Raw genomic sequence first — 57,546 nt, 5'->3', positions numbered from 1 at the left:
CGACCCGAAGAAGTACGGCGAGGGAACCAAATAGTGGGTGACGCTCACTCGGCTACCGGACTCGCGGACGAACTGATCTCGGCGGACGCCTTGTCTGCCGAGTACCGTCCCGCTTTCCTTGCTGCCGCGCGTGAAGGGTTCGCGCCCGCGCGGTTTTGGTACAAGGACGACGACGACGCGAAAGACGAGGTGGTGGACCGCGCCGACGATCCGGACCGCTGGACGTCCCTGGTGTATTCCGATCGCGCATTGGTGACGCAGTTCGACGACGGCCAGACCGTATGGCCGGACATCGGCTACCGGCCGACAAGTTCGGCGTCGATGCCGTCCGTGGTCGCCGGAATGCTCAAGGCGCTTGACGTCCACACAGGACACTCGGTTTTGGAGATCGGCACCGGAACCGGCTGGAATGCCGCGCTGCTCGCGGAGATCGTTGGCGGAAAAGGTCGCGTGTCCTCGGTCGAGATTGATCCGGGCGTGGCCGATCAGGCTCGCCGGAACCTTGACGCGGCCGGGTACGGCACCGTGGAAACCGTGGTCGCCGACGCCGCTGTCAGTGTCGCCGGTGGCAACCGGTTCGATCGGATCATCGCGACGGCGGGTGTCCATGTCGGACAGTTGCCGTATGCGTGGGTCGAAGCGGTGACGCCGGGTGGCGTGATCGTCGCGCCGATGCGCGCGGACATGGCGTCCGGTCCTCTCGTGCGGTTCGTCGTGGACGAGGACGGCACGGCGACCGGTCGCGCGGTGCCGTGGCTACAGGTCGGTTTCATGGACATGCGTACTCATCGTGTCGCGGCGGCCGATCTCGGCGCGCTGCGGTGGGACGATCCGGCGGCGGACCTGACGGACACGGACCTGGCGCCGTGGGTGCCGTTGCTCGCTGACGATCACCGGTGGCCGATCGCTGTCGCGTTGTCCGATTGCCGGTACGACGTGTGGGAACGTACCGAGGGGCGGCCGCATGGCGTCGCGTGGCTGTGCCACGTCCTGTCCGGGTCGTGGGCGAGCGTCGTCCCGGCGGGGAACGAGCGGTTCGCGGTGCGGCAGCACGGACCGCGACGGTTGTGGGACGAGGCGGAAGCGGCCTATCGGTGGTGGCAACGACGCGGCGAACCTCCGCTGTCGGCGTGGCGGTGGACGATCACCCCCGACAGGCAGAGCATCACCCTCGATTCAGCCCGCTGACGAGCGCGCGGCCGGTGGTCCCGGACCGGCAGACCCGTCCGGGACGACCGACGGCCGTTGGGGTCAGTTCAGCTTGCGCATGTCGGCGGGCAGGCCGCCGCCGGCGTAGACGTCCTCGGCGAGCTTCGCCAGCGCGGTGAGCGCGACGTTCTGGCTGAACGGCCCGTAGGAGACCCGGGAGACGCCCAGTTTCTGCGCGGTCGCCAGCGGGATCGAGCCCGGAACGCCGATCAGGTTCACCTTGCGCTCGCCCAGCGCCTCGACCAGCCTGCCGACCTGCGTCTCGTCGAGCTTGCCGGGCACGAAGAAGTTCGACGCGCCGGCGTCCAGGTACGCGCGGCCCCGGGTGATCGCCTCGGCCAGCACCTCCTCGGGGTCGCGGTCGCCCGCCCTGAGGAACGCGTCCGTGCGGGCGTTGAGCACGAAGTCGATCCCGGCGGACTGAGCGGCGGCGACGGCGGCCTCGACGGCCTTGACCGACTCGTCCAGCGGCTTCATCTGGTCTTCGAGGTTGCAGCCGACCGCGCCGACCTCGATCGCGCGGGCGACCGTGCCGCCCGGGTCACCGTAGCCCGCTTCCAGGTCGGCGGTGACCGGCAGGTCGCCCGCCGTCCGGACGATCAGGGCGACCTCGGCGATCATCTCCTCGCGGGGGATCTTCTCGCCGTCGGGGTAGCCGCGCGAGGCGGCGATGCCGTGGCTCGGGGTGGCGAGCGCCTGCGTACCGGGCGTCTCGGCGACGACCTTCGCGGTGATCGCGTCCCAGACGTTGACGACGAGCAGCAGTTCGGGGGCGGCGTGCAACTCTTGCAGCCGGGTGGCCTTTTCGGCGGTGGAAACCATGTCTTCAATCTAGAGGTTGTGGACCGCCCCGCAAGGCAAGCGCGGTCACGACGCGGCGGTGAGGGCGCCGAGTCCGCTCGCCTGGGTCCGCCAGTCGGCCTGGTTCGGCGTCCCACCGGCCCAGCGCTGCCCGATCCGGTTCAGCGGATCGCGATCCGACGCCCACAGCGAGTCGGCCTGCCGCTGCGCGTAGTCGCGGTACGCCGTCGAGTTCGTCGCGGCGGCCAGCTCGGCGAGGAAGCGCATGAAGATGCCTTTGAACTGCTTTTGGTTGTCGTCACAGGAGTTCTGGCCGACGTCGCAGGATTCGGTGAGGACACCGTTCTTGGTCAGCACCGGGCCGGTCACCGCCGCGTCGGCCAGCCGCCGGGCCGCGTCGAGCCAGCGGGTTTCGCCGGTGGCCCGCCAGACCTCGACCAGGCCGCCGATGCCCAGGCCCTGGTTGTAGGTCCAGACCGTCTGGCCGTTGTTACGGCAGTCGCGGGTGAGACCGTCGTTGACCAGTCCGGACGCGTTGATCATCCCGCTGGCCAGGTACCAGTCCGCCGCGGTCCGGGAGCGCTGCAGCCACACGGTGTCGCCCGGTGTCCGGCGGTGGACGGAAGCCGCGAGCCGCAGGTACAGACCACTGGTGACGGCGTTCTTGTAGGTCCGTTCCCGGTCCCACCAGACCCCTCCGTCGCAGGATCCCGTGTCCCAGTACTGGTGCACGTAGGCGGCGATCGTGGTCGCCATGGAGAGGTACCGCGGATCGCCGGTGTGGTCGTAGGCGGCCACCCACGCCAGGCCCCACCAGGCGCTGTCGTCGATGGCCCGGCTGGCGAAATTCCCTTCGATGGCGTCGGAACTGCGCGCACCGGCGGGGAAGACGCCGCGGTTCCGCTCGAAGGTGCGCGCGATGACCCAGTCGTAGCGGCGGTCCCCGGTGGCCTCGGCGTGGTCGATGACCGCCGTCAACGTCGCCGCCGAGTTCCACCAGCTGCTCGGCCACCAGCCCGGATACGGGTCGTAGGAGTACAGCAGCGCGTCGGCCGCCGCCTGAGCGCGGGCGGGTGCCGGACGAGCCCACGCCGTACAGGATCCTTCCTGGTGCCCGGCTTCACGGCCGCAAGCGCGGACGGCGCCGCCGTAGTGGCGGCCCCGGGGATCCCGCGTCGCGAACAACACCGTCCCGCCGGTACTCGCCCCCGCGGCGACCGACGTCCGGCCGAGCGACGAACCGCCGGCCCAGCTCGCCCCCGCGTCCCACGAGCGGTCCAACCAGATCTCGTCGCCCCGCGCGCCGGATTCGAGAGTGCCCCAGGCCATCGCGTTCCCGTCGACGTGCAGGCGGATCGTGCGCCCGGACAACGTCGTCGGCGGAACCGGCTGGGTGTCCCCGCTCGGCTGGGTGGCGCCGTCGCAGGCGACATCGCAGACCTTCGGATGAATCCACTCCGTACAGGTGACCCCGGCGGCGTCCCCGCACGCGCGGATCAGGCCGCGCCGGTGCTTTCCGGGATCGGTCACGTTGTACATCAAGGTTCTCGTCCCGGTCCAGGCGCCGGGAATGCTCGCTTTGCCCAGTAACCCTTCCCAAGTCGCGCCGCCGTCCCAAGAGCGGTCGAGCCAGACCGAATCGCCGGTCACGCCGCGATCGATGCTGCCCCAGGCCATACCGTCGGCGTCGGAAACGTGCAGCCGGAGCTGCCGTCCGTTGAACACCTTGTCCGGAACCGGAAAGGTGTCCTGCTGGGCCCGCGAAGGGTCTAGAGTGTCGCAGGACAGCACACAGACCACCGCCGCGGCGGTCACCGGTTTCCCCGTCGGTACGGGAATCACCGTCAGAATCAGGCAAAGCGCGAGATGGATCAGCGATGACATCGTTGTCCGCCCTCGGGGTCGGCCACGCACCGGATCTGGGATGCCTTTCATGATCCGGGTTTCGTCACCGGCCGGTCAACGGGAACCACCGGTCAGATCTCGGGACAGGATTCTTGTTACGCCTCAAGCCCGTGCCGCGATCTGTAGGGATATCACTTTCGTGGGAGGTCTCGTGGAGCTGACGATCAACGCGGCGGGCGACGAACAGGCGCTGAACGAGTTCTACAGCTGGCTCCGAGACGACGTCGACGTGGCGCGGTCCGCGACGATCAGCACCGCGGGGTCCCGCGGCTCGGGGGAGATGGGGGTCTTCGAGGTCATCTGCATGTCCATCGGCTCCCTGACCGGGCTGGCGAACCTGGGGATCGCGTGGGGCAACTTTCTGCGCTCCCGCAAGGAAGCGCCGCCGTTCACCATCACGATCCAGGGCGAGCTGACCGCCGAGCAACGCGCCATGCTCCGGAACCTGGATCTCCCGCTGAGCAGGCCGGAGGACGTCGAGTGACCGCACCCCGGGCAGGGTTGCCCGATCCGCGGAAGTCCCGAGCCGTGCTGGTCGGGGTCTCGGAGTACGCGACGCTGGAGGAGCTGCCGGGCGTCGCGAACAACATCGAGGCCCTGAACCGGGCGATGACCGATCCGGAACTGTGGGGTCTGCCGGAGGAGCACTGTGTCGCGCTGCTCAATCCCGAGTCTCCCGACGAGGTGATGGAGGCCGTCCATCAAGCCGCGTCGGAAGCGACCGACGCGCTGCTGTTCTATTACGCGGGCCACGGTCTGCTCGACAACCGGTTCGAGTTGTACCTGGCGATGCCGGGTTCGGACAACGAGCGGCTCTACCGTTCCGTCCGGTACGACGACATCCGGCGTGAGGTCGTCGGTACCGCGCTGTCCTGTTACGGCAAAGTGGTGCTGCTGGACTGTTGTTACAGCGGCCGTGCCCTTGGCGGTATGGGTGGTTCGGTCGACGACCTGGCCGACCAGGCACGGGTCGACGGCACCTACGTCATGACGGCGACGGCCGAGACGCGCAAGGCGCTGGCGCCGCCGGGGGAGCGCTACACCGCGTTCACCGGGACGCTCGTCGACAAGCTGACGCGCGGACTGCCCGACGGTCCCGAGCTCCTCGACATGGAGACGCTGTTCCACCATATGAAGGCCGATCTGCAGGCCCGGCACTTTCCCGTGCCGCAGCAACGCAGCCGCAACGACGGCGCCGCGATCACGTTGGTGCGCAACCGATGGAGTGCCGGGCGAACGACGGTAGAGCGATCGACGCCGTCTGCGCGCGTGCTTCCCCAGCCGCCCGCCGGTTTCGAGGCGTTCCTCCGGCGGCGTCCCAGCGACGTGTACGCCGAGGTGCAGACGTTACGGGCGCACGAGCAGGACGAGATCGCCGAACAGCTCCTCGTCGCGTGCGCCGTCCTGCGGCCGGACCAGGAAGTCGCGGCGATCGTCGGGTTGCTCCGCCGTTCGGGCGCGACCGCGGACGTGGTGAAAGTGCTCATGGCCGTGTCCCGGCGTCCCCCGGACGAAGTACTGCGGATCCTGGACGCGCTGTACGACACGGAGCTTTCCGGGGAAGCGGCTCTGCTGTTGCATGAGGCCGGACACGGGTCCGTCCGCGATGCCGCGGCCTTGGCGCACCTGCTTCAGGACGGCGGTCGCGCCGGTGAACTCGTCCGGCTCCTCGACGCCGCGCTCGACTCCGCCCAGGCCAGTTCCTCGCTGATCGATCTCGTCAACGCCCTGTGGGTGGCAGGCCTGCGCGAAGAGGTCGACAGCCTGATCGGGCGCACAGTGACCAGGTTGCCCGCCCCGGCGGTACTCGCGCTGGCCGACGAACTACGGTCCGTCGGCAGGGAAGGGGCGGCGTTCGGCCTCTACGCGGCTTCCGCGGAGGCGATGGTTTCGCGTCCGCCGGACGTCGTCGCCCAGCTCTGTCACGCGATGGCCGAGGCAGGCCGTCCGGCGGACGGCGACAAGGTGGCCAAGGCGGTCATCGACAGCACCACCGAGTCCGGCGACTTTCTCGCGATCGCGCTCGCCTTTTGGGAAACCGGCCAGGAACAGCACGCCGAGCGGGTGCTGACCCGCGCGGCGAAAGTCCTGCGGAACGACGCTGTGATCGCCCTGGTGGCCGAGCTACGGGTACACGGCCACGACGACGCCGCCCACCGGTTCTGCTCGCGAGCCATGCTGAACCGCTCCGCCCAGTCCATTCAGGAGATCATCGCGGAGCTTCGGGAAGAAGGCTGGCCGGTCCTGGCGAAGAACTTGCTCGACGAGGTGACAGCCCAGGCCTCGGTGGCCACTGTCGCCGAGCTTCTCGCGCTCTGTACGGCGGCGGACCGGCAACGAGTCCTGAGCTTGGCTGGCGAACGCGGACAACACGAGGTGGCCGAGTTACTGAAAAGACTTGCGCCCGCCCAGCCCGCCCTCGCCAGGGAGTTCACCGACCGGATCACAGCGAAGGTCGAGACCAGGACCGAATTGGTCCCGGTCGTCATCGAGGGCCTCGGGCCCCGCCACAAGGAACAGCTGCTCGAGCGGATCATCGAGAACAACGGCGGCTCTGGTCTCGTCACGGTGCTGAACGCGTTGCCCGCCTCCGAAGCGAAGTACCTGATGTTCCTCATCGTCCGAGCCGGACAGGCGAAGTTCCTGTCGGTGGTGAGCAGCCTGCCGGGTCGTGACCCGCACAGGTTCCTTCGTGATCAGCCGGTGGAGAGACTTCCCTCGCTGATCAAGGTCCTGCTCACGATCCCCGACGGCAGCCGCTACACGGATGCCGTGCTCGCCGAGCTGGCCGCACCCGAACGAGGATTCCCGGCCATCACTCGGGAGTTGTCCACTCTCTTCGACGAGAACGAGACGATGGTCGGGAAACTCATGCTGAGCAAGACGTTGGCCGGGCGCTCCTCCTCCGACCTCAAGAGCTTCGTCCAAGCCCTCCGGATCGAGAACAGGCCGAAAGTGCTGGCCGCCACGGCGGACTGGGTGAAGGAGCACTACGAGGAGGTCGGGGCGACGGACGGCATCCTCCGCCGGATCGGCCTCCCCGAGTACGCGAGCCGGCGCTCTCTCTTCGGCAAGAGAACCAAACGCTGACGCTGTCGATCCCTCCGGTTCGGCACCGGGGGAGGGACGACCACCCCACCCCACGCGCCATTGCCGCCCTGGTCGCCTGCGGTACTTGGTGAGCCCGCCGAGGCGATCACTGTGACCAAGCCCCAGCAACAGCACCAGCAGCGCGCGAAGGAGGCCTTCACACGGCACCGCTGTGACTGCTGGTGCGCCTGGGACGAAAGTGGCGATCCCGGTGTCCGTGAAGGCCTCCTTCCCTACCCTCAGAGTAGGCAAGGAGGCCTTCACGGACTGGATGTGCGAGCGGCCGCAGCCACCCTCGACCCGACATCCCCGACAGTTTCACGCGCCACTTCCCAGCCACCGCAACGTCTCCAGCGCCACAGCCACATCCACCGCGTTCTCCGCCAACGGCCGGGGGAGCAGCTCGTCGGCCCGCGCCAGCCGCCGCACGACGGTGTTCCGGTGGGTGTAGAGCCGTTCCGCGGTCCGCGTCGTGTTGCCCAGTTCGTGCACGTAGGCCCGGACGGTCTCCCGCGTTTCGATGTCGGCGTGCCGGAGTTCACCGAGCGTGTCGGCGACGAACTCGCTCGCCTGCCCCGGATCGCCGGTGAGCAGGACGAGCAGCTGGATGTCCTGGTACCGCGCGATCTGCCGCGGTGAGGTGAGCCGGGCGAGCATCCGCTGGGTGGCGGCGGCGTCCAGATGGCTGCGGCGGAAGCCGTCGATCCCGCTGCCGGGCCGTCCCAGCGCGACCCGGACGTCGGGGTGCGGCGCGAGGTCTTCGGCGAGCCGGTCCGCCCGGGGCGGGGTCCGGCCGGGCAGCCAGACCCACAGGGCGGCGGCGCTGGCGACGACGGTCAGCCGGTGGGAGGCGTCGCTGGCCCGCATGAGTGTCTCCGCGGCGGCTTCGAGCTGCTGGGACGACGGCGTGGCCGAGCCGCTCCAGACGATCGCGGCCGTATGCGGGCCGGCGAGCGGGTAGCCCAGCTGGGCTTCGGCTCGCGAACGGCTGATGGGCGCGCCCTCCAGCAGCAGCGTGACCGTGGCCCGCCGTTCGGCGTGCGCGCCGCGGGTCAGTTCCGTGCGTTCGGCGGCCATGCGTTCGGACACGGCGGCGACGGTGTCCTCGATGAACGTGGTGATCGACAGCGACGAGACGTCCAGCAGCTCGCGGAGCAGGACAGGGTCCGACGTGAGGTCGAAGCAGATCTCGATCCACCGGCGCCAGGCCACCCCCTGTGCCCGCCGGTAAGCGTCGAGACCGCCGGAATCGAAGCCGCGGCGGACCATGTCGCGGGCGCCTTCGAGCACCTCCTGGTTCAGGTTCGCGGTGACCCGTTTGCCCGGATGCTGCACGTTGGCGGCGGCCCAGTGCAGCAGATTCGCCAGATTCGCGCGTTTGGTCCCCTCGGTGAGCACGGGGTCCTCGGCGACCGCGCGCATGCTGTCCCCGCCGAGCGAAGCCTCGTGCAGCTCCTCGATCCATTCGGCGCGCGGATGCAGGACGATCTCCGCGCCTCGCCGGAAGAGATCACGCGCCTCGGCGGACAGGGACGGCCATGGAGATGCGGCACTTTGCACCATGGGTCCATGATGATGGTGCAGATAGTGCTAGCGCAATTCCCCGGTGGACCCGCATCGTGGGGGGAACCGAGACGAGGCTGGAGTACCGCATGACGACGAGCACACCCGTCGAGCACCTCGACGTGGTCATCATCGGTGCCGGGATTTCCGGGATCGGGGCCGCGCGTTACCTGAAGACCGAGAACCCGGGCAAGACGTTCGCCATCCTGGAGGCCCGCGGCACGTCCGGCGGCACCTGGGACCTGTTCCGGTACCCCGGCATCCGGTCGGACTCCGATCTCCACACCTTCGGCTACGAGTTCAAGCCGTGGCGGGACAAGCAGTCCATCGCCGACGCGCCCCGGATCCTGTCGTACCTGCGTGAGACGGTCACCGAGAACGGCCTCGAGTCCAGCATCCGCTACCACCACAAGCTGCTCTCGGCCGCCTGGTCGAGCGACGAGTCCCGCTGGCTGCTGGAGATCGAGCGCACCGACACCGGCGAGCGCACCCGGCTGAGCGCGGGCTGGCTGTTCAACGCGGGCGGTTACTACCGCTACGACGAGGGTTTCACCCCGCGTTTCGAGGGCCGTGACCGGTTCACCGGCACGATCGTGCACCCGCAGCACTGGCCGGAGGACCTCGACTACGCGGGCAAGCGCGTCGTCGTGATCGGCAGCGGCGCGACCGCGGTCACCCTGGTCCCGGCGATGGCGGGGACGGCGGCGCACGTGACGATGCTGCAGCGCACCCCGACCTACGTCATGCCGGTGCCGCGTGAGGACAAGATCGCCAACGGCCTGCGCAAGATCCTCGGCGACGAACGGGCGTATGCGCTCACCCGCCGCAAGAACATCCGCAAGGGGCTCGCGGTCTGGCAGTTCTGCCAGAAGTTCCCGAAGACCGCCCGCGGGCTCATCCGCTACGTCAACAAGAAGCAGCTCCCCAAGGACTATCCGGTCGACGAGCACTTCAACCCGCCGTACGACCCGTGGGACCAGCGGCTGTGCGCGGTGCCCGGCGGCGACCTGTTCGCCGCCATCCGCAAGGGGCAGGCCGACGTCGTCACCGACAAGATCGCGACGTTCACCGAAAAGGGTGTCCTGCTCGAATCCGGGCGCGAGCTGGAGGCGGACATCGTCATCACCGCCACCGGCCTGAACCTCCAGGTGTTCGGCGGGGCGAAGCTCAGCGTCGACGGCAAGCCGGTGATCCTGCCGGAAACCGTCGCGTACAAGGGAATGATGCTTTCGGACGTGCCGAACGCCGCCTTCGCGATCGGCTACACGAACTCGTCGTGGACGCTCAAGATCGGCCTGCTGTGCGAGCACTTCTGCCGTCTGCTGGCGCATATGGACAAGCACGGCTACGACGTCTGCCGCCCCGTCCTCGCCGACCCGGGCATGCCGACGCGGCCGTTCCTGGACTTCGCCGCCGGGTACGTCCAGCGTGCCCTCGACCAGCTTCCGCGCCAGGGTGACCGCCTGCCGTGGCTGACGTCGATGAGCTACCACTCGGACATCAAGCTGCTGCGCGCGGACGACATCACCGATCCCGAGCTGCACTTCTCCCACGCGAAGGTCCGGGAAGCGGTGAGCTCGTGACAGACAGCTTCGCCGACCTGCCCGGCGGCCCGCGGATCTGCTACCGCGAAGACGGCGCCGCCGATGGTGTGCCGCTCGTGCTGATCGCCGGGCTCGGCCTGGATCTCACGTCGTGGCCGCGGCCGATGATCGAGGGGTTCACCGGCCGCGGCTTCCGGGTCGTCACCTTCGACAACCGCGACGCGGGCCGCTCGGACCGCATCAAGGCGCCGAATCCCGGCAAGGTCCGGCAACTGCTGGCCCGGCCCCTGCCGGGGGCGTACGACCTGGGGGACATGGCGGCGGACACCGTCGGTCTCCTGGATCACCTGGGCATCGAGCAGGCGCATCTGGTCGGCATGTCGATGGGCGGCATGATCGCCCAGACCGTCGCCGCCCGGAACCCCGGCCGCGTCCTGTCGCTGACGTCGATCTTCTCCACCACCGGGCATCGCAAGGTCGGGCAGCCGGCGCGGTCGACGTTGCTGCGCATGGCGAGGCGGCCCGCCCGGACGGCCGAGGAGTCGGTGGCCGGGCACTTGGCGATGATGGGTCACCTCGGTTCGGCGAAGTTCCCGCTGGACAAGGACGTCGAGACGGCCTGGGCCACCGAGCTGTGGGAACGAGCGGGCGGAAGGCGGGCCCGCAGCGGCATCGCCCGCCAGATCGGCGCGATCCAGGCCAGCGGCGACCGCACCGCCGAACTCGGCAGCGTCACCTGCCCGACGGTCGTGGTCCACGGCGACACCGACCGCATGGTCCACCACAGCGGCGGCCGGGCGACCGCGGAAGCCGTCAAGGGTGCCCGCTACGTCGAAATCCCCGAGATGGGCCACCACATCGCCCCGGACCTCGTCGGCAGGCTCGTCGAGCTCACCGCCGAACTGGCCCTCGACCCGGCAGGAGAATCCCGATGAGCAGCGTTCGCGGCAAGGTCGCCGTCGTCACCGGCGCCGGTTCCGGCATCGGCCGTCAGCTGGCCCTCGAACTCGCGCGGCGCGGAGCGCGCCTCGCGGCGTCCGATGTGGACGAAAGCGGGCTGGCAGAGACCGTCGCCGAGGTCAAAGCCCTCGGCCCGGAAGTGCAGGGCGCCGCGCTGGACGTCAGCGACCGGGCTGCCGTCCAGGAGTACGCGACTGCGGTCGCCGGGCAATTCGGTGTGGTGCACCAGATCTACAACAACGCCGGGATCGCCGGTGGTGGGCAGACCGTCCTCGACGCCGAGTGGGAGCTCTACGACCGCACGCTCGCGGTCAATCTCTTCGGCGTCATCAACGGCACCAAGGCTTTCCTGCCGCATCTGATCGACTCCGGCGACGGCCAGGTCGTCAACGTGTCCAGTCTCAACGGTTTCATGGCCCAGCCGACGCTCAGTGCCTACTGCGCCAGCAAGTTCGGCGTCCGCGGGTTCACCGAGGCGCTGCGTACGGAGATGATCGCGGGCAGGCATCCGGTGCGGGTGACGGTCGTCCACCCGGGCGGGGTCAAGACCGGCATCGCTTCGGCGGCGTTGAAGGAAGCCGAGGCCCGCGGCATCGAGCCCACCGCCGAACAGCGGGAGCGCGTCCGGGTGTACAACGAAAAGCTGCTGAAGATGCCCGCCGATCAGGCCGCCCGCATCATCATCGACGGGGTGGAAGCCGGGAAACCGCGCGTGCTCGTCGGGAACGACGCGAAACTGGTCGACAGGCTCGTCCGGCTGCTCCCGCGTCTCTATCCGAAGCTGATCGTCGACTTCGAACGGCGGCGCCTCGCGCGCTAGCTCAGGCGAACCGTTCCCACGCTGACTGGCGGCGCATCCCCAGCGCTTCGCCGATCCGGTCCCACGAGAGGCCACGGCGCCGGGCCTCGCCGACCCAGGACCGCAGGTCGTCGTCGACCAGCTCGCGGATCGCCTCGATGCGAGGCAGATGTGCGAGAAGGGCCGCGTCGTCGACACCTTCCCAAACGGGCGTGGCGCGCTTCAGGTCGGCGGGCTTGTTCTTGATCGCCTCGGCGCACAACACCACACAGTCGTCGCAGATGTAGACACCGGCACCGGCGACCAAGGTCTCGACGTTGTCGGCCGAACGCTTGCAGAAGGAGCAGCGGTTCACGACGGATCCTCTCGTCAGGCAACTCCTGACAAGTTATCCCGTCAGGGGTCTCCTGACAAGGCGGTCGCGATCAGGCGTCGACGCTCCGGTGCCCGAACAACCCGAGCAGCCACGTGTAGCGAACGGCTTCGCGTGCCTGGCCGTAGGCGTCTTCGGTGCCGATCCAGATGGCCTGCGTGATCAGTTCGATCGTGGCGGCGACGACCGTCCGCGCGGTGAACGGCGGCGGTGGTGGCAATGTGGGATCGGTGGCACGCAGCCATTTCGCCGTCCGGTCGAAGACGGCTTCCCCGGCGCGCAAGGTGTTCTCCCGCGCTTCGAGTCCCGCGTCGCCGAGCGCGTAGATCTCCAGCAGGACGGCGCGGACGGCGACGGGGCGCCGGTGCACGTAGTCGACGAGGAAGTCGCAGCAGGCGGTGACGGCGTCCAGCGGCGTCGCGGCTTCGGCGCCCGCGGCGACGCCGTGGGTGATGAACTCGGTGGTGATCTCGCGATAGGCGGCGAGGAACGCGTCCTGTTTGCCGGTGAACTGTTCGTAGAACGAGGTCCGTGACACGCCCGCGGTGGCGGTGATGTGGCCGACGGTGGTGGCGACGTAGCCGCGTTTGCCGGCGTTCTCCAGAACGGCGTCGATCAGCCGGGCCCGCTGGGTCCCGGCGACCTCGTCGCGGCTGAGGTTGTGCGGCCCCTTCGGCAGCCTGCGGTGCTCGGTCACGTGCGGCACCGTACCGGTCCAGAACGCCGTGAAGGCCTCCTTCCCTACCTTGAGAGTAGGGAAGGAGGCCTTCACGGACCATCGCGGTCAGCTGACCGGCACCTCCGGGGCAAGGGAGTTGCCGGGCGCGATCTTGCCGCAGGTGGACGGCGCGGTCTTGCCCGCGAACCGGTCGTTGAGCCAGCCGATGGCCTGTGGCGCCCAGGCGACAGCCGCCCCGACGTGGCTCAACGCGTTGTACTGGTCGTACTTGATCGACTTGTTGCCGGTGTCGCAGTACTGCCGAGCGAGCGAGCGCACGTCACCGGCGACCATCACGCCGTCGCCGGTCCCGATCCCCGGCGGGTTGCCGAAAGTACCTTCCAGGACACCGTTGTTGCCCTGTGCGATGTACCCGGGCACGGTGGGGGTCGCGGCGGAGCCGAGGTTGATCTTGTTCACGGCTTCGACGTACGGCAGCACCTTGTTCGGGTTGGTGTACTCGGGCTTGACGAACTTCTCCCACGTCAGCCCGGGATAGCGGCCGAGCGCGTCGACGATCGACGCCTTTTCCATATCCTTGAGCACCTGAAGACCGTAAGAATTCGCGTACGGCTTGAGATCGATGCCGAAGGATCGCGAGACCCCGATGAGCGCCATCGGAATGACGCCGGTCCACGCGACACTGCCGTTGACATACTTGAGATTGTGCGACGGCTTGACGAGCAGTCCGCCTTCGGCGAAGCCGACGAGGTTCTTGTTGACCTCGGGGGCGTAATCCGGCGCGAGCGCGGCGGCCCAGCCGGTCGCGATGGCGCCGCCTGAATAGCCGATGAGACCGAACCGGGTCTTGTCGTTCATTCCCGTTCCCGGCGACCGTGTCGCGGCACGGATCGAATCCAGGGTGTTCGTCCCGTATTCCGGACCTGCGGCGAAGTTCGCCTTCTGGCCCTCGGTGTCGGGAATGACGACGTTGTAGCCCAGCAACAGCGCGGGCGCGATGAACAACGCCTCCGCGTTGGCGATCAGGCCGCCGAGCGAGAGGTCGCCGGCGATCGCCCTCGACGGGCCGTGCTCAGGATCGAGCGAGTCGTAGAACGATTGGTACGAAACGGCTTTGGTGCTGTCGCCGGTGAGGCTGCGCACCACCGAAGTGACGTTGGCGGACGGCTTCCCCTGTGCGTCGGTGCTCCGGTAGAGCAACTGGGTCACCTTGAGCGGGGTGGGAATGCCGACGACGTGGTAGTTCAGCGCCCGGGTCTTCAAGACGGATCCGGGGCTGTACGACGACAGCGGTTCGCTGCCGCTGTAGCTGTAGAACGAATCGGTCGCAGGAGCGGCGGTGGCGGCGGGCGCGGCGGCGAAAGTGACGACGAGAGCGATCGCGACGGCCAGCAGACGAGCGGGCTTTCGGGTCATGACTCCCCTTTGAATCATGAAGTGGATCACACGTTTGGATGTCCGGAACTTACCAGCCGGTAACCTGTGATGTACAGAGGAGTACATGATTTCTTGTCACGCTCTTGAGGTCCTCCCATCGGGGTGCGCGAGCAAAGAAAACCTGTACGGGTGCTGGATTTGCGAAGGCGGGCGCGCGACTGTGATGGGGGACGGGTCGTACCAAGAGCGGGGTGGTGGCCTTGAGATGACGGACCTGGGCGATTCCGACGCCCGTGGAGGGGATCGTGAACTCGAGGTCGACGCCGATTTGGTGCGAGCGTACGAAGGCGGCGCCACGATCACGGAACTCGCCGCCAGTTTCGGGATGACCTACTACAAGGCGCGCGCCTCGCTCATCTCGGCTGGCGTTGAGTTGAGGCAGGTGGGGCCGACGACTCCGTCGGCCCCACCTGGTCTCGTCCAGGCGTACCTCGACGGGGCGACCATTCATGATGTGGCAAAGAGATTCGGGCTGAGTTTCGGGGTAGCCCGACGGATGTTGCTGCAGAGCGGGGTCCGGCTCAGACCCAAGGGAGGCGGATCACTGGGGACTGGTCGTCCCTAGTGTCACTATGCGTGATCGCTCTGCGCCTGCGTTGATCAGTAGGTGCGCCACCAGTCGCTGAACATCAGCGTGGAGGCGGTCACGAGAAGCATCGTCATCGCAGGCAGGGAACGCATGAACTTGTTCAACTGCAATCCTTTTCGGGGGTTCGGGAGGTTCGTGACCCGAGTCGACCGGCGCCAATCAACCCGGATATGCCTGTCAAGGTAGGGGCTGTCGGTTGTCTCGCGCAACCCGCAAACGGGGAGCCTTGACAGGCGCGTTCTACTAACAGTTGCGTCGTCGCACGCGCTAGCTGCGAAAATCAGCCGAACGATGGGCGTCTGACACCTGAAAGCGACAGGGCGAGTTCACCTGTCCGTGTACTTCTCGGCCGGCTGTCGGGACGGGGGCAGCATCGCGACCGTGTCCTCGTCGCCCCTCCGTCTGGCGGCCGGGATCGCGATCAGGTTATCCCCGAGTTCGGAGATCCGCGACTCCAGTTCGGCTGCCTTCGCGAGCCGCCCCCGGTCGCGGTAGAGGCCTGCCGCGCGTTCGAGAACGGCACGGGCGTCGGAGGAATTCCCCCTGTCGGCGAGGATGCGTCCAAGGGCGGCCAGCGCCCGAGCCTGCCCGGTCGCGTTGTTGGTGCGCTCGGCGAGGTCGACGGCGTGGTCCGCGTACTGGAGCGCCTCCCGGTCCTTGAGTTGCGCGTGCGCAAGAGTTGCAAGCAAGCTGTACAACTTCATGGTCGCAGGTAGATGATGTATTTCGTCGGCCAGCAGCAAGGCCTTGTTACCGTGCAGAGCGGCTTCGTCGTACCGGCTGAGTTGTGTCAGCACGCCGGCCAAGGCGGTATGGACGGCCATCTGCCCGGAAGTGTCTCCGGTTTCCCGGCGAACTCCCAGCGCGCGCCGATAGTGTTCGACCGCGGCGTCGTGTTCGCCCGCGACTTCGAGTGCGTCTCCCAGTCGGTACTCGGCAGTGCCGAGGTGGCCCGGGTCTCTGACGACGTGCGCCAGCGCGAGGCATTCGCGATACCGGTTGATCGCCTCTTTCGCGCGCCCGGCGTGGTGGTGTCGCCGGGCCATGTTGAGGAGGACGGCGAGCCTGCCGAAGTCGTCGCCCTGCTCGTGGACGAGGTCGTATGCGGTCTTGAGGTAGCGATCCGCTGTTTCGTCGTTCCCGAGGAGCATATGGACTTGGCCGAGGTCGTTGAGTGTGCTCGCCTCTGCGACAGGATCCCCGGCGGCCGCTGCCGACCGGGCGGCGATCGTCAGCCCGTTCACGATGTCGTCGTAGAACCCGTACCGGTCATAGATGTCGCTGGTGACGTGGGGAATGCGCCAGGCGTACTCGTGCAGTCCCTGCTGATGGGAGTCTTCGACGAGCGCGTTGAGATTCGTTCTCTCCTGGAGGCACCATTGACGTGCGGCGGCAGGGGAGTCGAAGTCCAGAGGTGCCGCGCCGGGCTCGATCGACGGCATCGGCGGACGGGGCTTGTGCGGGTGCACCGTCGCATGCGCGTTGAAAGCGGTGTGCAGGTAGAACGACAGCAGCCGCCGTCGCGCACCGTCACCGTCCCTCTCGCGGACGGCGAGTGTCGTCGCGTACCGGTGAAGGATGTCGTGCATGCGAAAACGGTCGAGGTCGCCGGGATGCTGGATCAGATGCGAGGCGAAGAGCGCGTCAAGTGACCTTCGCGCGGCGGGCACGCTGATCGCTCCTGCCGCGGCGAGTGCCGCCGGGCTCATCTCCGTGCCGGGATGCAGGCCGAGCAGGCGGAACATGCGTCGTTCGGCCTCCTCGAGCGCATTGTAGGACCACGAGTACGCGGACTGCAGGTGGAATCCGGCGCCGTCACCGTCGTCGCCGATCGTCAGGAGGGTTTCCGCGTCCTTCAGCTGATCGGCGAGCGTGCGCAGGCGCAACCCGCCACGGCTGGCCGCACGGTCGGCCACGATGCTCAAGGCGAGCGGGATACAGTCGCACAACCGCGCCAGAGCCTCAAGAGCTCCAGGTTCGTCCTGCCCTCGGTTTCGCATGCGATGCGCCAGCAACTCGCACGACTCGGCGGGCGAGAGCGGCTCGAGCGAGATCGACGGCACGTTCTGCAAGGCCGTCAGCGGGGTCATCCGCCGTCGGGAGGTGAGGACCACCGTGCACGGGGCCAGTACGTCCAGCAGCGTCTGGACGTGGGCGAAGTTCTCCACATTGTCCAGTACGACGAGCGCCGGTCTCCGGGAAAGGAGCGTGGCCAGCTTCGCCATCCGCCCGGCGGGGCTGACGATTCGGTCCACACGGAAGTCCAGAGCCGAAAGCAGGACATCGACGACGTCGGTGGCCTCCAGGCGTGGAGTCCGGCTGAATCCGTGCAGATCGATCATGATCACGCCATGGACGAACCGTCCGGCGGCGCGGTGGGCCCAGTGGCCGATGGTCGTCGTCTTGCCGACGCCGGGCGGGCCGGTCACGCAGACGATCGTCGCCAGCGGAGCGCTGGTCGCGCTGATGGTCAAGGAGTCGAGATTCGCCAGGACGTTTTCACGGCCCACGAAACGGTCGATGTCGCGCGGCAACCGTCGCAGTGGGACGACGCTTTCCTCGACTTGCTTCGGTTTCCTGTCTGCGGTTCCGGCGGTGACCTGAATGGATTTCGTAATCGAGGTCGTGAGCTCGTGATGAAATTCGCGGAGTTCGTCGGCGGCCTGCCCGTCGCCGTCGGCGCGGAACGCTTGGTACTTTCTCAGGTAGAACGCCGGGATTTCGCCGCGACGGCCCGCGGAGTTCAGTGCCTTCAGGCGAAGTTTGGCGAAGCCCAGTTCGTCCGGATGGTCGCGATCGAGTTCGTCCAGCCGCTGCAGTGCGGAGAGCGGTTGTCCGGTGGCGAGCAGTTCATCGAGCAGGAAAGTGTTCGCGGGTATCCAATCCGATTGGATGAACGACGTGCGCCAGTCTTCCGCCGGTCGGGTGGTGAGATCGGCCAGTGGATGCTCCCTCCACAGTCCTATCGCCACGGCGGCCGCCCCGCACGCGCGCAGGTGTTCATCGCTGTCGCCGAAGGTCCTGGCGTCCTTCATGGCCTGGCGGAAGGCGACATAGTCGATCAACGAAGGGTTGACGTCCAGGGTGTAGCGGCCGTTCGCGGTGACCAGTGACGCGGGCGCGCGCGTCTCCCGGAAAAGCTGGCGAAGACGGGTGAAATATTGGTACATCGTAGCTCGTGGGTCGCGTGGACGTTGTTCTTGTTCGTCCCAAACCCATTCGACTACGTTTTCGATGGAAAGGCGTCTGCCCGGACGTGTCAGCAGGGCGGCCAGGATGCCCTCTTCGCGTCGCCGTCCCCAATTCACGACCAAATTCCCGTGCATTCGCACTGTAGTCTGCCCGAGAACTCCAAAGGCAACTTCCATGCCAGCCCCCTTCCCATCGGCAGTGTCCCTGCCGCCCCTCGCCTCGCTCTCCAGTTTCCCATTCTTTTCCGTTTCGAACCAGCGTGACCAGTATGGACCGGAGGGCGAGTGATCCTTTGTCAGGAGCTTCAACCACGGTACGAAAGGACCGTGTCAGGTGGACAGGCCACTCTCGTTCACACATTCGGCGGACGAGAGGGGAAGCTCGTGAGCAGAGAGATGTGGATCAGGGGACCGGTGGGGGCCGGCGCGGAGGCACGGGTGACACGGGCCGGGTGCCGGACGGCGCTCGTCGTCGTCCCGACCATGACCGCGGGTACGCGCCTGCTGGACATCGTGCCGCTGCTCGAATCGGATCACCGGGTCCAGGTGGTGTTCACCGTTCCGCACACCACGGACCACTGGCCCGGGGTGGAAGAGTTCGTCCGGGCGCAACACGGGCTTCTCCTGCCGTGGGAGCAAGCGGTCCAGCACACGTTCGACCTCGTCCTCGCGGCCAGCCATCGCCATCTCGATCAGCTCCGGGGGCCGATCCTGCTGGTCGGGCACGGCGCGGGGACGATGAAGTCGCATCTGTACAGCCGGAAAGCGGGGGCCCCGGCGCTGCCGGCCACCGGTCTCGATCGTGAACTGCTGACCTATCGCGGCCGGATCCTTCCCTCGGTCCTCGCGCTGGCCACGGAGGAGGAGCGGACGGCGCTCGGCACCTTGTGCCCGGAAGCGCTGCCTGTCGCGGTCGTGGCGGGTGACATCTGCCTGGACCGGATGACCGACGCCGGCCGGTTCCGCGAGCACTACCGGCAGGCGCTGGGGCTGAACCCGCGGCAGCGGCTGGTGACGATCAGTTCGACGTGGTCGACCGACTCGATCTTCGGCCGGGTCCCGAGTCTTTGCCGGGCGGTTCTCGACGCCCTCCCGCCGTCGCGGTATTCGGTCGCGGCGGTGTTGCACCCCAACGTGTGGACCGTCCACGGACGCAGGCAGGTGACGGCCTGGCTGTCCGATTGCGTCGAGGCGGGTCTGCGGCTCATCCCGCCGGACCGCGGCTGGCAGGCGACCATGATCGCGTCGGACTGGGTGATCGGTGACCACGGTTCGACCACCGCGTACGCCGCCGCGATCGGCCGCCCGGTCACCGTGGCCACCGAGCCGGGTGACCGGTTGCGCCCGGGAAGCATCGCCGACCTCGTCCGGGAGAACGCTCCGCTCCTGGAGTCGGGGCCGTTGACCGCCCAGGAGGCCGAGGCGATCCGGCGCCATGGAGACCTGTCCCCGGTCGCCACGGCGGCGATCAGTTCCAGGCCGGGCCAAGCGGCCGTGATCCTGCGCTCGGCGATGTACCGGCTCCTGGGACTGCCGGAACCGGACTGTCCGCCGTCCGTGCCGATGCTGCCGGCGCCCCTGCCGATCGAGGTGTGAAGACATGGACATCGTGTACGCCGTCCACGGTCATGCGCCGGGCGTCGCCCGGATCCGCCTGTGGATCGACGGCTCCGAGGGCGACGTCCTCGCCGTCGCGGTCGACACCGCGCAGACGGCCTGGGCGACGGCCGGAGACCTTTTGCTCCGGGAGGACAGCCGGACGGCCGGCCAGGCACGGATCGCCGCCGAGGCCGCGTTGCGCCGTCATCCCGGTGCCACCGCCGCGATCGCGGCCCATCCACACGGCTCTGTCATCTCCACCCGGACACGGACCTCGGCGGTGGCCGCGAAACCACGATCCGGGCCGATCGGCTGGGACTCACGGTTGGGAGCCGTATCCGGGATCCTCGGCGCGAGGAACACCCAATTCGGTGTGGAGCGCCTGAGCTTCGGCGAGATGGCCGGTGCCTTCCTCCTCGCGGCCGCACTGCCGTTCGACCTGGCCGAGAGCGGCCAGGATCTCCGCGGTGTAGTAGGGGGAATCGAGTGCCCGCACTGTCCGCAGTGACTCGGTCAGCCGGGCGATCGCGTCTTCGGCACGGCCTTCGGTGGCTTGGATGCCGGCGAGCGCCATGACGGATCGAGCGTGCTGGGCGGCGTCACCGACTTCGGCCATCACCGCCGCCGACGCGGTCAGCTCGATCATGGCTTCGCTGTTCCGGCCGAGCTTCGCGAGCACCTCACCCTGGCGTCGGCGGCACAAGGCCACCCCGCGCGGAATTCCCAGCCGCTCCTGCAGGTCGGCCGCCTGCCGGTAGAAATCGAGGGCGCCTTCGAGATCCCCCTGTCCTCGTGCGGATCTGCCGAGCTGGGAGAGCGCGGTCGCCTGTGTCCGGCCGTCGTTCTCCTGCTGTCCCAAGCGAAGTGCGACGACGTTCTCTTCCGCCGCCTTGTCGTATCGGCCGAGTTTGGCGTAGGCGAAGCCGAGCTGGGACCTCAGCCGTGCTTCCACCAGCGGCAGGTTCACGCGTGTCGCGGCTCGCACACCCCGCTCGTTCATCGCGATCCACGGCAGATAGTCCCGGTGGTGCAGGAAGAATCCCCACGACGCTTCGCAGAACTGCCACACGAGGTCGTCCCACTCGTGGTCCGCGGCCGCGGTGAACACGGCGCGGATCACGGACAGGTGGTCTCGCCACCAGGCGAGGCCCTCGGCGCGTTCGACGAAGTCCTTCGACCGCCTTTCGCGGGTGGCGTACCGGGCTCGATGGGGATGGATCGCCTCGTCGGCCGCCAGGACCCGGTCGAGGTACCACCCGGCGAACGTCCGGGCCAGCCTGTCCCGTTCGTCGCCCGGCAGCGTGGTGGCGGCCCGCGTCCGCGCGTCGCTGTGCAGCACCATGTGCTGGACGAACCGGTCTTCGCCCGCCTCGGTCAGGAGGTTCGCCTCGATCAACTCGTCGACGTCGTCCTCGACCGCGCTGACCGGGCGGCCGAGCGCGGCGGCCAGAGGTTCGGTGGACAGGAAGGGGCCAGGATGTACGCCGCACGCCAGATAGGCACGCGCCGCGCTCTGCGGCAGCCCTTCGTAGACGACCTCGAAGATCGCGTTCAACGAGAGCGTCCTGTCGGCGGAACGGCCGCCCTCGGACGTCCAGCGCCCGTAGGCGGCGGCCTCACGGGCGAGAGTTCGCTGCGGCCGGGTTCTGAGCCGTGCCGCCGCCACCGACAGCGCGAGGGGGAGTCCGCCGCACGAGGACACGATCTCCGAAGCGGCGGGCGGATCGGAACGGACGCGTTCGGTTCCGGTGTACCGCTCGAACAGCATCCATGCCTGGGATTCGGTGAGCGGGGGCAGATCGACGAACTGCGCCCCGTCGATCCCGAGATCGGTGAGCCGCCACCGGCTGGTGACGAAGACGATCGCCTCCGGCCCGGCGGGCAGGAGCGGGCGGACCTGGGCGACGGACGCCGCGTCGTCGAGCAGCACGGCCATCCGCCGCGACACGGTGGCCGTGCGGAACGACGCCGCCCGCTGGCCGAGGCTCGTCGGGATCTCGTCGGGTGAGCTGCCCAGCGCGGTCAGGAAACCGTGCAGGATCTCGCCGGGATCCTCCGGTGGTTGCTCGCGCGCGCCACCGAGATCGCTGTACAGGATGCCCTGGGGGAACTCGTCCGCTTTGGCGTAGAGCCAATCCAAAGCGAGCGAGGTCTTGCCGACGCCGCCCACCCCGCTCACCACCACGAGCCGCCGTCCGGTGTCTTCACCCCAGATCCGGTCGAGTTCGGCGGTGAACCGCTCCCGTGCTTGGAACACCGTCGGCGCGGCGGGGATCTGCCAAGGCCGGTCCGCGGGCACACCGAGGCCGGCCGGGGCGGTCATGGTCTGACCCCACCGCTCTTCCCGTCGGCTTCCGGCTGGTGCGAATGCCGTCCCAGGTCGTTCATGCGGTGCCCCCCGTATGTCTTCAGTGATCCGGTGTCTTTATAGTAATGCGGTTGCGTGCGAGAAATTCTGCGGAAAATATCACACGAACAGTCGAATTGATGCACGTGCGTCTGCATGGGCGTTTCTCTCGCGGTGCGCGAGAAGGGGTTTAGTCCACAATGGACATTTGGGTTCCCCGTCGTGGCTTCAGATCCTTTTGTCGGTGAGTTTCATGCCATCGGACATGATCTGCTCTTCCGCGACCTTCGGCGCGCTTGGCTCCGGCAATGAGCGGGTCACGAGCCAGCATAAAGCGGGCAATGCGATCAACGGCAGCAAGCCCGTTTGAAGAGACGTGTGCTCGGCGACCGTGCCGATGACGGGACTGGCGAGGCCGCCGATGCTGACCGTCAGGCCGAGAGTCACGCCGCTGGCGGTGCCGACCCGGGTGGGCAGGTAATCCTGTACGACCAGCGGACCACGGTGACCCGGTCCCGGCGCCCGGCCAGCCTGCTGCCCAGCAGTGTGCCCGCGGCCCCGCCGAGGTAGAGCAGGAACAGTGCGGCGGTGCCCGTCGTCGTGCCGCCGCCGACCCGCTGCCGGGCGTAGAGCGAGATGAACGTGCTCAGCCCGACGAACACGACGAGCAGTGGCGACATCCTGAGCCCGCCGACGGCCATGACGGCGGCGACGAGCACGGGGGCGGCGGCGAACCCGATGTTCCCGCCGAGGGAGAACCAGCCCATGGCTGTATGCCTGCCGCCGGCGATTCTCGCGACCCGGGCGGCCTCGGGGTGGTAGGCGGCCACTCCGATTCCCGACACGGCGACAAAAGCGAGCGTCAGCGCGTAGGAGTCGACGAGTCCGCCGATGCCGAGTCCGCCGAGGAGTGTGGCCGACGGCAGCAGCCACGGCATCGCCCATCGGTCGGTCAGCGCGCCGAACAACGGCTGCGCCACCGACGACAGCAGCGACGCGGCGAGCACGATGCCCGACACCGCCGCGTACCCGTAGGCGCGCTCGGCGGCGAAGAACGGCACCAGCGCGGCCACCGAACCCTGGTAAACATCCACACATGCGTGCCCTGCCGACAGCGGGACGATCGCTTTGTTCCTCGACACCCCGCCATGCTTGTCGCGGGCCGCCGTGTCGCGCTTCCGACAAAATGACAAACAATGACGGAAATCCGCCACTTGCCCGAAGCGCCGACAAGGGCTCCTGGGTCACTCCCGCCACCAGGGCCATCTGGGTACCCGCGGGGACCGTGCACGCCCATCAGGCGCACGGCGACCTCGAACTGCGCCTGGTCGGCCTGCCCGCCACGGTGAACCCGTCACGGCTGAACGAACCGAGTGTGCTGGCCGTCCGCCCACTCCTGCGTGAGCTGATCCGCGCCTACACCGATCCGCCGCACGACGACGCCCCGGAACGCCGTCGGCTGCGCGCTGTCCTGCTTGATCAGCTTCGTGCCTCGCCGCAGCAGCCCCTCCAACTGCCGACGCCGGACGATCCCCGGCTTCGTGCGCTGTGCGAGATCCTGAGCGCCGACCCGGCCGACAACCGGACACTGGCCGATCTCGGCGCGCGGGTCGGGGCGAGCGATCGCACCCCGGCCCGGCTCTTCAGGGCCGATCTCGGCATGACGTTCCCGCAATGGCGCACTCGGCTACGGCTCTGCCGCGCCTTGGCTCTCCTGGCCGAGAACACCCCGGTGACCGCGGTGGCGCACGCCTGCGGCTGGTCGTCCACCAGCGCGTTCCTCGACGTCTTCCGCCGCGCCTTCGGGCACACCCCGGGCACGCACTTCGCCCAGACCTCGTGAGTGGTACGGACGGTTACTGAGGGGTAGGGCCAACGTGGCGTGCCGTTGAGGTGTGCCCCCTCAATGGAACCGTCCGTGCCACTCACGAGGCCCAGCACCTGCTCGCCAGGCACGTGGTCCCGCAGGAAGCGTCGCCTTCTCGTCAGGCCGAGCTGGGTCGGGGTGGTCGTGAGTGGCAAGTGGGGTTGTTGAGGGGTAGGGCAAAGGCGTCACTCAGGGTGAGTGGTGTGTGGAAATGGGGACGCTCAATGTCCCTATTTCCACACACCCCAACCCGGCCGTCGTGACCGGACCGGTCAGTCGGTGCCGCAGGCCCGGCGTCGCGCAGAGTCACGTGCCTTCGGCCGCCTCGCCGGTTACCGGCGAACGCGAAAGCGGGGCCGGTCCACAATGGACCGGCCCCGCTTCACGTTCGGTTCTTTCCTACGCCTCGCTACGGCGACGACGCACCAGCAGCACCATCAGCACACCCGCGCCGAGGAGCGCGCCGCCGATGACCAGCGGCATGGTCGCGGAAGCACCGGTGTTGGCCAGCTCGTTGCCGCCGCCCGACTCGGCGCCACCGGGGGTGGTGGGGGCCGGGGTCTCGGTGGCGGGCGCGCCGCCCTGCTTCCAGCTCGCGGTCGCGTTCGCGACGACCGAGGTCTTCTCGGAGTCCGCGACGATCAGCGACTGGGCGGGGACCTTGGCGTAGTTCTCGCCCACGAACAGGCGGCCGGTGTCGAGGTGGCCGCTCACCTTCAGCGAGAACGAGCCCTCGCCGTCCTTGGCGTCCTTGGGAACGTCGACGAAGACCTTGGTGCCGTCCTTGATGGCGGAGGCCTTGATCTCCTTGCCGTCGGCGTCGACGACCTTGACACCCTCGGGCAGCTTGCTGGTCAGCTCGGTGATGTCACCGGTGGTGGCCACGCTGAACGGGCCGATCTTGCTGCCGGTCGCGCCGGAGGCCTTGGCCGGGCCGATGTCGAGGGTCGGCTTCGGCTGCTGGCTGATGCCGACGTTCTCTTTGCCGGTGAGGTAGTCGTAGAGCGCGAGGACGTCGGCCGAGGCCGCGGCGTTCCCGTCCATCAGCGGCTTCTCGCGGTCGAAGTCCTTGCCGTCGCTGAAGTGCCAGACGGCCGCCTGTGTCGCGGTGACGGCCTCACCGACGGACAGACCCTCGTTGAGCTTGACCCCGCTCTTGCCGAGCGTGCCCTCGATGGCCTTCACGCCGATCGCCGGGTAGCCGTGGTGCAGCACCCAGTTGATCTTCGCGTTGTTCTTGTTGAACGGCGAGTCCGCGTCCGGGTACTTGTTCCACGGGCGCTCGATCATGTCCTGGTCGGTGCGCATGTTGACTTCGATCTGGACGCAGTACATCTTGAGCTTGCTGCCGTCGGAGAGCTTCAGCTCGAACAGCTCCGGGACGTAGTGCTTGGGGTCCCCGAAGTTGACGCTGTAGCCCCTCTCGCCGGCCTTCTCGACGACCCGGCCCCGCGCCGCGCCGTCCTCGGCGAGTGCGGCCGGAGCGGCCATCGTCAGTGCGACGGCCGCGGTGGCGACCGCGATCCCGCCGCGAACCAGAACTGACCTGCCGTGCATGTGTCTCCCATCCGAATACGGACCACGAATGCCAGTGCCGCGTGCGACCACAGGCCCCGACCGCAACGGCTCGCCCGGACGGGGGATAACTAATCCCATCGAGCGAGAGCGGAGCATACAGAAGTCAGACATGTGGCTACTCCGGGGTATGGCCCATGTCCGAATTGCCCTGAAAGAAGAGTGAACGCCAAGAGAATGATCTTGGGCGGGTAGGCAACGGGACGAGGACGGAAAGAAACCGACAAAAAGCTCGCGTATGGAGGTACCGCCGCTGCTCCGCCCGCTGTTGAATTGGACCAGACCATTCAACGGTGATTGGAGTCCACATGACGCGACGGCACCTCCGTCGGGGGTTGTCCCTGGTGGCCGGGCTCGCCTTGGCGGGCGCGCTGCTCCCGGCCGCGAGCAGCGCGGAACCCCAGGAAGCGCGGCGCGTCCCGCTCGGCGAGCTGACCGCCACGGCGACCCAGGTCGCGTCCGGGCTGGTGAACCCGACCGCGATCACCGCGCTCGACGACGGGAGCGGCCGGATCCTCGTCGTCGAGAAGAGAGGCGTCGTCCGGGCCTACCATCCGAAGACCGGGCTCGCCGCCAAACCGGTGCTGGACATCAGCGACAAGGTGAACGGCGCGGACGTCGAGCGCGGGCTGCTCGGGCTGGCGATCGCCAAGGACAAGCGGGTCTACGTCGCCTACACCCGCAAGGTCGACAGCGCGGTGACGCTGTCGCGGGTTCGGCTGGACACCGGTGAGCTCACCGAGCTGATCACCCAGCCGCATTCCGAGTTCCCCAACCACAACGGCGGCCAGCTGGCGTTCGGTCCGGACGGGTACCTGTACTGGGGGATCGGCGACGGTGGCGGCGGGGGCGATCCGCTGGCCAGCGGGCAGCGGCTGGACACGCTGCTGGGCAAGATCCTGCGCGTCGACGTCAACCGCGCGTGCCGTCCGCTGCGGTACTGCGTCCCGGCGGGTAACCCGTTCGTGGGCGTCGCGGGCGCGCGGGCGGAGATCTGGTCCTACGGGCTGCGCAACCCGTGGCGGTTCTCCTTCGACCCGGTCGACGGTTCGCTGTGGATCGGCGACGTCGGCCAGGGCCGGTTCGAGGAGGTCGACCATCTCGCCAAGGGCAAGGGCGGCGCGAACTTCGGCTGGTCCTGCAAGGAGGGTCCGGTCGTGTTCGACCAGACGCGCTGCAAGGACGGCGTGACCTATACCGAGCCGGTCTTCCACTACATCTCCGGCGCGGAGGGCTGCGCCGTGATCGGCGGGCACGTCTACCGCGGCAAGAAGTACGCGTCGCTGATGGGCGGGACCTACCTCGCCACCGACTTCTGCCAGGGAACGGCCTGGGCCGTCCGCAAGAAGACCGACGGCACCTACGAAAGCGCCCGGATCGGCGAGTTCCCGCTCGACGCCACCACGTTCGGCACCGACCAGAACGGCGAGCTGTACCTGGCCGACGAACGGCCCGGCGGACTGCACCGGATCTCGTTCGCGCGCAAGGGCTGACAAAGCTCCTCGGCCGCGTCCGCCCGGCGCGGCCGAGGGCTCACTCCTCGCGCGGCAGCCGGACTTCGACCGTCCAGCCGCCACCCGGAGCGGGGCCCGCCTGAGCCGAACCGCCCAGCGCGGCGGCCCGTTCCCGCATCCCGACCAGCCCCATTCCGCCGCCGGTGTCCGGCGCCGGACGCTGCTCGGCGGGTCCGTTCGTGACGACGAGCGTGACCGTTTCCGGGGCGAACGCGAGTTTCACCGCGCGCCCGGTGCCGGGGGCGTGTTTGGCCGCGTTCGTCAGCGCTTCCTGCGCCGCGCGGACGAGGGTGTGCGCGACGCCGCCACCGAGCGGATCCGCGACGCCTTCGACCTCGAAAGCCACCGCCTCGTTCGCGCACAACGCGGCCAGGGTTTCCTCCAGCGGCAAAGCGTCTTCGCGCAGCTCGTGCACTGCCTGCCGCATCCGCCCGATGCCGTCCACCGCCAGCGACCGGGCACGGCGCACCGCGTCGCCGGCTTCCGCGTCCCTGCCTTTCGTGCCGAGCGCGTCGGCCATGTCGAGCTGCAGGGCGATCCCGGTCAGCGAATGACCGAGGACGTCGTGCAGTTCCCGCGCGATCCGCGTCCGCTCCAGCAGTGCGGCTTCCCGTGACTCGGACGCGGCGGCGCGCCGGGCTTCGACGGCGGCGCGTTCGGCGTTGAAGAGCGCGTCCCGCCGGTCGCGGCGCGCGATGCCGAGCAAGACCGGCAGGCCCACCGAAAGCGCGAGCCACCACGGCCACACGTCCGCGTCCGGGGTCATCGCGCCGACCACCGCGACCGCCACCGCACAGCAGACGGCGTCGAGGACGGCGACCCTGACAGCCACGGAGCGGGAGGCGAGTTTGATCCCGGCGACCGCGGCGGCGAGATAGGCGAACATCGGCGCGAAGGTGTTCGGGGCCAGCGGCAGGAGCACGGCCGCGGACACGGCATATCCGCTCGAGAGCAGGAGCTGTGTTCGCGGCGAGATCCGGTCCCACGGGAAGAACGAGACCACCGCGAGGAGCGCGACGAGCACGAAGAGTGCCGTGGTCAGAGGCCGCGCATGGACCTCGTGGGTGAAGATCCCGACCCCGGTCGCCCCGATCGCCGCCGTGATCAGGGCTGGCCGGAACAGCCGGTCGGCGAGCCGTTCGAGACGGAGCACCGTCGCGTTTCCGGTCATCGGGGCTCCTTGGGTGGAGAGGGTTCTCCACCCGAAGATACGGCCGCCGCCGCACGACGGCCCGCGCTCACCGCCATAACGTCGGAGTGTCTTCAAAACCTGCCCGAGGGGGAAACGATGAGCACTCCTGTCGAAATCGTCCTGATCGTCGCCGCGGTCGGATACATCCTTGTCCGCCGGCTGGCCGGAGACGTCGCCGAAGCCAAGCGGATGTTGCTGCTGCCCGCGATCCTCGCCGTGATCGGGCTGTCCAATGTGGACGAGAGTGTGCAGTCCGCGACCGCGGTGGCGTTTCTGGTGGGCACGCTCGCGGTGAGTGTCCTGTTCGGAGTCCTGCGGGGCGCGAGCATCCGGATCTACCAGCAGGACGGCGTCGCGCACATGCGCTACACCTGGCTCACGATCGCGCTGTGGGCCTTGAACGTGGCCGCCAAGGTCGGCGCGAACCTGCTGCTGGGCCTGCTCACCGGAGTCGCCTCCGGCGGCAACAGTGTCATGCTGACCATCGGCGTCGGGATGCTCGTCGAGGGTGTCGTGGTGCTCGCCAGGGCGGTGCGCACCGACAGCCGTATCGTCTGGAAGAAGGGTGAGGACGGCAAGGCGCACACCACCTCGCCGTTCCTCGACGATCTGCAGGCCAAGATGACCCGCCGATGACCGGAGGTACCAGGTGACCGTCTCGCTCGTGGTCGTCGACGATCAGGCGTCCGTGCGGGAAGCCCTCGCGGTGATGCTCGACCTCGCCGACGGCATCACCGTCGTGGCGACCGCGACCAACGGCGAGGAGGCCGTCGCCGCGGTCTCGCGGCATACGCCGGACGTCGTGCTGATGGACCTCCACATGCCGGTGCTGAACGGCATCGAGGCGACCGGCCGGATCAAGACCACGAGGCCGGAGGTCCAGGTCGTGGTGCTGACCAGCCTCGATGACGACGAGTCGATCCTCGCCGCGCTCGAAGCCGGCGCGAGCGGTTACCTGACGAAGGAAGCCGACAGGGCGAAGATCGAGCAGGCCGTGCACACCGCCGCCGACGGCCAGGTCGTCCTCGCCCCGGAGGTCCAGCGGCGGCTCCTCACCCTGGCGTCGCGCCGCTCGCGGGCGGTGGAGGAGGGGGACCGGTTCGGGTTCACCTCGCGGGAGAAGGAGATCCTCGGGTTGATCGGCGAAGGCCTGCGGAACCCGGAGATCGCCGCGCGGCTGGTGATCAGCGAGGCCACCGTCAAGACCCACATCAACAACCTGTTCGCGAAGGCGGGCTTCCATTCCCGCGCCGAGGCCGTCCGGTACGCGCTGAGCGCCCCGGCTCCCGCGCCCTACCGCTTCACCTGATCGCGTTTCATCAAGTTTTCATCATCCCTCCCTAGCGTGAGGCCGTCTGATGAATTCGGTGATGGAGGGCGACGTGGAGCAATCAATCCCACCCGGAGGCGCGCAGTGGCCGCCGCCGCAGGGCTGGGTCCCGCAACCGGTACCGGCGCCGCCCGCCCGGAAACCCCGGTGGCCGCTGTTCGCCGGTATCGCCGGACTCGTACTGGTGCTCCTCGCCGGGCTGACGACCTGGCTGCTGTGGCCCTCGAAAGCGGGCCGCGAACCCTTCGAGCAGGCGCTGGCAGGGCTTTCCTCGGCGCCCGCGGTGCGGAACAGCACCTCCGCGATCGGCGGGATGATCACCACGGACGTCAAGACGACCGCGTACGGCGAGACGTCCGGCACGATGTCCTTCCAGGGCAAGAAGATCGAGATCCTGGTAGTCGGCGGCAAGGTCTACTTCAAGGCGCCGGACGGCCTGTTGCCCGGATCGCGGGGTGACTCGTCGGCGGCCGAAGACCTCAAGGACCGGTGGATCACCGGTGAGGACGCGCTGTTCGGCCCGGTCGTGCGGCAGTTCGAGTCCCCGGAGAAGCTGGCCGCCCGCCTGCGCGAGGCGCTGGAGCGGGCGGAGAAGATCCCCGGCGACCAGAACGAGTCCGTCCGGGACGTCCCGGCGCTCAAGGCGAGCACGCCCACCGGTGACCTGTACGTCTCGAAGGAGGCCCCGCACAGGCTCCTGCGCTACTCCGTGAAGATGCCCGGCGGCATGCCGTCGGTCCCGAGGGTGCCGACGATGCCCGACGCGGGATCACCGTCGCAGATGCCTCCGGGCGCGGGCCTCGGCGAGTCCGATGTGGACGCTTTGTCGCCGGAAGAGACCGACGCCGTCTACGAAGATTTGGTGTCGAACACCAAGAAGCTGTCCGGCGCCGTCGACACCGGTGTGCGGTTCGACATGGACGGCGCGGCCACCGTCGCGTGCGGCGCCGCGGGCTGCACGGTGACCGCGAACGTGTCGAACACCGCGTCGGCGAACAGCGGCGGGAAGGTCACCGGCCAGGTCAACGCCACGATGACCGCGAACGTGACCATCGGCGGCCGTGCGGCGGGCAGTTGCCGGAACACGGCGACCCTGTCACTGAACAGCGCGGGCTCGATCAGTTGCGTCAACAGCGGCGCCGGTGGGGTCTTCTCGGCGGTCGAAGCGGAGAAGAAGGCCGACGCGGAGGCGCAGTCGCGGGCCGCGGGTGGGGTCCCGGTCCAGTACCGGATCGAGAGCATCGCGTCGGTTTCCGTCGTGGCCGAAGCGATCGGTCAGGTCGAGATCACCCGGCTGGTCGACGAACTGGGGGAGCGGCGGTCGAAGCTCGGCGGCAAGTGACCCGGCAGACCTGAAAGAAACAGCGCCGGGCGAACGGCTTCGATGCCGCGCGCCCGGCGCTTTCGCGTCCCGTTGGTTCGGGTCAGTCCGTGCCGTATTCGATCGCGGCGTGGTCGAGCAGTTCGTCGTCGCCCGAAGCCTTGCCGCGGGAGGCGATCACCTGCGCGCCGCCCGCGTCCATCGCCCCGATCAGCCCGGTCGACGCGGCCTGCGCGGCGCCGATCAGCGTCGGGTGCCCGCCGCCGACCATGCCGAGCCCGGCGTACTGCTCGAGCTTGGCGCGGGAGTCGGCGATGTCGAGGTTCCGCATGGTGAGCTGGCCGATCCGGTCCACCGGGCCGAACGCCGAGTCCTCGGTGCGCTCCATCGACAGCTTGTCCGGGTGGTAGCTGAAGAACGGGCCGGTGGTGTCGAGGATCGAGTAGTCCTCGCCGCGCCGCAGCCGCAGGGTGACCTCGCCGGTGACGGCCGCGCCGACCCACCGCTGCAGCGACTCGCGCAGCATCATGGCCTGCGGGTCCAGCCAGCGGCCTTCGTACATCAGCCTGCCGAGGCGGCGGCCCTCGTTGTGGTAGCTGGCGAGGGTGTCCTCGTTGTGGATCGCGTTGACGAGCCGCTCGTACGCCGCGTGCAGCAGCGCCATGCCCGGCGCCTCGTAGATGCCGCGGCTCTTGGCCTCGATGATCCGGTTCTCGATCTGGTCGGACATGCCGAGCCCGTGCCGCCCGCCGATGGCGTTGGCCTCCAGGACCAGGTCGACCGCGGTGGCGAACTCCTTGCCGTTGATCGTCACCGGGCGGCCCTGCTCGAAGCCGATCGTGACGTCTTCCGGCACGACCTCGACCTCGGGGTCCCAGAACCGGACGCCCATGATCGGGTTGACGATCTCGATGCCGGTGTCGAGGTGTTCGAGCGACTTGGCCTCGTGGGTCGCGCCCCAGATGTTCGCGTCCGTGGAGTAGGCCTTCTCGGTGCTGTCGCGGTAGGGCAGGCCGTGGGCCTGCAGCCACTCGGACATCTCCTTGCGGCCGCCGAGCTCGCTGACGAACGCGGCGTCCAGCCACGGCTTGTAGATCCGCAGGGACGGGTTCGCGAGCAGGCCGTAGCGGTAGAACCGCTCGATGTCGTTGCCCTTGAAGGTGGACCCGTCGCCCCAGATCTGGACGTTGTCCTCGAGCATCGCGCGTACCAGCAGCGTGCCGGTGACCGCGCGGCCGAGCGGGGTCGTGTTGAAGTAGGTGCGGCCGCCGTTGCGGATGTGGAAGGCGCCGCAGGCCAGCGCCGCGAGCCCTTCCTCGACCAGCGCGGCCTTGCAGTCGACGGCCCGCGCGATCTCGGCGCCGTAGGCCTTCGCCCGGTCCGGGACCGACTCGATGTCGGGTTCGTCGTACTGGCCGATGTCAGCGGTGTAGGTGCACGGCACTGCACCCTTCTCGCGCATCCACGCGACCGCTACCGAGGTGTCGAGGCCGCCGGAGAAGGCGATCCCGACGCGTTCGCCGACAGGCAGAGAGGTGAGTACCTTGGACATGATGGAAGTATATGCATAGTTGTGTATGACCATGCAAGCCGGGGTGAGCAGGGCAACTCGGGAGGGGTGGTGGCGGGAGGCGTGACTCGCGTGATCAGGGCCGGATCTCGCGTGTTCGGAGCCCGCGCTCGGGTGTGCGGCCTCCAGACACGCGAGTTCCGTCCTTGATCACGCGAGTGCGGTGCCTGATCACGCGGGTCACTCGTCGGGGCCGTGTCCGTTTCGTGACCTGTCCGCGGGGGCCTCCGTCACGAATACCAGGCGAAGGCCTCTGTCGGAATCGGCGATTTTCCTTGCAGGAAAAGGAAACCAGTCCGCTGACGGCGTGGCCGCGAATACCTGGCATGAAGACTTCGCGGGCCGATCGGGAACCACGCCTCCCCTTCTTCGGGGCGGCGCTGATCGGTGTGGTGGCCCTCGCCGCGGCACTGGCGGCCGGACACCTGGTGGCCGGGTTCATCAGCGCCAACGCCTCGCCGTACCTGGCGGTCGGCAACGGGGCGATCGATCTGACGCCGGTGGAGCTGAAGGATTTCGCGGTCCGGACGTTCGGTGTCTACGACAAGCTCGTGCTGCTCGGCGGGATGGCGGTGGTGATGGTGCTCGCCGCCGCGGCGGCGGGGATCGCGTCGCGCCGGTCACCCGTTCCGGGGATCGTGCTGATCGCCGCGTTCGGGCTGCTGGGCGGGTTCGCCGTCTCGCAGCGCCCCGACCTCACCATGGTCGCGTTGCTGGCGCCGCTGGCCAGCCTGATCGCCGGGGTCGGCGTCTTCGTCTGGCTGCACCGCCTGGCCACGGCCAGATCGCAAGCAGTCGAGGAGACGACCGACGCGGCTCCATCGCGCAGGTCGGTGCTGCTGGCCGGGGCCGGTGCGGTCGTGGCGGCGGGTGCGGCCGGTGTCGGAGGGCAGCTTCTCTCCGGCACGCGAGACGCGGAGTCTTCCCGGACGGCCATCGGCCGGCTCGTCCCCGCCGAACCGGCGCCGCCGATCCCTGCCGACGCGGATTTCGCCAAGCTGGGCACGCCGACGTTCCTCACCTCGAACCGCGACTTCTACCGCGTCGACACCGCGTTGTCGGTACCGCAGGTCCGGGCCGAGGACTGGAGTCTGAAGCTGCACGGCATGGTGCGCAACGAAAAACGGTTCACCTACGACGACATCCGCAACCGCCCGCTGATCGAGCGCACGATCACCATGACGTGCGTGTCCAACGAGGTCGGCGGGACCTACGTGTCCACGGCGAACTTCATCGGGGTGGACCTCGGTGAGCTGTTGCGGGAGGCCGAGGTCCTGCCCGGTGCCGAGCAGATCTTCTCCACCAGCGTCGACGGCTGGACCGCGGGCAGTCCGGTCGTCGCCGCGCTCGACCCGGAGCGAGGCGCGATGCTCGCGATCGGGATGAACGGGGAACCCCTGCCGGTCGAGCACGGTTTTCCCGCTCGAATGGTGATCCCCGGTCTCTACGGCTATGTTTCGGCGACGAAATGGGTCAAAGACCTGGAGATCACCACCTGGAAAGCGCGCCGTGCGTACTGGCTCGATCGCGGCTGGGGTGAACAGGCCCCGATCAAAACGCAGTCCAGGATCGACAGCCCGAAAGGATTCGAAACGGTACCCGCGGGCAAGGTCCGGATTTCGGGTGTCGCGTGGGCGCAGCGCACCGGTGTCGAGCGAGTCGAAGTCCGGCTCGGCGCGGGCGGGAACTGGCAGCCCGCAATGCTTTCCCGTGAGGTGGGCCTCAACACCTGGCGGATGTGGTGGACCGAATTCGACGTCCCGGCGGGCAGTCATCAGGTCACCGTCCGGGCCGTGGACAAATCCGGTTACACCCAGACCGACGCCCGCGCCGGAACCGTTCCGGACGGTGCGACGGGCTGGCACGTCATCAGTTTCACCGCGCGGTGATCGGCGTCACCCGAAAGAGTGGCAATCCGATTCCGTCGTGGTTCCGAATACCCGGTAAGAGTCCGAAAAACAAATGGAGTGATTTTCCGTGAGCAAGCTTCGCGTCGCAGGAATCGGTTTCACCGCGGTCGCCGCACTGGCCCTGACCGCCTGCAGCAGCAACGACACCGCTTCGTCGGGCAGCTCCAGCAGCGCGCCGGCGCCTTCGAGCTCGATGTCCGCCCCGATGTCCAGCGCCGCCTCCGGTGATGGCGTCACCACCAACGCCGACGTGTTCGGCCCGGCCTGTTCGCAGCTGCCGCAGGGCAGTGCGCCCGGTTCGCTGGACTCGATGGGCCCGCAGCCGGTCGCCAGCGCCGCCTCGACCAACCCGCTGCTGACCAAGCTGGTCGCCGCGGTGAAGGCCACCGACCTGGTGGACACGCTCAACAGCCAGCAGGCCATCACCGTGTTCGCCCCGGCGGACCCGGCCTTCGCCGCGCTGGGTGACGCGAAGTTCAACGAGCTGGCGGGCAAGCCGGCCGAGCTGGCCCCGATCCTGCAGTACCACGTCGTCGGCAAGCGCTACGACGCCAAGGGTCTGGAGGCGGCCAAGTCGCTGGAGAGCCTGAACACCGCGGGCGGCCCGCTCAAGATCGAGGGCTCCGGCGACAACATGACCGTCAACGGCGCGAAGATCCTGTGCGGCAACATCCCCACCAAGAACGCCACCGTCTTCGTCATCGACAAGGTGATGACCCCGGGCACCAACAAGAACTAGGTCCCCACACCGGTATCGCGGTGGCCACACCCTCGGGTGTGGCCACCGCGATACTCGTGTCTCAGGGAACGAGTGTCTCAGGGAACGAGCGCGGCGGCGTCCACATCGGTCACCACGAGCCGCAGGCTCGCGTTCTCCCAAGGGGTTCCGGTCAGCACGGCGCGCAGTGCGGCGCCGGCGACCTCCGTCAGCGGCGGGATCGGCACTTCCAGCGCGACGACGCGGATCTCGACGACGTGCTCGCTGATGTCGACGGCCATCACGTCGAGATCCCACGGCACCGCCGAGGCGGCGGCCGTGGTGGACGGTGTCGCCGCGCGCAGCCCCGGCACGTCGCGAAGCGTGCTCAACAGTGACGCGGTCAGTTCGGAACGTGCGGTCACAACAGTCCTCCACGGATTTCGATGTCCAGAATGGTCACCGAGACGGCCGAGGGGGTGAGCCCGGTCGCCTCGGTGACCGCCCGGCTGACGGCTCGCTGGACCGCTTGGGCTGTCGCGGCGGCCTGGTCCAGCCCGGAGACCGACAGGTCGATCTCCACGCGGACGTCCGGCGGATCGTGCTCGACGAACGCGCGCACCCCTTCGGTCGGCGCCGGGTCGAGGCCTTTGATCCGCTGCCGCGCGATCCGGGTCAGTGAACCCGCCAGCCCGCGCAGCCCGGGTTCCAGGCGCACCACGCCGGGGACCTTCGCCGCGGCATGCGCGGCGACCGCCGCGATCACCGGCGGGGAGATCACCGTTTCGGCCAGCTGTCTGGCCGGGGCCTGCTCACGCGTCATAGATGTCCTCCACCATCAGGTCGAGCCGGGACAGGTGGAGGCCGACCCTCGCACCCGCCGCCGCCGTGACCCGCTTCCGGACCACGTCCAGCGACTCACCGTCGAAATCATGGGCGATCGCGATGCTCAGTTCCACGTCCACGCCCAGCGAGTCGGTGATGTCCGGCGAACGGAGGACACGGCAGTGCCGCGCGCGGACGCCGTCGACGGAATCCGCGGCGAACCTCAGCACCGCCGCGACAGCCTGATCGCTGACCCGCACCTCTCCCGGCTCCGGGCTGGGCAGCGGCACCAAGTCCCGGCGCCGCACCTCGGCGCGGACCGCGGACATGATCCGGCCCGCGAGATCCGGCGACGGCTCGGCGTCGTCGTCGGCCAGCTCCGTGGTCAGTCCGCGCAGTACCCGGAGGCTCTCGCGGGCCGCCCGGCAGTGCGGGCAGTCGAGTTCATGCGTGTCCGCCCGGCCGGCGTCGACCTCGTCGAGCCGTTCCCAGACCTGTTCCACATCACGGCCGCACGGCAGTAGGTAGTCCTGAGTCGCGTGGTTCATCGCCATGGCGCCATCACCTCCGCCAACTGTGCTCGTGCTCGCGCGATGCGTCCGCGCACCGCGGTGGTGGTCGCCCCGATCGCCAGCGCGATCTCGTCGTAGGAGCGGCCGTGGACCTCGCGCAACAGCCAGCAGGCCCGTTGCTCGGCGGTCAGCTCCTCCAGCGCCCCGGTGAGCGCCGTCATCTGCGCGCTCGTCTCGGCCGCGCGATCCGGCCGCCCGGCCGAACCCGCGGACTCCTGCTGGTCGAGTTCGACGTCGGCCACCGGTTTCCTGGCGCGGATCACGTTGAGACACCGGTTGGTCGTCGTCCGGTAGAGCCAGCCGACGAACGCCGCGTCCTCCTGCAACTGGTCGAGCCGCCGCCACGCACCGAGGAACACCTCCTGGACGACGTCCTCGGCGTCGCCCTTGTTCCCCAGCATCCGCAGCGCCAGCCGGTACATCGGACCCTGGAACCGCAGGACGAGCTGCTCGTACGCGCGGATCTCGCCGTCGCGGGCGCGTGCCACCAGTGTCGCGTCGTCCAGGACCGTCTCGCCGGCGGCCGGCGCGTCTTCTCTCGCCGACGTCGTCATCGAGCGCACCTGTGCAGTGCCGCCATGCCGAAGCTCCCTTCCGCCCCTGATATCCGGTGGCTCCCTCTAGGACACGGCTTCCCCGGAAACGTCACGCGGCAAACCGGAACCAGCCGACCACGGCGCGGCGGATCGCGCACCCCGAAGTCAGGTGATCGCCCGGCGGCGGAACGCCCGGAGACTCGCAGGGGTGAAGACGAGGAGCGCGACGGCCAATCCGGTTACGCAGAGCCAGGCGGGGAGATGGGCGACCTGCGGGGTCAGCGCCCCGCGCAGGCCTTCGCTGACGTAAGTCATCGGGTTCAGCGCGCACAGCGCCCGGAACCAGGGGACGGCGCCGAGCTCGGGGAAGGGGAACTGGGCGGAACCGGTGAACAGCAACGGGGGCATCACCAGCGAGAAGGTGATCCCGATCCGGGCAGGGGCGACGAGCGAGCCGATGGTCGTCCCCACCGCGCCGCCCGCCAGCGCGCCGAGCACGGTGTACCCGAACGCCGCCGGGAGGCCCGCGGCCCGCCAGGACAGGTCGCCGAGCACGAGCGCGCCTAACGGGACCATGAGGACGGCGGTCAGTAGACCGCGCGACGCCGCCGCGAAGATCCGTTCGACGACGATCCAGGCGAGCGGCACCGGTGCCCGCAGCCGGTTCTCGATGGTGCGGGTGGCGAACTCCACGGCCAGCGGGAAGGACGCGTTCTGCGCGGCGGCGAAGAACGCGTTCAGCGCGACGAGCCCGGGCAGGAGCACCCGCGCGTAGCCGGGCGGGGTGTAGCCGAGTTCGCCGAGGACCTTCCCGAACACCAGCAGCATCAGCAGGGGCTGCATGAGGACCTGTGCCAGCACCCCGCCGAGCTGCTTCCGCGTGATGAGCAGGTCGTGCTCCAGCAGGCCCCAGAACACTCGCCACGGACTTACTGTCATATGCGAAGCTTACGCTTAATTATTTCAGTGAAAGACGTCGTCTCGCGGTCGGAATGACAAGTGCTAGCGTTGTATCGTGAGTGATGCAACGCAGGCCGCGGAATCGGTGCGCTGGGCCGTTTCGCGGTTGTCGTCCCGCCTCCGTGCCGAACAACCCGGCGAAGACCGGAGCCTGGGCAGGCTTGCCGCGTCGGTCCTGGCGAACCTGCGGCACAGCGGTCCCTTGACCGTCAGCGCGCTCGCCGCGATCGAAGGACTGCAGCCGCAGTCCCTGACCAGGGTGCTCAACGCGCTCGAAGCCGAAGGCCGCGTCGCGCGGCGTCCCGACGAGCACGACAGACGGGCTCAGCGGATCGTGCTCACCGAAGCCGGTCACGCGGCTTTGCGCGGCCATGTGCGCGACGGCAACCGGTGGCTGGCCCGGGCCATGGACGAAGCGCTGACCCCGGCGGAACAGGAGATCGTGCGGGTGGCGGCGGGGCTACTGCTCCAGGTCGCCGGGCACAACGCCGGAGACGAGCGCGGATCGGGCGCCGCGCCGCCCTTGTGAATCACCCCTGCTTCAGGCTCTGACGGGCGAGCGCGGGGTAGTCGTCCAGGGTGATGTCGGTGGCGAACTTGTCGGTCACCCACAGCATCCAGCGCAGCACGAGCGGCCGCCGGAACATCTGGTCGCGCAGCTTGATCCGCAGCTTCGTCGGCGGCGCGAGGAACGGACCCGCGTTGGCGCTGCGGGCGATCTTGGCGTAGCCGCGGAACTTCTCGTCGTAGCGGCGGAAGGCCAGTTCGTGGTCGCCGTTCGCCGCGGCGAGTTCGCCCGCGATGACATACGCGGCCACGACGGCGAGCCCGGTGCCGAAGCCGCCCAGGGTGTTGCCGTACGCCGCGTCACCGAGGAGCGCGACACGGCCGGTGGAGTAACCGTCCATCGCGACGCGGCTGATCGAGTCCAGGTAGACGTCGTCCGAGCGCTTCACCGCCTCCAGCAGTTCGGGCACCCGCCAGCCACCGCCGGCGTACGCGGCGGCCAGGATCTCCTTCTGCTGCTCCGTGTCATACCGGTCGTAGCTGAGTTCGGGGGAGGCGAACACGAAGAACGCGGGCGCCTTGGGCCCGCCGGTGGCGGCCAGGCGGCCGGGCTCGTTGTACAGCACCGCGGTGTCGCCGAAGTCGCTGCTCTCGTCGATCTCGACCAGGGCGTAGTAGTGGCCGAGGTGCTTCACGTAGTCGGCCTCCGGGCCGAACGCCAGCCGTCGCACGGTGGAGTGGATGCCGTCCGCGCCGAAGACGAGGTCGAACCGCCGCGGGGCGCCGCGCTCGAAGGTGACGTCGACGCCGTCGGCCGTCTCGGTCAGCGAAGCGATGGAATCGCCGAAGACGTACTCGCACTCTTGAGCTGTCCGGTCGTACAGGATCCGGGCCAGGTCACCGCGCCGGATCTCGACGTCGCCGCCGGTGAACTCGCCGGGCATGACGGCCAGCGGCCGCCCTTCGGAGTCGATGAAGGTCTGGTCCGTCCCGCCGGTCTGGTGCCGGTGGATCTCGTCGAGGATGCCCATCCGCTCCAGCACGGCGCGGTGGGTGGCGCCCTTGAAGTCGACCGCCTGGCCACCGGTGCGCGGCTCCGGCGTCCGCTCGACGACGGTGACCGCGTAACCCTGGCGGGAGAGCCAGAAGGCGAGGGCGGGTCCGGCGATGCTGGCGCCGGAGATGAGGACTGTCCTGTTCGTCATGGCAGAAGCTTCGCGGCCGGCGTTGACGAAGCACTGACCGTCCGCTGACGGCCGTCCGTCAGCTCCAGCCGGGCAACGGGAGGGTGAGCTGCCCGGGGTCGTCCGGCGGCGCGGTCTCGTAGCGCGGCGGCGTCGCCGACAGGCCGATCGGGTTGCGGGTGAGCCGCACGGAGGTGCCGTCGGGCCGGGGGAGATCGACCGTCGGGTTCAGGCCGAGCCGCTCCGCCAGGGCGAACGCGCCCGCGACGTCGTTGACCTCCCCGGCGGGCACCCCGGCCGCGCTCAGGTCCGCCGCCCACTCGGCGGCCGGACGACGGCAGAAGTGGTCTTCGAGCAGGGCGCGGAGTTCGGCACGATGCTCGACCCGCGCCGGATTGGTCGCGAACCGGGGTTCGCCCGCGAGCCCCGGCAGGCCGATGACCTCGCACAACGCCGCGAACTGCCGGTCGTTGCCGACGGCGAGCGCGAGTTCGTGATCGGCGCAGGGGACGAGTTCGTACGGGGCGATGCTGGGGTGCCGGTTGCCCATCCGCGCCGGGACCGCGCCGCCCGAGGTGTACGCGCTGCCCTGGTTGACCAGCGCGGCGAGCAGACTGGACAGCAGGTCGATCTCGACGCGCTGCCCCTGCCCGGTCCGGTCGCGGTGACGAAGCGCGGCGAGGATGCCGACGCTCGCGAACAGCCCCGCCAGGACGTCGACGAGCGCGACGCCGACCTTCTGCGGCTCGCCCGCGGGGTCGCCGGTGATGCTCATCAGCCCGCCGACGGCCTGGATGAGCAGGTCGTAACCGGGCAGCGCGGCGCCGCCGCCCGAGCCGAAACCCGTGACCGAGCAATAGACCAGGCCGGGATTCGCCGCCAGCAGGACCTCCGGGCCGAGACCGAGGCGGTCCATCACGCCGGGCCGGAAGTTCTCGACCACGACGTCGGCCTCCCGCGCGAGCGCGCGGGCCCGGGCGAGGTCGTCCGGATCGCCGAGGTCCAGCGCCACACTCGTCTTGTTCCGGTTCACCGACTGGAAGTACGTCGCCTGACCGGTCGCGTCGTAGGGCGGTCCCCAGCTGCGGGTGTCGTCACCGGTGCCCGGCCGCTCGACCTTGACCACCGTCGCGCCGAGGTCGGCCAGCAGCATCGTGGCGAACGGGCCGGCGAGCACCCGCGAGAAGTCGAGGACGCGAAGCGGACCGAGTGCGGTTTCGGGCATGGGCCCGACCCTAGGCGGCCTTTCGCGACTTCGAAGTTGTGATCGCGCTCACGAAAAGCCGGTTTTCCCATTACTTTCCTCTAGGTACCTACTATCTCCAGGAAGGTAGCTTCGGTCGCGTCAACGAGACACGAACCGAGGAGCGACCATGATCGTGGTGACCGGAGCGACCGGGAACGTAGGACGACGGCTGGTGGAAACCCTTGCCGCCGCAGGGGAAGAGGTGACGGCGGTATCGCGCCGGATCTCGGCGGAGGACGTGCCCGACGGCGTGCGGACCATGCGGACCGACCTCGCCCAGGCCGACGGACTGAAGCAGGTCTTCGACGGCGCGGACCGGGTTTTCCTTTTGACGTCAGGGGAATTCCTGGCGGCGGGCGGGGACGTCGCGGAAGTCGTCGCGGCGGCGGGGGAAGCGAGGATCGTGCTGCTGTCCTCCCAGGGCGTCGGGAGCGGACGGCACGCGCCGGCGTTCGAGGAGGCCGTCAAGGCGTCGAGTCCGGAGTGGACAGTGCTGCGGCCGGGAGGCTTCGCGTCGAACGCCTTCCAGTGGGCACCGGCGATCCAGGCCGACCGCGTCGTCGCCGCGCCGTTCGGCGACGTCGCGCTGCCCGTCATCGACCCGGCGGACATCGCCGACGTCGCGGCGGCCGTCCTGCGGGAATCCGGCCACCACGGCCGGACCTACGTGCTGACCGGACCCGAACCGATCTCGCCCCGGCGGCAGGCGGCGGATCTCGGCGACGTGCTGGGCGAGCCGGTGCGCTTCACCGAACTGAGCGAAGACGAGGCGCGGGCGGCGATGTCGGCGTTCATGCCGCCGGTCGTCGTCGAGGCCACGCTCGCCATCCTCGGCTCGCCGACGGAGGACGAACAGCAGGTCAGCCCCGACGTCGAGCGGCTGCTCGGCCGACCGGGGCGGACCTTCGCCGAATGGGCGGCCAGGAACGCGGCCGCTTTCAAGTGACTACTTGAGCACCAGGGAGTGGGCCATCTCCTTGAAAGCGGGAAGCTGGTCGCCGTGCTTGGCAGGCTCGAAGTCGCCCATGATGAGGATGTAGCCGGTTTCGGTGAACACCATGACGGCGTACGCGGTCCTGCCCTTGCTGTCACGGCCGAGCATCTCGAAGCCGGACAGCCCGGCGAGAGTCACTTCGGTCACGGTGTCGGCGGAGGGTGTCGACGGCGTCTTCGCGAACCTGTCGACCGCGTAGGCGCGCTTGTCCTCGGGCAGCCGGACCTGACCCATCGACGGCGCAGCGAGGAGCTTGGGGCCGCCTTGCTCACCGCGGTTGTAGGTGATCGCGGCGGTGGATTCCTTTCGCTGGTAGCCCTCCGCCGCGGTCAGGTCGAAACCGATGCTTCCCGGTGCGGCCTCGGCGCTCCAGCGGGCGCCGGAGATGACCTTCTTGAAGTCGTCGATGGTCAGGGATTCCCCCGGCTGGAGGGTGCCGGTGATGATCACCAGCGTGTCGTCCGCCGCGATCATCGCGTTGACCTTGCCGAAGGTGCCCGCCGCGACCCGCTGGGTGCCGCTGGTCAGGAACGCCGGGAACCCGGCGATCCGCAGCTCGACGGGCTCTTCCAGCTCGATCCCCTGCTGCTTGGCCCGCTCGCTGGTCAAACCGGCCGCGGCCTGGTTCAACGCCTCTTGGACGGGCTTGCCGTCCATGGCCTGCTCCACGACCACGACGGAGGTGCCGGAGTTCGACCGGCCGAGGCCGGGCAGGCTCGGCTCCACCCGCATGCCCTTCGGAACCAGCAGGGAGATCCGGGTGCGCGGGATGGCCTGTTCGTCGCCGGTGGGGGCCGCGGCCGCCGCTGTGCTTGATGGCGCTGTGCTTGATGCGGCCGTGCTCGGCGTGGTCACTTGACCGGTTTTCTGCGTGCTTCCGCATCCGGCGACGAGCAGGATCACGGCAGCACAGAACACAGAACGAAGACGCACTGATTCCCCCTTGGATTCAAAGGGAACTTTACGGCATCCGTGCCAAGGGGCGGCTCGCGAGACGGGGTCGGTCGTGTGGGCAGTGGCAGGTCCGTGAAGGCCTCCTTGCCTACCCTGAAGGTAGTGAAGGAGGCCTTCACGGACCTGCGGATCGCCACGTTCGTCCCGGACGCATCAGGAGTCACGGCGGCGCCGCGCGAAGGCCCCCTTCATGTACTTGAGGCGACCAGGGCGGCGGTGACGCGTGGGTCGGGGTGGTCGTGAGTGGCAAGTGCCGTTAGAACGACACTTGCCACTCACGACCACGGTGAGGCGGATGAGAAGGACCTCACCGCCCGCGAGTTCGCGCTACTGGAGACCCTGCTGCGCAACCGCGGCCAGGTGCTGTCCCGCGAGCAGTTGCTCGGCGGGGTCTGGGGCTTCGACTTCGATCCCGGCTCGAACGTGGCGGACGTCTACATCCGTTACCTGCGCGGGAAGATCGGCGCGAGGCGGATCGAAACCGTGCGGGGGATGGGCTACCGGCTCGGCGGAACGGTCGTGCGGCACAGTGTGTCCGAAGTGGACTATGCCCGCGAGGTCGCCGTCGTCGACGTCCGGTTCCGGTCGGACACCGGTGAGCGGGTGCGGAACGGCCACCGTCGTGGCGGTGGCGAAAGGGCTCCCTTCGCTTTCGCTGGCCGAAGTCGTCGCCACGAGCGGGCTGATGAGCCGGACGGACCGCCAGTATCTACTGTCACTCGGCGATTTCCTGACTGTCGCCGAGGCACTTTCGTCGTGTTGCCTGGAGATCGACGGGCAGCGGGTGTTCGGCTACTCGCCGACCTATTTCGACACGCCGGATCGGGCGCACCGGCAAGATCGGCGGCGCCGCGGACGGCGTTCGGGTTCGCGGAGCTTCGCCGCCGGGGGTGACTTGGTGCTTGCTGGAGGTGAAGTCGGCTTCCGGGAACAGTCGGTGAGCAAGTACTGCGCGGGCCTGGTGGCGATGGGGCCGGCGACCGGCGCTGCGGCGGCTCGGCGTGGCGTAACGATCGCGACGCGGCGGCCGACCCTTGCTGTCGGGCCGGCCGGCCCGAACCGAGGGAGGACGCCATGAGGACCAGGGAGAAGGCAGCGCTCGCCGTGGCGGGGCTGGCCGTCGCCGCGGCCGGGGGCACGGTGTTCGCCGGGACTTCCGGCGCCGTCGGCCCGTCGCCCGCGCCGAGCGCGCAGGCCGCGGAGACGTCGTGCGTGACCGACGGTGCCGGGATGTGCACCGTGCCGCACGCACTGGGCGCGGTCCCGGCGGTGGTGGTCGTGTCGGCGAACACGCCGGGGCAGTTCAACGCCTACATGCTGAACACGGTGCAGGGTTCGTATACGGCGACCACGTTCCAGGTGCGGGCGATGTTCAACCAGACCACGCCGAAGGCGGGCGGGGCGATCTGGTTCAGCTACGCGGCCTATGGCGGGCAGGTTTCGCCGCCGACGACGCCGACACCAACGAAGACGACATCGCCAACCCCCACGCCGACGATGCCCACCAGCCCGACCTATCCACCGACGTCGGAAACCCCTCCGGGTGGCGGCTCGGGTGCGGGTAGCTGACCGTCCAAACAGGACCGTAAGCACTAGGGGTACGGCGGCGGCCGGTCGTCCAGTTCCTCGGAGAGGATCGTGTCGATACGGGCGCCGGCCCGCCGCAGTACCCGGACGCTCGCCCTCAGTGACAACGCGGTGCCGACGGCGACCACGAGACCGAGCCCGATGGCGATCGAACTCGCCACGAGCGCCTCCCTGCCCGGTGGGCGTGACGTTCCGGCCCAGTCCCGATGGTCAGCGTGTCCCGGGCGGCGATCCGCTCGGCATTGGTCCTTGAAACCTAGACGAGCGTGCTTTGTTCCGTGCCGGAAACCAACTGTTTGGCCTAGGCGATCGTGGCAGGTGAGCGCTGTGATAACTTGGAGCGAACTGGGACTTCTGTGCGTTCGCAAACCCGCTGTTCGGGCTGGGACGGCTCCCGCGGAGGTGTCAGGACACCGTTGGGGCCGGTAGCTCAGTTGGTTAGAGCAGGGGACTCATAATCCCTTGGCCGTCGGTTCGAGCCCGACCCGGCCCACAACATCAACATCCCTGCCGACCTGCGGGAATGGTGGTGCTTCGGCGGCAATTTCGTCTCGGCGTTGATCGTGACTGGGCTCCGTTATGTCTCCGTTTGCTCCGGTGTGCTTATAGGTGGAGGAGTGCTCTGCGGAGCCGGTTGGTGGCGTAGCAGCCTTTCTGCTTTCTTGTCACAATCGCTGTGGTGGGGATTTCAGCAGGTCCGGAGTTCTTTGCTTCCACAGCTGGACAAGCTGGGCGTGGTCGCAGGTCGGCTGGGCGTGATCCGTGTTCTCGAGCAGAAGGCCAGTGACGTCCGCGGTCTTCCCCTCGCACTGCGCACCCTGGAGCCGATGCGGTCATGTCAGACGGTGAACTTGAGGTAGAGCGTGGTGTACCCGACGGGAGTCCTGAGCCCGGCGCCGCATTGATGTTTGGCGAGTTCGATCCGTTCGGGGCGTCAGGTGTACTCGTGGTCCGCTTTGGCTTCGAACGACCCGGTGTCTGCAGGATGCCGTGGTCGTACACCTTCTTCTGGAAGGTCTTGAGTTCTTCCGACAGGATAGTTCCTGCGGTCGCCTGTCTGCCCTCATTTCTGTGGTTGCAGCCGGTAGAGCGAACCGGTCTTGACGGCGACCACTCCGCCGATCGTCGCACCTGCGGGTGCGACGGCTTGCCAAGCCATGCCTTCCGGCGCCGGGGTCGTCGTCTTGGTGACCGAACCCGGCAAGCCGATGAGGCCGCCGCCGATGACGATGTCGTTCTGGTCGACGACGAGGACGCAGTCGGCGCGTGTGCCGCCGATGGTGGCCCAGCCGCTGAGGAGGGTGTCTCCGGTCAGTGCGGTGCCGATTTCGCCGTGTGTGTCACCGGGTTCCGTGCCATGGGGGAGGGGGGCCGGTGTGGGCAGGTGGCTGCCGAGTTCGGGGCCGCCGCAGCCGAGGGTGAAGGTGTCGTTGAACGGATACGCGCCGAGCGATCGGGCGGCGGCTGCGGCTGCGCGCTGGATGTGGAGGGCGTCGAGGACGGTGGGGGCGTCGACGCGCAGGGCGATGGCCGCGAGGTTCAAGGGACCGTAGTCGTGCCGGACGCGATCGGCCTTGGCACCGCCGATGGCATGGGTGAGGAGTGCGACGGTCATGGTGGCGACGATCAGGTGGCGTAGAGGCCATTGTGGACGGTTGATGACCACCAACGCGAGCAGGGCACTGGTGGCGAGCGCGCCGATGATGACGTATCGGCTGATGAGTCCGACGTTGCCGCCGGGTGCCTGATCGGTCGTACGGCCCAGCGCCAGCATGCTCGCGAGCAGGAGGGAGTAGGTGGCGAGCGCGATCCAACCTGAGACTCGAGGACTTGTTTCGCGGACAAAGTAAACCAGTGCGGCGATCGTGAGCCCGCCGGCGATCACCGCGACGACGGCGACGTCGGCCGACCATAGCCCACCGAGCGCCGCGGCGAGGACGGACAGCCTGCCGTCGGGGTCGAACGCCGACGTGGCCAGGGAATGTTGCTCGGAGGGCTTGGTCAGAAACCATGTCACGACAACGAGAATTCCGATCGCGCCGGGAATCAGGACACGCGGACGGGAGTCCTTGCGAAGCCAGGCGATCAAGGCCAGGACGAACCAGATTGGCAGTGCCGCGCCGAAACTGAGGCAGCCCAGCGCCGCGGCGGCAACTGCGGCCCAGCTCAGGCCACGATGTGCGCACGCGATCGCGAGCACGCAGAAGAAGACCGCGGGGATCCAGCTGATCCCGTTGGTGCCCTGCAGCCACAGTTCCGCCGCGTGGGAGCTGAACAGCAACCACGAGAAGCCCGCCAGGAGAACGGATTTCTTCGTGGTGGAGAGGGAATCCGGGAGCATCGAGTACAGGCAGGCCACGATCCCGGCCACGAGCAGCACCGTGAGTATGGTCAGGATCCGGTTGTCCCCGCCGAACCACGCCGCGTCGGCCCAGAACACCAGCGATGGCAGGACGAAGGGCTGATCGAGGTGATAGGTGAACACCTGCCCGAGCAGATCACCGTTGTCGTCGGTGATTTTCGCCAGGACATGCCAGTAATCGAGCAGCACGTGCATTTTCGGAGCCCGTACGGCTGTGAACAGCGCCAGCCCGAACGGGAGGACGGCGAAAAGCCACAATGCGACCTGACCGGGCCGCCGCCACAGGGGGTGCTGCGTGGGGCCAGGGAGCTGGTCCCCGTCAGTGGGGCGAGCGAGGGCGTAGTGGTTCACGAATCTCCTGCCGGGGTGAGGTAGGCGCGCAATCCGGATAGTCGGGCGTTTTGCCTGATTCGGCTCCGAATGTGTGCTGACCAGTGTCTTTACGGGATCCGACGCTGCCTGGCAAGGGTGAGGTTCACCTCAGGTGGTGATGTAACGACCGTGTGTGGTCTCGACGATCAAACGGCTCGGTCGGGCGGGTCATTCCCTCGATCACCCCCGGTCCCCGACAGACCGAGGGGTTGCGTCGACGGCGTTCGCTGTCGTGATGGAGGGGCGGTTTCGTATTCTTGTTGCGCCGTGAGGTCGTAAGGACCCGGTGGATCAGAGCTTTGGTCTTCGTACTGATCGCCGTACTGGTGATCGGGGGCACCGAAGGGGTCTCGGCGCCGCCTCGAGCAGCGGCCGCCGAGCGGATCGACCCACGGGACGTCGGCGTCCTGCCGTCCGAACCCGCTGCCACGGTCACGCCACAGTTACCGTCCGCAGCGGATTTCGGCGCCAGTACCCGGCTCGACAATGGCGCTGGTAGTCATTTCGATCCGCAGCGGTCGAAGCCGGTGTCGCGGTCGACGTTCGTCACCGAGTACGAGAACCCTGATGGAACCCGGTCGGTGCGGCAGTCGAACCAGCCGCTGAACGTGCAGGACGCGTCCGGGAACTGGCAGCCGGTCCAGACCACTCTGTCGACCGATCCCGCGACGAAGCGCGCCGAGGCGGATCAGCATCCGCTGAGCCCGTCGCTGGCGACGAAGGCCGACGACAGCGCCGTGCTGCAGGTCGAGTCCGGTGGGCACACCGCGAGCCTCGCGATGGACAAGGCCGCGGGCTCGACCGCCGCGGTGAAGGGTGACTCCGTCACGTATGCGGAGGTCGCGGCCGGGACGGACCTGGAGTACGAGGTCACGCCGGGCGCGGTCAAAGAGACCATCAAGCTCAAGCGCCTGCCCGCCGATGGCCGTTCGTCGTGGAAGTTCAAGCTCAACACCGGTGGCCTGACGCCGAAGCTGGAGAACGGCACCGTCGTCCTTTCCGGCCAGGCGGGTGTGGCGAAGATCGTGATGCCGCCGATCGAGACCTGGGACTCCACGGGCAACGGCGAGACTGCGCCCGCGATGACCGGCGGCACCTACTCCCTCGAGCAGGCCGGAGCGGACTGGTGGCTCACCGTCGCCGTCGACGCGAACTGGCTGCGCGACCCCAAGCGCGTCTTCCCGGTCTATGTGGACCCGACCTTCACCTATGGGGTGAAGGAGTCCCATTCGTACCGGTCCGATGGCACGAACTGTGACGCCTGTGGCCTGCGGATCGGCAACAGCCAGGCCAAGGGCGACACCTACAACCGCAGCGTCTTCAACGTGGACTACACGCCGCTGTTCGGCAAGACCGTCGTCGGCGCCCGCATGGACCTGACCCGCAACACCAGCGTCGTCGGATCCCTGAAGACCTGGAACGCGAACCTCCACCACGCGTCCGCCTTCAACTTCAACGGCGTCGGCGGCTACATGACCAGCGCGCTCGTCGGTGACGTCGGCAGCTTCGTCGGCGAGGGGCTGACCGGCTTCATCCGCGACCGCGTGAACGCCCGCGACGGCTCGGTCTTCTTCATGCTGATCGGCGCCGAGAACGCCGGGACCTGGACCTACAAGAACCTCAACGCCACCCTGACCGTCGACACCGGCTCCCCGGCCCCGGCGACCACGCTCGTCGCACCGGCAGATGGCACCGTGTCAACGTCGCTCACGCCGACTTTGTCGGTGAAGCCGGTGACCGACCCGGACGGCGACGCGGTTAAGTACTGCTTCCGGATCGCGACCGGCGCCGACGCCAAGTCCGGTGTCGTGGTCGAGTCCGGCTGCCTCCCGACGCCGACCTGGACCGTTCCGGCGGGGATTCTGCAGGACGGCGTCGCCTACACCTGGCAGGCGATGACCGCCAGCGGCGGAACCACGATCACACCGACATGGATCGGTCACCTCAAGGTCGACCAGCGCATCGGTGACCACGGCCCGTCGCCGACGGCCGACGCCGGACCTGTCACGGTCAACCTCGCCAACGGAAACGTGACGACATCGCAGGCGAGTCCCACGTTCACCACCGTCGGTGGTAACGCCGGCCTGAACCTCACCTACAACTCGCAGCAGCGTGACAGCAAGGGGCTGAAAGCCTCCTATTTCGCCGACCTGTCGCACAACGGTTTGATCAGTGACGCGCAGCAACCGGCACTGGTGCGTACCGAGCCACAGGTCAATGTCGACTGGGGAGTCGAGTCGCCCTTCGCGCCCGCCTTGTCTCCGGACTGGTTCGTCGCTCGCTGGGAAGGGTTCTTCCAGGCTCCGGTCGCCGGCACTTACCAGTTCGCCGGAGTGCACGACGACGGCGCTGTCATCTGGATCAACGGCGCGAAGGTCTACGACGTCGGCGTCCCGAGCGATGTGAACTGGACTCAGTCCACCGGCGTTTCCCTCACCGCGGGCCAGCGTGTCCCGATCAAGGTCGAGAACGCCGAGGCCACTGGCGCGGCCAAGATGCGCCTGTTCGTGCGGACCACCGACAACACCACGGTCGCGCCGCAGATCGTTCCCGCCGAGTGGTTCAGCACCAGCGATCTGCCGGTATTGCCGCAGGGCTGGACGCTTTCGGCTGACTTGGACGGTGACGGAACGAGCTACATCGAAGCGAAGGTCACCGACCAGACCATCGTTCTGACCGATGCCAGCGCCGCGAAGCACACCTGGACCAAGAAGAGCACCGGCGGATACAAGGCGCCGGACAACGAAGATGGCGTGCTCGCCTTGGATTCGGCGGGCAAGGTCACCCTGACCGACAATGGCGATGTCTTCGTTTTCCGCTCGGACGGCAAGCTCGAAAGCCAATCCACTACAACGGATTCGCGCAAGCCTGCGGCGCTTCAATACGTTTATGACGGCGCGCCGTCCCGGTTGCGGGAGATCAAGGACCCGGTCTCCGGCCGGTCGCACGTCTTGCACTACAACCGTCCCGGCGATGACTGCTATGGCGGTGTCACCCCGCCTTCGGGCGCACAGGCTCTTCCGCCGTCGCAGATGCTGTGTCGAATCAGCTACTGGGACGGAACCGAAACCCGTCTTTGGTATGTCGGAGGCAATCTGGGTCGGATCGAGGACCCTGGTTCCGAGATCACCGACTATGCCTACAACGCGGCGGGGCTCCTCACCGGATTGCGCGGCAGTCTCGCGAACGACTGGATCGCCGCGGACTCGGCGAACAGGAAGAGCGGCGAAGCCGACCTGACCAACCAGATCACCTACGACACTGCCACGAAGCCGAAGGTCACCGGGTTCACCGCGTCAGTTCCGGCGCTTGGTCAGCCACGACCGGCACGCTCGTACCGGTACGACTCAGCCAACCGACAGACCTTCGTGGACGTCGCCGGGCTTTCGCCCGTGACCGGTTACTTCTCGAAGGTCACTTACGACGATGCCGATCGGACCACGTCCACGACCGACGCCACGGGCAAGACCACGACACAGGAATGGTCGCCCAAGGACCTGGCGCTGTCGACGACGGACCCGGCGGGCCGCAAGACGACGACCGGTTACGACTACGCCGACCGCCCTGTCGATTCCTACGGTCCCGCTCCGACATCGTGCTTCTCCGGACTGCAACCGAAGTCGGACTGCCCTGGTGGCATGGCCCACGGGCACGACGGCTACGACGAAGGGATCAACGGTCTCGCTGTCAGCTGGTACGAGAACGACCAGCTCTCGGGCACCCCGAAGGTGCACACCACCGGGTTAGGCGCCACGGACGGCGCTTTCGTCAAGAACTGGAACAGCGCTGCCCCGACGGCCGGTGTGCCTGCGGACCACTTCTCTCTACGTGCTACTGGGGACATCGTCTTTCCCGCCGCAGGGGATTACACCTTGCGAGTGCTCGCCGACGACGGTGTCCGCGTGTGGGTAGACGACCAGATCGCGATCGACGATTGGATCAACACGACGCCGAAATGGCGCCAAGCGGTGGTGCGCAGCGACACACCGGGGCAGGCCAAGCGCATCCGCGTCGACTACTACGAATTCGACCTGACCGCCCAACTCGAGCTGCACTGGACGACGCCTTCAGGTGCTCAGCAGCCCGTGCCCGGAACTCAACTGCGCCCCCGCTACGGTCTGAAGACTTCCAGCACGGCGTCGGAATCATCCGGAGTGGCCGACAAGGTCGCCACCACGACGTTCGGCGACGCCGGAATCGATCCGGCATACGGCCTGGCCACGTCCGGTTCGGCAAACCCGTCCGGTCTCAAGGTCGGCGGCTCGGTCAGTTACGAAGCACCGGGTTCCGGCTATCTCCGCAAGACCGCCAAAACCATGGCGAGCGGCGCGAAGACCACTTACGAGTATTACGGGGACACCGAAACCCGGGTGAACCCGTGCGCGCCGGGCAGCGTCGCGATCAACCAGGGCGGCATGCCGAAGCGCTCTCTCGCCTCCGCGCCAGCCGCCGGCCGTGCGAGGGTGGAGGAGCGCGTATACGACGCATCAGGTCGGGTCGTCGCGGAGTCGACCGGCGATGCGTGGACCTGCACTACCTACGACAACCGCGACCGGCCGCTGCAGGAGCAGATTCCCGCCAGCAAGGACGCGCCCGCACGAACTGTCATTCACGACTACGCGGTAGGCGGCGATCCGCTTACCTCGTCGATCTCCGACGACAAGGGCACGATCTCGACCACGGTCGACCTCCTCGACCGGGGCGTCGCGTACACCGACGCGAACGGCGTACGCACCGCTACGTCCTATGACCTCGTCGGTCGCGCCGTCACGTCCACGGTGAATCCTCCGAACAAAGCCGATGCACCGCGCACGATGTCCGTCACCTACGACGACACGGGCAAGGTCCTCACCCAAAAGCTCGACGATGTCATGCTGGCATCGATCACCTACGACACCGCCGGTGAACTCGCCACGGTCAGCTATGGCAACGGCACTTCGCTGTCATCGATCGCGAAGGACAACGGTGCCCGGTAGTTGGCTCTCGGCTGGAAGACGAGTGACGGCAAGTCAGTGATGTCGCAAGTCGAGCGGACCGCGGCCGGAACCATCGTCGACGAGTCGCTCGGTGGCATCGACGCCAGGCCCAACGCGGCGAACTATGTTTACGACGCTGTCGGACGGCTGACCGAGGCCTTTGTCACCGGACATCACTACACCTATGACTACACGTCGACGGCGTCGGCGACATGTCCGGCCGCTACCCAGGGCAACGCCGGCCTCAACACCAACAGGATGCGCCTGCTGGACGAGACAACGGCCGGCACTGCTGAGACCCGCTACTGCTACGACGCGGCTGACCGCATCCTCGCGACCGAAGGTGCGAGCGCGCTATCCGAGTTCTCATACGACGCCAACGGCAATACGACCGGCTGGAAGGATGGAAGCGGCGCAACCACGACGCTGACTTGGGACGGGTCCGACCGGAACATCGGCGTCGCGACAAGCGGTCCCAACGCCGCGGCCAACGCGAATATCGCGTACACGCGAGATGCGGTAAATCGCATCGTGCGCCGGGACCCTCGTGACTGTGACAACAACACCGCCGTGCGCTATGGCTACACCAACGGCGAGGATGCCGCAGACCTGACGCTCGGCGCCGACGATCGATTGACGTCGTTCACGCTGTCGCTACCCGGTGGCGTGCTCTATTCGGCCAAGGTCGGCTCGGATGGCGCGTTCACACCGTCCTTCGATCACCCGTCGATTCGCGGCGATCTGGTGTTGACCACCGACGCAGCCGGTCACCAGACCGGCGATCTCCGCACCTTCGATCCCTACGGTCAGCCGTTGACCGCGACCGGCGCGGTCGACACCCAGAACGTGCCGGACAACTCGCCTGGCGCGATGGACTACGGCTGGCTCGGCGAGCACCAGCGCGCCTACGAGCACACTGGTGCGTTGTCGATCGTCCAGATGGGAGCCCGGCCCTACAGCCCCCTGCTCGGCCGGTTCCTGTCCGTCGACCCCGTGGAAGGCGGCTCGGCCAACGACTACGACTACGTCGCGGGCGACCCGATCAACGCCACCGACCTCGATGGCAAGATGTGGGGTTGGCTCAAGGCCGCGGTCAATGTCGTCACCACGGTCGCCGAGTACGCGGCCTGGATTCCAGGGCCGATCGGGACGGTCGCCAGCGGAATCGCCGCGGTGGGCAACGCGGTCCAGGGCAACTGGGGTAAGGCGGCGATGTATGCGGCAAGCGCGGTCACTTTCGGTGCGGCTCGCTACGTCGCCGCTGTCGGGAAGATCGTGCAGAAGTCGAAAATTTTCGGCGCGTCCAGCAAGTTGTTCGGCAGGCACAAGATCGGTATCTTCAACCGGAACGACAAGCTCAGACTCGGTTGGACATGGAAGGGTAGCGCGAAGAAGGGTAACCACAGCCTGGCGCTGCGTGTGGGATCGAAGCGTTCGTACCTTGGATTCCGCGGGCGCTATGTGCGATGGCGTGGCAAACGGATCAACGTTCACTTCCACTACCACATGGTCAAGGGAGGACGATGAGCTACTCGCAGCCAACGGCCGACCGGTTCGTGGGAGCGCTCAGAACCGCTTACCGGGAGCTGATCGAGAGCGGGGCGGTCTCCCTTACCGTCGACCATGACGATGCCGAGACAATAGTCCGACTCGAGCCGACTGTCTCGGGTGCGCCGCGCCTGCAACTGCGCATGGCCGGAAGCACCGGGGAACTGTTCCTCGACGACTTCGACCCATTCGAATTGGACGAGGCTTCGCCGGACGACGTCGAGGAGTTCGCGTCGTTCACACGAGCGCTGGTCGATGGGCAGCTTGCGCTGGTCTTCAGGAAGACCTTGCTCGGCTGGCGTCCAGCGGCAGTCGAATGGTCCGGTGGCCAATGGTCGCTTCCGGGGAACCCAGGCGTCGTGGGTCTACTTTTCCGGCCACGCAGGGAGAAAGTGCGGGGATACGCCTAAACCGAAGCTGAAGACAGAGTGAGGACCGGAAGGAACCGGTCCTCACTCTGTCGCGTTGGTCCGGTAGCACGCCGCGCGGACGTCGTCTCGATGTGACAAGGCGCGCGCCACATCCGGCGGAGTGCCGGGCAGTCGAACGCCGATTTCGTCGAGAAGTCGCGGTCCAACGAAGTGCGGCTGTCGACGATGAAGTCGTTAGTCCGACTGTGGCGTCGTCGGGATCAATCCTGCTTGCGCTGGGACGACCGCTGACAGGAAACCCGGTTCCGACCCACGACGGACCAACCCCGCCTGCGCGGGACGACACCAATTGACCTGGTTGTTTGAGGATCATGCCGGCGAATCTTGTTCAGTTAGGTCGGCTTCGTATCTGATTGGAATCCTCGATCGGGTGGCCCGCGAAGGGCAGATCGAGCAGGCCTACCGGGATGCCGTCGTCGCGGGCGATCCCAAGGCGCTCTCCGCGTTCGCGGGTTGGTTGGAGGAGCAGTCCGGTCGCGGAGCCGAGATTGAGCAGGCCTACCAGGACGCGATAGTTATCGGCCACCCCGAGATTTACAGGGGTTAGCTCTTGTGAATGTCGGCAAAGCGTACCGGCTCGGCGGTGGCCGCGACGGCTGTCGTTGCCACCGTGACGACGGCGGCAACGGCAGTTCCGCGGAAGGCCATAAAGGTCCGATATTCCTAAACGTGCACCTAGCCCTGGGTGAAACGTTAGCAGGGTTGCGCGGTCAATGAACCTTTGAGGTATTTTGCGCGGACGAATCCGACGGCCCTGTTGCCCGGATTGCGGTTGAGCACCAAGTTCCAAGTCCCTTCCGGCGAATTACTGTTCACGAGGTAGCAGAGGTTCGCCAAAATGTCTCGGGCCGGCCGCTGCCGATTCGCATGTTCTTCATTGCACACCACTGTGGGGCATTGAAAAAGAGAAAGTTTCGGGATGTCCGACGTCACGCCGACTCCGACCGTGTTGCAACTGTCCCTGGTGAGTGCGCCCTGGAGGTACTGTGCTCGAACGAACCCGACCACCTCGTTAACCTCGGCCCGGTGCCCGCCCCCGAGGTGGCATGAGCCCGAAGCGCAACGACGATGTGCCCCCGCCTGCCGTCGCGGGTGAATGGCGCATCCGGTTCGGCACCAGCGACGCGGTCACCGGCTGGCAGGAGCTGACTAACAAGGCGACGGGCAACACCCGCGGCGCCTGGGACGTCATGCGCCTGAGGCCCCGGCAGGGACCCCGACAAGCGTCATCACCAGCTCAAAGGCAGCCTGGCCACCGGCACCGCCGGCGGCCGGGTTCTGCCGCAGTGGCAGATCGAGGTCACCGGCGGCGGACGTATCTGGTACCTGCTCGACGAGGACAAGCACACGGTCTGGGTGATGAACGCCAGCCTGCGGCACCCGAAGGAAACGGAGTAGGCCGCACCTCGGCTCACCAGACTGCTTCGGGGACCAGCCAGGTAGACGGAAACTGTCGATGTCTCCATGCCTGCATAACATCAGGGACTGATCTAGCGGCCCGGAGAGGTTCCCGCTCAAGCGAGGATCACGTCCTGGTTCGAAGCATCTGAGAAGGATCGGCTGAGCGGACTCAATTATGCGGATTTCGCAAATTATCTAGGGTCTAGGACTCATTTTCGGTGATGCTTTTTTGTTCACTCGGCTGGCCTATGGTCAACGTCATCCAACCTCCGGTTAGCTGCGACTTGCATCCAATCTGAAAAGTCTGGGTATAACTGAGGGGGAGAAGCGCGATGAAGGTTGCTCGTTCATGCGCGGCGCTGCTTTTCGCTTTTGCGCTGACACTCACGTTAAGCCCTGCGGCGATGGCTTTCGATCCGCCGCGCCGCCCAAACTGTGGTGACACGATCTACCTGGTCGACGTCAGTTCCGGGTTGAATACCGCCGCGTTTCGCATAGTGGGCGTCGGGCTCTCCAAGTGGCTCGGAGGCAACGGCTCTGGAACTCTTCACTTCTCGGCGACAGCTGGCGGAAAGTCGAGTTTCTTCCAGTCCGGCGCATCGGCGCGGGATGGGGCACGGTCCGGGAGGGTGGTGATCGACGGTGCCAGTCACGTGGCAGTCCATGCGTGGCTGGACAACTCCTCGGGGACCACCAAGTGTGAGAAATACATGTCCTTCTGACTTGCGAGGTTGGCGTGCAGGGATTCTGCTTCGTCTTGCGACACAGGAGCCCGGCGCTACACTGAGATGGTGAGCAAGTCGTCGATCGTTAATTCGGTGCAAGTGGTCAGCGCGCTGAGTAATCCTGTAACCGTTAGTCTTAGTCATTGTCCGATGGCTTTCGACTTGCAGCCCGAAGGGTCGTTCGAGGTTGCGGAGAGAACTCCACAGGGAGGGTATATTGAGGTAGTCTTCGATTCTTACGAAGGGCGTCCGATCCTGTGGGTGCACGGCTGGGAATTCGGAGATACTGAAATATCGGTAAACGGTGTACCGCAAGCCGTTCCGCCCTGTATTCGAAACAAGCAGCCGGAGCACCGTCTGAAGGGTTGGCCAGCCGGTCGTCCTGAAGCTGATCCTGCTGCTGGTCTCTTTGTCTCCGACGAGCGAACCGAAGGCAACAACCGGATCGACGTCGAAGACTCCGGCACCATGACTTCGCACGTGAATCCGCCGAAGCAGTTGATCTGGTACTCAGGTGCAGGCGTCAACGGCGGCTCGCCCAAGCTGGTTCTGCACGACGACGGTCTCCGCATCATCGGAGCGCATGGTCATGTAGTTACTGAGGCCGGTGCCAACGACGGCCGGGAGTGACCCGCAACATGCAGAGCCCCTCGGCCGTATAGCCGAGGGGCTCTCTGCGCGAGAAAGCCGCCCCGCGCAGGGAACCTGACGCCGCGAGACGCTGTGGCACGAAAGCCTGGAGCCGCTCGGTGCCCTTCGGCCCACCGTTGAGAGAACTGGGCCTCTACCCCGTTTCCTGCCATCCCATGATGGTCATGGACGGAGCCGACGACCACCATCCTCCCGAGGACTTCATTGAGCCTGAGCTCACGCTGCGCGGTGAGGAAGGCACAGACGAAATCCGCAGATCGCCGATGATTCAGATATTCCCCGAAACTGAGCCGCCAGGATAGTTCCAAGCCAGCTTGGACACCCCGCCACCAGCACCTGACCATGTACATCGGCTTCATCGTCCGCATGGCCGACGCGATCCGCCGGCACCGGATCGACACCGCAGCGATTCGTGCCGGAATCGGCGCGCAACTGCGATGGTGTGACTCCCTCGTCCTGGAGGTGGCCGAGCAAGCCCAGCAGCAGGCGATCGGGAATGATGCGTCGTTCCCGACGTGGGTGACCGCCGTCAGCCTGGTACATGACGAACTAGTGTCCTGCGCCGGAAATGCTGTGACTAAGTCTAGTCTGGGTGGATGGCGCGGACTGGACGACCGAAGGTCGAGTTGGTGTTGACCGCTGATGAGCGGGAC

The 57,546-nt window shown here is 67.8% G+C and carries 48 protein-coding genes, 1 tRNA gene and 2 pseudogenes (1 of these 51 only partly in view); 28 read left to right on the top strand and 23 right to left on the bottom strand.

All coding sequences use genetic code 11. The annotated features are described in order from the left end of the window. Window positions 1-34 carry the 3' portion of a hypothetical protein gene (locus ACFOSH_RS39395; protein WP_378246066.1) on the top strand. It extends 98 nt beyond the left edge of the window, so 34 of the gene's 132 nt are visible here — the last part of the coding sequence; its start codon lies beyond the left edge, outside the window; it ends in the stop codon at window positions 32-34. Beyond that, window positions 34-1,188 carry a methyltransferase domain-containing protein gene (locus ACFOSH_RS39390; RefSeq protein WP_378246065.1) on the top strand — a complete coding sequence of 385 codons (1,155 nt, stop codon included), beginning with the start codon at window positions 34-36 and terminating at the stop codon, window positions 1,186-1,188. The genes ACFOSH_RS39395 and ACFOSH_RS39390 overlap by 1 nt, the downstream gene beginning before the upstream one ends. A gap of 63 nt (window positions 1,189-1,251) precedes the next feature. Here ACFOSH_RS39390 and ACFOSH_RS39385 read toward each other — a convergent pair whose 3' ends face one another. Both ACFOSH_RS39385 and ACFOSH_RS39380 read right to left on the bottom strand, forming a co-directional pair. Next, window positions 1,252-2,031, bottom strand: a complete 780-nt coding sequence (locus ACFOSH_RS39385) for an isocitrate lyase/PEP mutase family protein (RefSeq protein ID WP_378246063.1) — start codon at window positions 2,029-2,031, stop codon at window positions 1,252-1,254. A gap of 45 nt (window positions 2,032-2,076) precedes the next feature. Further along, entirely contained in the window at window positions 2,077-3,894 is a 1,818-nt protein-coding gene (locus ACFOSH_RS39380; protein WP_378246061.1) for a glycoside hydrolase family 76 protein, read from the bottom strand. Window positions 3,895-4,066: 172 nt separating this feature from the next. Here ACFOSH_RS39380 and ACFOSH_RS39375 point away from each other — a divergent pair, with 172 nt between their 5' ends. Together ACFOSH_RS39375 and ACFOSH_RS39370 are read left to right on the top strand one after the other, a co-directional pair. Continuing rightward, window positions 4,067-4,399, top strand: coding sequence for an effector-associated constant component EACC1 (locus tag ACFOSH_RS39375; RefSeq protein ID WP_378246059.1), 333 nt, complete (start codon window positions 4,067-4,069; stop codon window positions 4,397-4,399). Further along, window positions 4,396-7,005: a caspase, EACC1-associated type gene (locus ACFOSH_RS39370; protein ID WP_378246057.1), complete on the top strand. Its 2,610-nt coding sequence runs from the start codon at window positions 4,396-4,398 to the stop codon at window positions 7,003-7,005. The genes ACFOSH_RS39375 and ACFOSH_RS39370 overlap by 4 nt, the downstream gene beginning before the upstream one ends. 318 nt (window positions 7,006-7,323) lie before the next feature. Here the strand turns inward: ACFOSH_RS39370 and ACFOSH_RS39365 are convergent, their stop codons facing one another. Next, window positions 7,324-8,568, bottom strand: a complete 1,245-nt coding sequence (locus ACFOSH_RS39365; protein ID WP_378246055.1) for a PucR family transcriptional regulator — start codon at window positions 8,566-8,568, stop codon at window positions 7,324-7,326. Between the two features lie 89 nt (window positions 8,569-8,657). On the opposite strand from ACFOSH_RS39365, the gene ACFOSH_RS39360 reads away from it, so the two are divergent. The 3 genes from ACFOSH_RS39360 to ACFOSH_RS39350 are packed head-to-tail and all read left to right on the top strand — an operon-like array spanning window position 8,658 to window position 11,892. Next, complete coding sequence (locus tag ACFOSH_RS39360) at window positions 8,658-10,151, top strand: flavin-containing monooxygenase (RefSeq protein WP_378246053.1); 1,494 nt, start codon at window positions 8,658-8,660, stop codon at window positions 10,149-10,151. Beyond that, window positions 10,148-11,047, top strand: a complete 900-nt coding sequence (locus ACFOSH_RS39355) for an alpha/beta fold hydrolase (protein WP_378246051.1) — start codon at window positions 10,148-10,150, stop codon at window positions 11,045-11,047. Before ACFOSH_RS39360 ends, ACFOSH_RS39355 begins: the two co-directional genes overlap by 4 nt. Beyond that, the gene (locus ACFOSH_RS39350) at window positions 11,044-11,892 is read left to right on the top strand and encodes an SDR family NAD(P)-dependent oxidoreductase (RefSeq protein WP_378246050.1); all 849 of its coding nucleotides are present in this window, start codon (window positions 11,044-11,046) and stop codon (window positions 11,890-11,892) included. The genes ACFOSH_RS39355 and ACFOSH_RS39350 overlap by 4 nt, the downstream gene beginning before the upstream one ends. Window position 11,893: 1 nt before the next feature. On the opposite strand, the gene ACFOSH_RS39345 is transcribed toward ACFOSH_RS39350, so the two are convergent. From ACFOSH_RS39345 to ACFOSH_RS39335, 3 genes are all read right to left on the bottom strand, one after another. Further along, window positions 11,894-12,226, bottom strand: coding sequence for a ClpX C4-type zinc finger protein (locus tag ACFOSH_RS39345; protein WP_378246048.1), 333 nt, complete (start codon window positions 12,224-12,226; stop codon window positions 11,894-11,896). 70 nt (window positions 12,227-12,296) lie between these two features. Then, window positions 12,297-12,941, bottom strand: a complete 645-nt coding sequence (locus tag ACFOSH_RS39340) for a TetR/AcrR family transcriptional regulator (protein ID WP_378246046.1) — start codon at window positions 12,939-12,941, stop codon at window positions 12,297-12,299. 87 nt (window positions 12,942-13,028) lie between these two features. Further along, window positions 13,029-14,339 carry a lipase family protein gene (locus ACFOSH_RS39335; protein WP_378246044.1) on the bottom strand — a complete coding sequence of 437 codons (1,311 nt, stop codon included), beginning with the start codon at window positions 14,337-14,339 and terminating at the stop codon, window positions 13,029-13,031. Between the two features lie 85 nt (window positions 14,340-14,424). Here ACFOSH_RS39335 and ACFOSH_RS39330 point away from each other — a divergent pair, with 85 nt between their 5' ends. Continuing rightward, window positions 14,425-14,925, top strand: a complete 501-nt coding sequence (locus ACFOSH_RS39330) for a helix-turn-helix domain-containing protein (RefSeq protein ID WP_378246042.1) — start codon at window positions 14,425-14,427, stop codon at window positions 14,923-14,925. Window positions 14,926-15,275: 350 nt separating this feature from the next. Here ACFOSH_RS39330 and ACFOSH_RS39325 read toward each other — a convergent pair whose 3' ends face one another. Continuing rightward, the gene (locus ACFOSH_RS39325) at window positions 15,276-18,119 is read right to left on the bottom strand and encodes an ATP-binding protein (protein ID WP_378246040.1); all 2,844 of its coding nucleotides are present in this window, start codon (window positions 18,117-18,119) and stop codon (window positions 15,276-15,278) included. A 405-nt stretch (window positions 18,120-18,524) separates the two neighbouring features. Here ACFOSH_RS39325 and ACFOSH_RS39320 point away from each other — a divergent pair, with 405 nt between their 5' ends. Beyond that, entirely contained in the window at window positions 18,525-19,736 is a 1,212-nt protein-coding gene (locus ACFOSH_RS39320) for a hypothetical protein (protein WP_378246038.1), read from the top strand. A 322-nt stretch (window positions 19,737-20,058) separates the two neighbouring features. Here the strand turns inward: ACFOSH_RS39320 and ACFOSH_RS39315 are convergent, their stop codons facing one another. After that, complete coding sequence (locus ACFOSH_RS39315) at window positions 20,059-22,062, bottom strand: tetratricopeptide repeat protein (RefSeq protein WP_378246036.1); 2,004 nt, start codon at window positions 22,060-22,062, stop codon at window positions 20,059-20,061. Between the two features lie 252 nt (window positions 22,063-22,314). Next, window positions 22,315-23,228: pseudogene (locus ACFOSH_RS39310) on the bottom strand (MFS transporter). Between the two features lie 143 nt (window positions 23,229-23,371). Here ACFOSH_RS39310 and ACFOSH_RS39305 point away from each other — a divergent pair. Next, window positions 23,372-23,929: a helix-turn-helix transcriptional regulator gene (locus tag ACFOSH_RS39305; protein ID WP_378246034.1), complete on the top strand. Its 558-nt coding sequence runs from the start codon at window positions 23,372-23,374 to the stop codon at window positions 23,927-23,929. A gap of 423 nt (window positions 23,930-24,352) precedes the next feature. On the opposite strand, the gene ACFOSH_RS39300 is transcribed toward ACFOSH_RS39305, so the two are convergent. Beyond that, a complete protein-coding gene (locus ACFOSH_RS39300; protein ID WP_378246032.1) occupies window positions 24,353-25,510 on the bottom strand; it encodes a Cys-Gln thioester bond-forming surface protein in 1,158 nt (385 codons plus the stop codon). Window positions 25,511-25,836: 326 nt separating this feature from the next. Here ACFOSH_RS39300 and ACFOSH_RS39295 point away from each other — a divergent pair, with 326 nt between their 5' ends. Continuing rightward, entirely contained in the window at window positions 25,837-27,021 is a 1,185-nt protein-coding gene (locus tag ACFOSH_RS39295; RefSeq protein ID WP_378246030.1) for a PQQ-dependent sugar dehydrogenase, read from the top strand. A gap of 40 nt (window positions 27,022-27,061) precedes the next feature. Here the strand turns inward: ACFOSH_RS39295 and ACFOSH_RS39290 are convergent, their stop codons facing one another. Next, window positions 27,062-28,213, bottom strand: coding sequence for a sensor histidine kinase (locus tag ACFOSH_RS39290; RefSeq protein WP_378246028.1), 1,152 nt, complete (start codon window positions 28,211-28,213; stop codon window positions 27,062-27,064). Between the two features lie 117 nt (window positions 28,214-28,330). Here ACFOSH_RS39290 and ACFOSH_RS39285 point away from each other — a divergent pair, with 117 nt between their 5' ends. The 3 genes from ACFOSH_RS39285 (at window position 28,331) to ACFOSH_RS39275 (ending at window position 30,906) form a co-directional block, all read left to right on the top strand. Beyond that, window positions 28,331-28,870 carry a DUF1453 domain-containing protein gene (locus tag ACFOSH_RS39285; protein WP_378246026.1) on the top strand — a complete coding sequence of 180 codons (540 nt, stop codon included), beginning with the start codon at window positions 28,331-28,333 and terminating at the stop codon, window positions 28,868-28,870. A 13-nt stretch (window positions 28,871-28,883) separates the two neighbouring features. After that, a complete protein-coding gene (locus ACFOSH_RS39280; protein WP_378246024.1) occupies window positions 28,884-29,543 on the top strand; it encodes a response regulator in 660 nt (219 codons plus the stop codon). Window positions 29,544-29,616: 73 nt separating this feature from the next. Then, the gene (locus ACFOSH_RS39275; RefSeq protein ID WP_378246022.1) at window positions 29,617-30,906 is read left to right on the top strand and encodes an SON protein; all 1,290 of its coding nucleotides are present in this window, start codon (window positions 29,617-29,619) and stop codon (window positions 30,904-30,906) included. 82 nt (window positions 30,907-30,988) lie between these two features. On the opposite strand, the gene argG is transcribed toward ACFOSH_RS39275, so the two are convergent. Continuing rightward, window positions 30,989-32,437, bottom strand: coding sequence for an argininosuccinate synthase (gene argG, locus ACFOSH_RS39270; RefSeq protein ID WP_378246020.1), 1,449 nt, complete (start codon window positions 32,435-32,437; stop codon window positions 30,989-30,991). Window positions 32,438-32,781: 344 nt separating this feature from the next. Between argG and ACFOSH_RS39265 the strand changes: the two genes are divergently transcribed. Together ACFOSH_RS39265 and ACFOSH_RS39260 are read left to right on the top strand one after the other, a co-directional pair. Then, complete coding sequence (locus ACFOSH_RS39265; protein ID WP_378246018.1) at window positions 32,782-34,344, top strand: molybdopterin-dependent oxidoreductase; 1,563 nt, start codon at window positions 32,782-32,784, stop codon at window positions 34,342-34,344. An 88-nt stretch (window positions 34,345-34,432) separates the two neighbouring features. Then, entirely contained in the window at window positions 34,433-35,104 is a 672-nt protein-coding gene (locus ACFOSH_RS39260; protein ID WP_378246016.1) for a fasciclin domain-containing protein, read from the top strand. Between the two features lie 77 nt (window positions 35,105-35,181). Here ACFOSH_RS39260 and ACFOSH_RS39255 read toward each other — a convergent pair whose 3' ends face one another. The 5 genes from ACFOSH_RS39255 to ACFOSH_RS39235 all read right to left on the bottom strand — a co-directional run bounded on the left by ACFOSH_RS39255 (window position 35,182) and on the right by ACFOSH_RS39235 (window position 37,934). Continuing rightward, a complete protein-coding gene (locus ACFOSH_RS39255; protein ID WP_184901677.1) occupies window positions 35,182-35,487 on the bottom strand; it encodes a hypothetical protein in 306 nt (101 codons plus the stop codon). After that, complete coding sequence (locus ACFOSH_RS39250) at window positions 35,484-35,885, bottom strand: Asp23/Gls24 family envelope stress response protein (RefSeq protein ID WP_378246014.1); 402 nt, start codon at window positions 35,883-35,885, stop codon at window positions 35,484-35,486. Before ACFOSH_RS39250 ends, ACFOSH_RS39255 begins: the two co-directional genes overlap by 4 nt. Next, window positions 35,875-36,441, bottom strand: a complete 567-nt coding sequence (locus ACFOSH_RS39245; protein ID WP_378246012.1) for an Asp23/Gls24 family envelope stress response protein — start codon at window positions 36,439-36,441, stop codon at window positions 35,875-35,877. The genes ACFOSH_RS39250 and ACFOSH_RS39245 overlap by 11 nt, the downstream gene beginning before the upstream one ends. Further along, complete coding sequence (locus tag ACFOSH_RS39240; RefSeq protein WP_378246010.1) at window positions 36,432-37,013, bottom strand: RNA polymerase sigma factor; 582 nt, start codon at window positions 37,011-37,013, stop codon at window positions 36,432-36,434. The genes ACFOSH_RS39245 and ACFOSH_RS39240 overlap by 10 nt, the downstream gene beginning before the upstream one ends. Window positions 37,014-37,160: 147 nt before the next feature. Then, on the bottom strand, window positions 37,161-37,934 hold the full coding sequence (locus tag ACFOSH_RS39235; protein ID WP_378246008.1) for an ABC transporter permease: 774 nt from the start codon (window positions 37,932-37,934) through the stop codon (window positions 37,161-37,163). Window positions 37,935-38,010: 76 nt separating this feature from the next. Between ACFOSH_RS39235 and ACFOSH_RS39230 the strand changes: the two genes are divergently transcribed. Next, window positions 38,011-38,484, top strand: a complete 474-nt coding sequence (locus tag ACFOSH_RS39230) for a MarR family winged helix-turn-helix transcriptional regulator (RefSeq protein ID WP_378246006.1) — start codon at window positions 38,011-38,013, stop codon at window positions 38,482-38,484. A gap of 1 nt (window position 38,485) precedes the next feature. Here ACFOSH_RS39230 and ACFOSH_RS39225 read toward each other — a convergent pair whose 3' ends face one another. Both ACFOSH_RS39225 and ACFOSH_RS39220 read right to left on the bottom strand, forming a co-directional pair. Beyond that, window positions 38,486-39,667 carry an FAD-dependent monooxygenase gene (locus tag ACFOSH_RS39225; protein WP_378246004.1) on the bottom strand — a complete coding sequence of 394 codons (1,182 nt, stop codon included), beginning with the start codon at window positions 39,665-39,667 and terminating at the stop codon, window positions 38,486-38,488. A 58-nt stretch (window positions 39,668-39,725) separates the two neighbouring features. Further along, window positions 39,726-40,871 (bottom strand): CaiB/BaiF CoA transferase family protein, encoded by a 1,146-nt coding sequence (locus tag ACFOSH_RS39220; protein WP_378246002.1) that lies wholly within the window; start codon window positions 40,869-40,871, stop codon window positions 39,726-39,728. A 148-nt stretch (window positions 40,872-41,019) separates the two neighbouring features. Between ACFOSH_RS39220 and ACFOSH_RS39215 the strand changes: the two genes are divergently transcribed. Then, the gene (locus ACFOSH_RS39215) at window positions 41,020-41,838 is read left to right on the top strand and encodes an NAD(P)H-binding protein (RefSeq protein WP_378246000.1); all 819 of its coding nucleotides are present in this window, start codon (window positions 41,020-41,022) and stop codon (window positions 41,836-41,838) included. Here ACFOSH_RS39215 and ACFOSH_RS39210 read toward each other — a convergent pair whose 3' ends face one another. Then, complete coding sequence (locus tag ACFOSH_RS39210) at window positions 41,839-42,819, bottom strand: hypothetical protein (protein ID WP_378245998.1); 981 nt, start codon at window positions 42,817-42,819, stop codon at window positions 41,839-41,841. It abuts the gene before it with no gap. Between the two features lie 324 nt (window positions 42,820-43,143). Here ACFOSH_RS39210 and ACFOSH_RS39205 point away from each other — a divergent pair. The 3 genes and pseudogenes from ACFOSH_RS39205 to ACFOSH_RS39195 all read left to right on the top strand — a co-directional run. Further along, window positions 43,144-43,347 (top strand): annotated as a pseudogene (locus ACFOSH_RS39205) (winged helix-turn-helix domain-containing protein); the annotation flags it as partial. Between the two features lie 121 nt (window positions 43,348-43,468). Beyond that, on the top strand, window positions 43,469-43,918 hold the full coding sequence (locus tag ACFOSH_RS39200) for a hypothetical protein (RefSeq protein WP_378245996.1): 450 nt from the start codon (window positions 43,469-43,471) through the stop codon (window positions 43,916-43,918). Then, complete coding sequence (locus tag ACFOSH_RS39195; RefSeq protein ID WP_378245994.1) at window positions 43,915-44,409, top strand: hypothetical protein; 495 nt, start codon at window positions 43,915-43,917, stop codon at window positions 44,407-44,409. The genes ACFOSH_RS39200 and ACFOSH_RS39195 overlap by 4 nt, the downstream gene beginning before the upstream one ends. A gap of 23 nt (window positions 44,410-44,432) precedes the next feature. Here the strand turns inward: ACFOSH_RS39195 and ACFOSH_RS39190 are convergent, their stop codons facing one another. Then, window positions 44,433-44,588: a hypothetical protein gene (locus ACFOSH_RS39190; RefSeq protein ID WP_378245992.1), complete on the bottom strand. Its 156-nt coding sequence runs from the start codon at window positions 44,586-44,588 to the stop codon at window positions 44,433-44,435. Window positions 44,589-44,846: 258 nt separating this feature from the next. On the opposite strand from ACFOSH_RS39190, the gene ACFOSH_RS39185 reads away from it, so the two are divergent. Further along, window positions 44,847-44,920 (top strand) — tRNA-Ile (locus ACFOSH_RS39185). Between the two features lie 570 nt (window positions 44,921-45,490). Here the strand turns inward: ACFOSH_RS39185 and ACFOSH_RS39180 are convergent. Then, window positions 45,491-47,140, bottom strand: a complete 1,650-nt coding sequence (locus tag ACFOSH_RS39180; protein WP_378245990.1) for a DUF2079 domain-containing protein — start codon at window positions 47,138-47,140, stop codon at window positions 45,491-45,493. A 320-nt stretch (window positions 47,141-47,460) separates the two neighbouring features. Between ACFOSH_RS39180 and ACFOSH_RS39175 the strand changes: the two genes are divergently transcribed. The 6 genes from ACFOSH_RS39175 (at window position 47,461) to ACFOSH_RS39150 (ending at window position 56,872) form a co-directional block, all read left to right on the top strand. After that, window positions 47,461-52,137 (top strand): PA14 domain-containing protein, encoded by a 4,677-nt coding sequence (locus ACFOSH_RS39175; protein ID WP_378245988.1) that lies wholly within the window; start codon window positions 47,461-47,463, stop codon window positions 52,135-52,137. Continuing rightward, window positions 52,138-53,664, top strand: coding sequence for an RHS repeat protein (locus tag ACFOSH_RS39170; RefSeq protein ID WP_378245986.1), 1,527 nt, complete (start codon window positions 52,138-52,140; stop codon window positions 53,662-53,664). Beyond that, the gene (locus ACFOSH_RS39165) at window positions 53,661-54,095 is read left to right on the top strand and encodes a hypothetical protein (RefSeq protein WP_378245984.1); all 435 of its coding nucleotides are present in this window, start codon (window positions 53,661-53,663) and stop codon (window positions 54,093-54,095) included. Before ACFOSH_RS39170 ends, ACFOSH_RS39165 begins: the two co-directional genes overlap by 4 nt. A 391-nt stretch (window positions 54,096-54,486) precedes the next feature. Further along, window positions 54,487-54,663, top strand: a complete 177-nt coding sequence (locus ACFOSH_RS39160) for a hypothetical protein (RefSeq protein ID WP_378245982.1) — start codon at window positions 54,487-54,489, stop codon at window positions 54,661-54,663. 1,186 nt (window positions 54,664-55,849) lie between these two features. Then, on the top strand, window positions 55,850-56,239 hold the full coding sequence (locus ACFOSH_RS39155) for a hypothetical protein (protein WP_378245980.1): 390 nt from the start codon (window positions 55,850-55,852) through the stop codon (window positions 56,237-56,239). Between the two features lie 69 nt (window positions 56,240-56,308). Continuing rightward, window positions 56,309-56,872 (top strand): hypothetical protein, encoded by a 564-nt coding sequence (locus ACFOSH_RS39150; protein WP_378245978.1) that lies wholly within the window; start codon window positions 56,309-56,311, stop codon window positions 56,870-56,872. A 237-nt stretch (window positions 56,873-57,109) separates the two neighbouring features. Here the strand turns inward: ACFOSH_RS39150 and ACFOSH_RS39145 are convergent, their stop codons facing one another. Further along, the gene (locus tag ACFOSH_RS39145) at window positions 57,110-57,436 is read right to left on the bottom strand and encodes a hypothetical protein (protein WP_378245976.1); all 327 of its coding nucleotides are present in this window, start codon (window positions 57,434-57,436) and stop codon (window positions 57,110-57,112) included. Window positions 57,437-57,546 lie beyond the last annotated feature (110 nt).

The organism is Amycolatopsis speibonae, assembly GCF_042647925.1.
Classification (GTDB): domain Bacteria; phylum Actinomycetota; class Actinomycetes; order Mycobacteriales; family Pseudonocardiaceae; genus Amycolatopsis; species Amycolatopsis speibonae.
This window is presented reverse-complemented; position numbering and strand designations above follow the sequence as displayed.

Excerpts from the sequence above, each read along its gene's own strand:
- ACFOSH_RS39315 (WP_378246036.1), bottom strand. The coding sequence starts at position 22,062 with ATGACCGCCCCGGCCGGCCTCGGTGTGCCCGCGGACCGGCCTTGGCAG.
- ACFOSH_RS39330 (WP_378246042.1), top strand. The coding sequence starts at position 14,425 with ATGATTTCTTGTCACGCTCTTGAGGTCCTCCCATCGGGGTGCGCGAGC.
- ACFOSH_RS39295 (WP_378246030.1), top strand. The coding sequence starts at position 25,837 with ATGACGCGACGGCACCTCCGTCGGGGGTTGTCCCTGGTGGCCGGGCTC.
- ACFOSH_RS39285 (WP_378246026.1), top strand. The coding sequence starts at position 28,331 with ATGAGCACTCCTGTCGAAATCGTCCTGATCGTCGCCGCGGTCGGATAC.
- ACFOSH_RS39325 (WP_378246040.1), bottom strand. The coding sequence starts at position 18,119 with ATGTACCAATATTTCACCCGTCTTCGCCAGCTTTTCCGGGAGACGCGC.
- ACFOSH_RS39385 (WP_378246063.1), bottom strand. The coding sequence starts at position 2,031 with ATGGTTTCCACCGCCGAAAAGGCCACCCGGCTGCAAGAGTTGCACGCC.
- ACFOSH_RS39360 (WP_378246053.1), top strand. The coding sequence starts at position 8,658 with ATGACGACGAGCACACCCGTCGAGCACCTCGACGTGGTCATCATCGGT.
- ACFOSH_RS39335 (WP_378246044.1), bottom strand. The coding sequence starts at position 14,339 with ATGACCCGAAAGCCCGCTCGTCTGCTGGCCGTCGCGATCGCTCTCGTC.
- ACFOSH_RS39245 (WP_378246012.1), bottom strand. The coding sequence starts at position 36,441 with ATGGCGATGAACCACGCGACTCAGGACTACCTACTGCCGTGCGGCCGT.
- ACFOSH_RS39215 (WP_378246000.1), top strand. The coding sequence starts at position 41,020 with ATGATCGTGGTGACCGGAGCGACCGGGAACGTAGGACGACGGCTGGTG.
- ACFOSH_RS39265 (WP_378246018.1), top strand. The coding sequence starts at position 32,782 with ATGAAGACTTCGCGGGCCGATCGGGAACCACGCCTCCCCTTCTTCGGG.
- ACFOSH_RS39240 (WP_378246010.1), bottom strand. The coding sequence starts at position 37,013 with ATGACGACGTCGGCGAGAGAAGACGCGCCGGCCGCCGGCGAGACGGTC.
- ACFOSH_RS39165 (WP_378245984.1), top strand. The coding sequence starts at position 53,661 with ATGAGCTACTCGCAGCCAACGGCCGACCGGTTCGTGGGAGCGCTCAGA.
- ACFOSH_RS39350 (WP_378246050.1), top strand. The coding sequence starts at position 11,044 with ATGAGCAGCGTTCGCGGCAAGGTCGCCGTCGTCACCGGCGCCGGTTCC.
- ACFOSH_RS39195 (WP_378245994.1), top strand. The coding sequence starts at position 43,915 with ATGAGGACCAGGGAGAAGGCAGCGCTCGCCGTGGCGGGGCTGGCCGTC.
- ACFOSH_RS39220 (WP_378246002.1), bottom strand. The coding sequence starts at position 40,871 with ATGCCCGAAACCGCACTCGGTCCGCTTCGCGTCCTCGACTTCTCGCGG.
- ACFOSH_RS39290 (WP_378246028.1), bottom strand. The coding sequence starts at position 28,213 with ATGACCGGAAACGCGACGGTGCTCCGTCTCGAACGGCTCGCCGACCGG.
- ACFOSH_RS39145 (WP_378245976.1), bottom strand. The coding sequence starts at position 57,436 with ATGTACCAGGCTGACGGCGGTCACCCACGTCGGGAACGACGCATCATT.
- ACFOSH_RS39380 (WP_378246061.1), bottom strand. The coding sequence starts at position 3,894 with ATGTCATCGCTGATCCATCTCGCGCTTTGCCTGATTCTGACGGTGATT.
- argG (WP_378246020.1), bottom strand. The coding sequence starts at position 32,437 with ATGTCCAAGGTACTCACCTCTCTGCCTGTCGGCGAACGCGTCGGGATC.
- ACFOSH_RS39250 (WP_378246014.1), bottom strand. The coding sequence starts at position 35,885 with ATGACGCGTGAGCAGGCCCCGGCCAGACAGCTGGCCGAAACGGTGATC.
- ACFOSH_RS39300 (WP_378246032.1), bottom strand. The coding sequence starts at position 25,510 with ATGCACGGCAGGTCAGTTCTGGTTCGCGGCGGGATCGCGGTCGCCACC.
- ACFOSH_RS39365 (WP_378246055.1), bottom strand. The coding sequence starts at position 8,568 with ATGGTGCAAAGTGCCGCATCTCCATGGCCGTCCCTGTCCGCCGAGGCG.
- ACFOSH_RS39235 (WP_378246008.1), bottom strand. The coding sequence starts at position 37,934 with ATGACAGTAAGTCCGTGGCGAGTGTTCTGGGGCCTGCTGGAGCACGAC.
- ACFOSH_RS39225 (WP_378246004.1), bottom strand. The coding sequence starts at position 39,667 with ATGACGAACAGGACAGTCCTCATCTCCGGCGCCAGCATCGCCGGACCC.
- ACFOSH_RS39155 (WP_378245980.1), top strand. The coding sequence starts at position 55,850 with ATGAAGGTTGCTCGTTCATGCGCGGCGCTGCTTTTCGCTTTTGCGCTG.